The sequence below is a fragment of the Sinorhizobium garamanticum genome (assembly GCF_029892065.1).
In the GTDB taxonomy this organism is placed as follows: domain Bacteria; phylum Pseudomonadota; class Alphaproteobacteria; order Rhizobiales; family Rhizobiaceae; genus Sinorhizobium; species Sinorhizobium garamanticum.
The window spans coordinates 957,637-1,012,018 of the sequence record NZ_CP120373.1 but is presented as its reverse complement, the minus strand read 5'-3'; the positions used below and the strand labels follow the sequence as shown (position 1 = coordinate 1,012,018).

At 62.0% G+C, this 54,382-nt stretch carries 59 protein-coding genes (1 of these 59 cut by a window edge); 28 read left to right on the top strand and 31 right to left on the bottom strand.

The genetic code is table 11. The features are described 5' to 3' along the window. Positions 1-47: 47 nt before the first annotated feature. Both PZN02_RS04905 and PZN02_RS04900 read left to right on the top strand, forming a co-directional pair. On the top strand, positions 48-716 hold the full coding sequence (locus PZN02_RS04905; RefSeq protein WP_280660490.1) for a recombinase family protein: 669 nt from the start codon (positions 48-50) through the stop codon (positions 714-716). A gap of 197 nt (positions 717-913) precedes the next feature. Continuing rightward, entirely contained in the window at positions 914-1,156 is a 243-nt protein-coding gene (locus PZN02_RS04900) for a hypothetical protein (protein WP_280660489.1), read from the top strand. A gap of 550 nt (positions 1,157-1,706) precedes the next feature. Here PZN02_RS04900 and PZN02_RS04895 read toward each other — a convergent pair. Together PZN02_RS04895 and PZN02_RS04890 are read right to left on the bottom strand one after the other, a co-directional pair. Next, on the bottom strand, positions 1,707-1,961 hold the full coding sequence (locus PZN02_RS04895; RefSeq protein WP_280660488.1) for a hypothetical protein: 255 nt from the start codon (positions 1,959-1,961) through the stop codon (positions 1,707-1,709). 361 nt (positions 1,962-2,322) lie between these two features. Next, on the bottom strand, positions 2,323-3,282 hold the full coding sequence (locus tag PZN02_RS04890; RefSeq protein ID WP_280660487.1) for a hypothetical protein: 960 nt from the start codon (positions 3,280-3,282) through the stop codon (positions 2,323-2,325). 419 nt (positions 3,283-3,701) lie between these two features. Here PZN02_RS04890 and PZN02_RS04885 point away from each other — a divergent pair, with 419 nt between their 5' ends. Further along, positions 3,702-3,905 (top strand): hypothetical protein, encoded by a 204-nt coding sequence (locus PZN02_RS04885; RefSeq protein WP_280660486.1) that lies wholly within the window; start codon positions 3,702-3,704, stop codon positions 3,903-3,905. Positions 3,906-4,151: 246 nt separating this feature from the next. Here the strand turns inward: PZN02_RS04885 and PZN02_RS04880 are convergent, their stop codons facing one another. Further along, on the bottom strand, positions 4,152-6,116 hold the full coding sequence (locus tag PZN02_RS04880; RefSeq protein WP_280660485.1) for an adenylate/guanylate cyclase domain-containing protein: 1,965 nt from the start codon (positions 6,114-6,116) through the stop codon (positions 4,152-4,154). Positions 6,117-6,348: 232 nt separating this feature from the next. Beyond that, positions 6,349-6,759, bottom strand: coding sequence for a hypothetical protein (locus PZN02_RS04875; protein ID WP_280660484.1), 411 nt, complete (start codon positions 6,757-6,759; stop codon positions 6,349-6,351). Between the two features lie 42 nt (positions 6,760-6,801). On the opposite strand from PZN02_RS04875, the gene PZN02_RS04870 reads away from it, so the two are divergent. Then, the gene (locus PZN02_RS04870) at positions 6,802-7,428 is read left to right on the top strand and encodes a ribonuclease D (RefSeq protein ID WP_280660483.1); all 627 of its coding nucleotides are present in this window, start codon (positions 6,802-6,804) and stop codon (positions 7,426-7,428) included. A gap of 3 nt (positions 7,429-7,431) precedes the next feature. On the opposite strand, the gene PZN02_RS04865 is transcribed toward PZN02_RS04870, so the two are convergent. Further along, positions 7,432-7,776 carry a YqaA family protein gene (locus tag PZN02_RS04865; protein ID WP_280661387.1) on the bottom strand — a complete coding sequence of 115 codons (345 nt, stop codon included), beginning with the start codon at positions 7,774-7,776 and terminating at the stop codon, positions 7,432-7,434. Between the two features lie 83 nt (positions 7,777-7,859). Beyond that, positions 7,860-8,141 carry an Rdx family protein gene (locus PZN02_RS04860; RefSeq protein ID WP_280660482.1) on the bottom strand — a complete coding sequence of 94 codons (282 nt, stop codon included), beginning with the start codon at positions 8,139-8,141 and terminating at the stop codon, positions 7,860-7,862. A gap of 187 nt (positions 8,142-8,328) precedes the next feature. Here PZN02_RS04860 and PZN02_RS04855 point away from each other — a divergent pair, with 187 nt between their 5' ends. Continuing rightward, positions 8,329-8,784, top strand: coding sequence for a DoxX family protein (locus PZN02_RS04855; protein ID WP_280660481.1), 456 nt, complete (start codon positions 8,329-8,331; stop codon positions 8,782-8,784). A gap of 57 nt (positions 8,785-8,841) precedes the next feature. Here the strand turns inward: PZN02_RS04855 and rnk are convergent, their stop codons facing one another. Further along, positions 8,842-9,237 carry a nucleoside diphosphate kinase regulator gene (rnk, locus tag PZN02_RS04850; protein ID WP_280660480.1) on the bottom strand — a complete coding sequence of 132 codons (396 nt, stop codon included), beginning with the start codon at positions 9,235-9,237 and terminating at the stop codon, positions 8,842-8,844. A 405-nt stretch (positions 9,238-9,642) separates the two neighbouring features. Here rnk and PZN02_RS04845 point away from each other — a divergent pair, with 405 nt between their 5' ends. The 3 genes from PZN02_RS04845 to PZN02_RS04835 are packed head-to-tail and all read left to right on the top strand — an operon-like array spanning position 9,643 to position 11,213. Continuing rightward, a complete protein-coding gene (locus PZN02_RS04845; protein ID WP_280660479.1) occupies positions 9,643-10,134 on the top strand; it encodes a GFA family protein in 492 nt (163 codons plus the stop codon). Next, on the top strand, positions 10,131-10,682 hold the full coding sequence (locus PZN02_RS04840; RefSeq protein ID WP_280660478.1) for a sugar O-acetyltransferase: 552 nt from the start codon (positions 10,131-10,133) through the stop codon (positions 10,680-10,682). The genes PZN02_RS04845 and PZN02_RS04840 overlap by 4 nt, the downstream gene beginning before the upstream one ends. Before the next feature lie 30 nt (positions 10,683-10,712). Beyond that, positions 10,713-11,213 (top strand): GNAT family N-acetyltransferase, encoded by a 501-nt coding sequence (locus PZN02_RS04835; RefSeq protein WP_280660477.1) that lies wholly within the window; start codon positions 10,713-10,715, stop codon positions 11,211-11,213. A 27-nt stretch (positions 11,214-11,240) separates the two neighbouring features. On the opposite strand, the gene PZN02_RS04830 is transcribed toward PZN02_RS04835, so the two are convergent. The 4 genes from PZN02_RS04830 to PZN02_RS04815 form a co-directional block, all read right to left on the bottom strand. After that, complete coding sequence (locus PZN02_RS04830) at positions 11,241-11,540, bottom strand: CcdB family protein (protein ID WP_280660476.1); 300 nt, start codon at positions 11,538-11,540, stop codon at positions 11,241-11,243. Continuing rightward, positions 11,540-11,773: a type II toxin-antitoxin system CcdA family antitoxin gene (locus tag PZN02_RS04825; RefSeq protein WP_280660475.1), complete on the bottom strand. Its 234-nt coding sequence runs from the start codon at positions 11,771-11,773 to the stop codon at positions 11,540-11,542. Before PZN02_RS04825 ends, PZN02_RS04830 begins: the two co-directional genes overlap by 1 nt. A 57-nt stretch (positions 11,774-11,830) precedes the next feature. Further along, positions 11,831-13,657, bottom strand: coding sequence for a translation elongation factor 4 (lepA, locus tag PZN02_RS04820; RefSeq protein ID WP_425336271.1), 1,827 nt, complete (start codon positions 13,655-13,657; stop codon positions 11,831-11,833). Positions 13,658-13,739: 82 nt separating this feature from the next. Continuing rightward, positions 13,740-14,999 (bottom strand): MFS transporter, encoded by a 1,260-nt coding sequence (locus tag PZN02_RS04815; protein ID WP_280660473.1) that lies wholly within the window; start codon positions 14,997-14,999, stop codon positions 13,740-13,742. A 180-nt stretch (positions 15,000-15,179) separates the two neighbouring features. Between PZN02_RS04815 and PZN02_RS04810 the strand changes: the two genes are divergently transcribed. Then, positions 15,180-15,758: a helix-turn-helix domain-containing protein gene (locus tag PZN02_RS04810; RefSeq protein ID WP_280660472.1), complete on the top strand. Its 579-nt coding sequence runs from the start codon at positions 15,180-15,182 to the stop codon at positions 15,756-15,758. A gap of 2 nt (positions 15,759-15,760) precedes the next feature. Continuing rightward, positions 15,761-16,300 (top strand): GNAT family N-acetyltransferase, encoded by a 540-nt coding sequence (locus tag PZN02_RS04805; protein WP_280660471.1) that lies wholly within the window; start codon positions 15,761-15,763, stop codon positions 16,298-16,300. Between the two features lie 3 nt (positions 16,301-16,303). Here the strand turns inward: PZN02_RS04805 and PZN02_RS04800 are convergent, their stop codons facing one another. Beyond that, positions 16,304-17,254, bottom strand: a complete 951-nt coding sequence (locus PZN02_RS04800; protein ID WP_280660470.1) for an NAD-dependent epimerase/dehydratase family protein — start codon at positions 17,252-17,254, stop codon at positions 16,304-16,306. A gap of 172 nt (positions 17,255-17,426) precedes the next feature. Beyond that, complete coding sequence (locus tag PZN02_RS04795) at positions 17,427-18,065, bottom strand: exopolysaccharide biosynthesis protein (protein ID WP_280660469.1); 639 nt, start codon at positions 18,063-18,065, stop codon at positions 17,427-17,429. 347 nt (positions 18,066-18,412) lie between these two features. Here PZN02_RS04795 and PZN02_RS04790 point away from each other — a divergent pair, with 347 nt between their 5' ends. Next, positions 18,413-19,078 carry a YiaD family glycine zipper/OmpA-like lipoprotein gene (locus PZN02_RS04790; RefSeq protein WP_280661386.1) on the top strand — a complete coding sequence of 222 codons (666 nt, stop codon included), beginning with the start codon at positions 18,413-18,415 and terminating at the stop codon, positions 19,076-19,078. Between the two features lie 78 nt (positions 19,079-19,156). Here PZN02_RS04790 and PZN02_RS04785 read toward each other — a convergent pair whose 3' ends face one another. The 6 genes from PZN02_RS04785 to epmA form a co-directional block, all read right to left on the bottom strand. After that, positions 19,157-19,987, bottom strand: coding sequence for a class I SAM-dependent methyltransferase (locus PZN02_RS04785; protein ID WP_425336270.1), 831 nt, complete (start codon positions 19,985-19,987; stop codon positions 19,157-19,159). An 85-nt stretch (positions 19,988-20,072) separates the two neighbouring features. Continuing rightward, the gene (locus PZN02_RS04780) at positions 20,073-21,512 is read right to left on the bottom strand and encodes an MFS transporter (RefSeq protein ID WP_280660467.1); all 1,440 of its coding nucleotides are present in this window, start codon (positions 21,510-21,512) and stop codon (positions 20,073-20,075) included. A 27-nt stretch (positions 21,513-21,539) separates the two neighbouring features. Further along, on the bottom strand, positions 21,540-22,430 hold the full coding sequence (gene sigJ / locus PZN02_RS04775; RefSeq protein ID WP_280660466.1) for an RNA polymerase sigma factor SigJ: 891 nt from the start codon (positions 22,428-22,430) through the stop codon (positions 21,540-21,542). A gap of 1 nt (position 22,431) precedes the next feature. Then, complete coding sequence (locus tag PZN02_RS04770; protein WP_280660465.1) at positions 22,432-22,863, bottom strand: carboxymuconolactone decarboxylase family protein; 432 nt, start codon at positions 22,861-22,863, stop codon at positions 22,432-22,434. Between the two features lie 189 nt (positions 22,864-23,052). Then, positions 23,053-24,114 (bottom strand): lysine-2,3-aminomutase-like protein, encoded by a 1,062-nt coding sequence (locus PZN02_RS04765; RefSeq protein WP_280660464.1) that lies wholly within the window; start codon positions 24,112-24,114, stop codon positions 23,053-23,055. Continuing rightward, positions 24,111-25,163 carry an EF-P lysine aminoacylase EpmA gene (gene epmA, locus PZN02_RS04760; RefSeq protein WP_280660463.1) on the bottom strand — a complete coding sequence of 351 codons (1,053 nt, stop codon included), beginning with the start codon at positions 25,161-25,163 and terminating at the stop codon, positions 24,111-24,113. The genes PZN02_RS04765 and epmA overlap by 4 nt, the downstream gene beginning before the upstream one ends. A 188-nt stretch (positions 25,164-25,351) precedes the next feature. On the opposite strand from epmA, the gene efp reads away from it, so the two are divergent. The 3 genes from efp to mbfA all read left to right on the top strand — a co-directional run bounded on the left by efp (position 25,352) and on the right by mbfA (position 28,723). Beyond that, a complete protein-coding gene (gene efp, locus PZN02_RS04755; protein WP_280660462.1) occupies positions 25,352-25,921 on the top strand; it encodes an elongation factor P in 570 nt (189 codons plus the stop codon). Positions 25,922-26,232: 311 nt separating this feature from the next. After that, a complete protein-coding gene (locus tag PZN02_RS04750; RefSeq protein ID WP_280660461.1) occupies positions 26,233-27,474 on the top strand; it encodes an SAM-dependent methyltransferase in 1,242 nt (413 codons plus the stop codon). 265 nt (positions 27,475-27,739) lie between these two features. Next, positions 27,740-28,723 (top strand): iron exporter MbfA, encoded by a 984-nt coding sequence (gene mbfA / locus PZN02_RS04745; RefSeq protein ID WP_280660460.1) that lies wholly within the window; start codon positions 27,740-27,742, stop codon positions 28,721-28,723. Positions 28,724-28,878: 155 nt separating this feature from the next. On the opposite strand, the gene PZN02_RS04740 is transcribed toward mbfA, so the two are convergent. Both PZN02_RS04740 and PZN02_RS04735 read right to left on the bottom strand, forming a co-directional pair. Then, complete coding sequence (locus tag PZN02_RS04740) at positions 28,879-29,499, bottom strand: transglutaminase-like cysteine peptidase (protein WP_280660459.1); 621 nt, start codon at positions 29,497-29,499, stop codon at positions 28,879-28,881. Between the two features lie 285 nt (positions 29,500-29,784). Beyond that, on the bottom strand, positions 29,785-30,594 hold the full coding sequence (locus tag PZN02_RS04735; protein ID WP_280660458.1) for an alpha/beta hydrolase: 810 nt from the start codon (positions 30,592-30,594) through the stop codon (positions 29,785-29,787). 218 nt (positions 30,595-30,812) lie between these two features. Between PZN02_RS04735 and infC the strand changes: the two genes are divergently transcribed. From infC to pheT, 5 genes are all read left to right on the top strand, one after another. Beyond that, a complete protein-coding gene (gene infC / locus PZN02_RS04730; protein WP_180941375.1) occupies positions 30,813-31,349 on the top strand; it encodes a translation initiation factor IF-3 in 537 nt (178 codons plus the stop codon). Positions 31,350-31,622: 273 nt separating this feature from the next. Beyond that, positions 31,623-31,826: a 50S ribosomal protein L35 gene (rpmI, locus tag PZN02_RS04725; RefSeq protein ID WP_026613581.1), complete on the top strand. Its 204-nt coding sequence runs from the start codon at positions 31,623-31,625 to the stop codon at positions 31,824-31,826. A gap of 37 nt (positions 31,827-31,863) precedes the next feature. After that, positions 31,864-32,268 (top strand): 50S ribosomal protein L20, encoded by a 405-nt coding sequence (gene rplT / locus PZN02_RS04720; RefSeq protein WP_280660457.1) that lies wholly within the window; start codon positions 31,864-31,866, stop codon positions 32,266-32,268. Between the two features lie 199 nt (positions 32,269-32,467). Further along, a complete protein-coding gene (gene pheS / locus PZN02_RS04715) occupies positions 32,468-33,550 on the top strand; it encodes a phenylalanine--tRNA ligase subunit alpha (RefSeq protein ID WP_280660456.1) in 1,083 nt (360 codons plus the stop codon). 35 nt (positions 33,551-33,585) lie between these two features. Beyond that, positions 33,586-36,012: a phenylalanine--tRNA ligase subunit beta gene (pheT, locus tag PZN02_RS04710; RefSeq protein ID WP_280660455.1), complete on the top strand. Its 2,427-nt coding sequence runs from the start codon at positions 33,586-33,588 to the stop codon at positions 36,010-36,012. 73 nt (positions 36,013-36,085) lie between these two features. Here the strand turns inward: pheT and PZN02_RS04705 are convergent, their stop codons facing one another. From PZN02_RS04705 to PZN02_RS04695, 3 genes are all read right to left on the bottom strand, one after another. Next, entirely contained in the window at positions 36,086-36,463 is a 378-nt protein-coding gene (locus PZN02_RS04705) for a VOC family protein (protein ID WP_280660454.1), read from the bottom strand. A gap of 20 nt (positions 36,464-36,483) precedes the next feature. Beyond that, positions 36,484-36,843 carry a nuclear transport factor 2 family protein gene (locus tag PZN02_RS04700; RefSeq protein ID WP_280660453.1) on the bottom strand — a complete coding sequence of 120 codons (360 nt, stop codon included), beginning with the start codon at positions 36,841-36,843 and terminating at the stop codon, positions 36,484-36,486. 318 nt (positions 36,844-37,161) lie between these two features. Continuing rightward, the gene (locus PZN02_RS04695) at positions 37,162-38,157 is read right to left on the bottom strand and encodes an aldo/keto reductase (protein WP_280660452.1); all 996 of its coding nucleotides are present in this window, start codon (positions 38,155-38,157) and stop codon (positions 37,162-37,164) included. Between the two features lie 181 nt (positions 38,158-38,338). On the opposite strand from PZN02_RS04695, the gene PZN02_RS04690 reads away from it, so the two are divergent. Beyond that, positions 38,339-39,229, top strand: coding sequence for a LysR family transcriptional regulator (locus PZN02_RS04690; RefSeq protein WP_280660451.1), 891 nt, complete (start codon positions 38,339-38,341; stop codon positions 39,227-39,229). Positions 39,230-39,639: 410 nt separating this feature from the next. Here PZN02_RS04690 and PZN02_RS04685 read toward each other — a convergent pair whose 3' ends face one another. Next, positions 39,640-40,131: a YciE/YciF ferroxidase family protein gene (locus PZN02_RS04685; protein ID WP_280660450.1), complete on the bottom strand. Its 492-nt coding sequence runs from the start codon at positions 40,129-40,131 to the stop codon at positions 39,640-39,642. Between the two features lie 209 nt (positions 40,132-40,340). Between PZN02_RS04685 and PZN02_RS04680 the strand changes: the two genes are divergently transcribed. Together PZN02_RS04680 and PZN02_RS04675 are read left to right on the top strand one after the other, a co-directional pair. Further along, positions 40,341-41,111 carry an SDR family oxidoreductase gene (locus PZN02_RS04680; RefSeq protein ID WP_280660449.1) on the top strand — a complete coding sequence of 257 codons (771 nt, stop codon included), beginning with the start codon at positions 40,341-40,343 and terminating at the stop codon, positions 41,109-41,111. 62 nt (positions 41,112-41,173) lie between these two features. After that, positions 41,174-41,803, top strand: coding sequence for a hypothetical protein (locus PZN02_RS04675; RefSeq protein WP_280660448.1), 630 nt, complete (start codon positions 41,174-41,176; stop codon positions 41,801-41,803). A gap of 14 nt (positions 41,804-41,817) precedes the next feature. On the opposite strand, the gene PZN02_RS04670 is transcribed toward PZN02_RS04675, so the two are convergent. Then, a complete protein-coding gene (locus tag PZN02_RS04670) occupies positions 41,818-42,768 on the bottom strand; it encodes an aldo/keto reductase (RefSeq protein WP_280660447.1) in 951 nt (316 codons plus the stop codon). Between the two features lie 288 nt (positions 42,769-43,056). Between PZN02_RS04670 and PZN02_RS04665 the strand changes: the two genes are divergently transcribed. Continuing rightward, positions 43,057-44,043 (top strand): Gfo/Idh/MocA family protein, encoded by a 987-nt coding sequence (locus PZN02_RS04665; protein WP_280660446.1) that lies wholly within the window; start codon positions 43,057-43,059, stop codon positions 44,041-44,043. 174 nt (positions 44,044-44,217) lie between these two features. Beyond that, positions 44,218-44,997 (top strand): helix-turn-helix domain-containing protein, encoded by a 780-nt coding sequence (locus tag PZN02_RS04660; protein WP_280660445.1) that lies wholly within the window; start codon positions 44,218-44,220, stop codon positions 44,995-44,997. Positions 44,998-45,042: 45 nt separating this feature from the next. Here the strand turns inward: PZN02_RS04660 and PZN02_RS04655 are convergent, their stop codons facing one another. From PZN02_RS04655 to PZN02_RS04645, 3 genes are all read right to left on the bottom strand, one after another. Next, positions 45,043-45,408, bottom strand: a complete 366-nt coding sequence (locus tag PZN02_RS04655; protein ID WP_280660444.1) for a DMT family transporter — start codon at positions 45,406-45,408, stop codon at positions 45,043-45,045. Between the two features lie 10 nt (positions 45,409-45,418). Next, the gene (locus PZN02_RS04650) at positions 45,419-46,114 is read right to left on the bottom strand and encodes a class I SAM-dependent methyltransferase (RefSeq protein ID WP_280660443.1); all 696 of its coding nucleotides are present in this window, start codon (positions 46,112-46,114) and stop codon (positions 45,419-45,421) included. Between the two features lie 107 nt (positions 46,115-46,221). Next, on the bottom strand, positions 46,222-47,214 hold the full coding sequence (locus tag PZN02_RS04645; protein ID WP_280660442.1) for a glycosyltransferase: 993 nt from the start codon (positions 47,212-47,214) through the stop codon (positions 46,222-46,224). Positions 47,215-47,477: 263 nt separating this feature from the next. Here PZN02_RS04645 and PZN02_RS04640 point away from each other — a divergent pair, with 263 nt between their 5' ends. From PZN02_RS04640 to PZN02_RS04630, 3 genes are all read left to right on the top strand, one after another. Further along, a complete protein-coding gene (locus PZN02_RS04640; protein ID WP_280660441.1) occupies positions 47,478-49,331 on the top strand; it encodes a hypothetical protein in 1,854 nt (617 codons plus the stop codon). 78 nt (positions 49,332-49,409) lie between these two features. Then, complete coding sequence (gene xseA / locus PZN02_RS04635; protein WP_280660440.1) at positions 49,410-51,008, top strand: exodeoxyribonuclease VII large subunit; 1,599 nt, start codon at positions 49,410-49,412, stop codon at positions 51,006-51,008. Positions 51,009-51,072: 64 nt separating this feature from the next. Further along, positions 51,073-51,705 (top strand): NAD(P)H-dependent oxidoreductase, encoded by a 633-nt coding sequence (locus tag PZN02_RS04630; protein WP_280660439.1) that lies wholly within the window; start codon positions 51,073-51,075, stop codon positions 51,703-51,705. Between the two features lie 7 nt (positions 51,706-51,712). On the opposite strand, the gene PZN02_RS04625 is transcribed toward PZN02_RS04630, so the two are convergent. Next, a complete protein-coding gene (locus PZN02_RS04625) occupies positions 51,713-52,210 on the bottom strand; it encodes a MarR family winged helix-turn-helix transcriptional regulator (RefSeq protein WP_280660438.1) in 498 nt (165 codons plus the stop codon). A gap of 129 nt (positions 52,211-52,339) precedes the next feature. Between PZN02_RS04625 and PZN02_RS04620 the strand changes: the two genes are divergently transcribed. Further along, the gene (locus tag PZN02_RS04620; RefSeq protein ID WP_280660437.1) at positions 52,340-53,215 is read left to right on the top strand and encodes an EamA family transporter; all 876 of its coding nucleotides are present in this window, start codon (positions 52,340-52,342) and stop codon (positions 53,213-53,215) included. A 137-nt stretch (positions 53,216-53,352) separates the two neighbouring features. Here PZN02_RS04620 and PZN02_RS04615 read toward each other — a convergent pair whose 3' ends face one another. Beyond that, on the bottom strand, positions 53,353-54,382 hold the 3' portion of the coding sequence (locus PZN02_RS04615; protein ID WP_280660436.1) for an aminopeptidase. The gene runs 227 nt beyond the window's last position; only the last 1,030 of its 1,257 coding nucleotides appear in the window; its start codon lies beyond the right edge, outside the window; its stop codon occupies positions 53,353-53,355.

Below are 54,382 nucleotides of genomic sequence, written 5' to 3'. Positions count from 1 at the left end.
ACATTTGATAAGGTCGCTGACATGCTCCCTCCAACAGGAGATCGGACATGCAGCAATACGTCATCTACACTCGAGTGAGCACCGAGGATCAGGGCCGTAGTGGTCTTGGGCTGGAGGCTCAGGAGCGGGACATCGCCATCTTCCTCGACAAGTTCTCCGACATACCCTTCGAGATCATCGGGGAGTTCCGTGACGTGCAGTCGGGAGCGGACAGCGAACGCCCTGAGCTGACCAAGGCGTTGGAATTGGTGCGCAAGACGGGGGCTGAGCTGCTGGTTGCCAAGCTGGACCGGCTGAGCCGTAAGGTCTCGTTCATCGCCACGCTGATGGACGACAAGAGGGTGAAGCTCCGGGTCGCGCAGATGCCCCAAGCGGACAAGTTCCAGCTCCACATTTACGCGGCGTTAGCGGAACAGGAGCGGACGTTCATTTCCGAGCGGACCAAGGCGGCGCTTAAGGCTGCTAAGGGACGGGGCGTCCGTCTCGGTGGTCTCCGCGACAAGACGATGAAGCGCAACGAAGCGATCCAGCAGAAGGCGGATGCCGAAGCAGCCAAGGTCATGAAGATTGTCGGGCCGTTGAGAGCGTCGGGGCAGACCCTGAGCGCAATCGCTGAGACGCTGGACAGCATGAACATTCCAACATCGCGGGGCGGCAAGTGGACGCCGACGCAAGTGTCGAGGGTCTTGGATCGGGTCTCCTCTCGGTCCTCATAGCGGATGCCTGCATTCTGTTGCGGTAGAGGCTTTCCAGAGGAGGCGGCGTCTTCCTGCCATCACCATAGCCGTAACCGCAGAACGCGATCAGGAGGTCGCTACGGTGCCACGGCGCGGGGCCGAATAGAGACAACAGGAGCAACTTCTTTTCGATCTTGCGCCCCACCATCCCATCGACACCGCGAAAGGAAATCACCATGGCACACACCGAGGCCAAGCAATCACGACCAGTCCGATATTTCGCGGTGATATACTTCGACGGGCAGGAGGTCTTGAGCGGTGGCCGTCAGTCTGTCTTCCGCTCGAAACGACTGTGCCGCGCCAAACGGATTGCACGGTCAAACATGCCACTCGATGCCGACCGGATGGAGCTTGTCGAGATCAACGGCGCAGACTTCGACGAGCGGCGAACGGCATACCGGCGAGGCTTCGGCCAATAGGGGCAACAGTAGGTGCGGAGGGGGTTACCTTAGTGTAACTATGGTTAGAGCCATGGTGGGCTACGGTCCTGACTTCCGTTCCCTTGAGAGGGGAGGGTGTCAATCACCTCCTCCTCCCCTGATCCAGAGCACCACCGCAGTGAACCACGGCCCCACCTGCGTTAAGCCTCGGACTGGGACTGCAGCTCTCCTCTCGCAGGGGATCTCCGTGGCATCCACGCGGAAGCCTTCCGCAGTCCTGACCGAGACCGAGCGCTGGGGCTGTGAACCGGAATGAGGACGATCAACGATCTCCTCCTGTCCAGTAGTCAGCCAGAGGTCGAACCGGAGTTGTGCTGTCCTTCTTTGCCCAGGGCGATTTGTGACGGGCCATCCCCTTCCTCGGCCTGTGGCGTCTCACGGTCCACATTCCCGGCATCGGCTACAGACGCGCTCTTGTTTGCGCTGGTGCCATCACCCCGACCCAACCGTCGGCGCTCGTAAATTGTCTCCACCGCACCGCAAGGAATGCCGGTCTCGGGGCGGTGTCGCCAGTGCGCCCCCTTCATCATCAAATCACCACCAACAGGAAAGGTATCCTGCGTTGATCCCAGCGGTCCTCACCGCCATGCACACCATCGAACTGATCGGGTCTTATGCCGCCCGTCATGTCGAAAGCGGCCTTATGGTCGATCTCACCTCCCGTCGAAACTGCCGTACCATCAAGGGCCCGATCTCTCCGTTGTGCCGGAAGCTCGTTGAGCTTGGGCACGACCCGAGCGGGAAAGTCCACGTCATCCGCAAGGCGTTGGACAGAGACGGACACATCCCCGTCTTTCAGCGTGACCGGACGCTTAAGACTTGGGCCGGCCTCGATTGCGTCGAGAGCGAAACCCGGTCGGTGCGGACCCAGAAATACCGTCCTCGTCCTGACGCGGTTGAGGCATCTCAGAGGGGTTAGCACCTCGGGGCTACGTCTGGTGCCGGGAGACTGAGACACCGCCTCATTGCCGCCTACGGCAGCGTGTCTCGTCGCTCCAGCAACTGGCATATGCTCGCCAAAGGCTGTGCGTTCAGACATCCGGCTACCGGTCCACCTTGGCTCCTCTCTGGTTGAGCCTTGGTGGAACTGGGATGGATCAGTTTGTTTTGGCCCCCGGCTCCCCTATCGGTGTCTTTTTGTCTATTCAGTCGTCGGAAGGGGTTGCCAACTTCCTGAGCGGCACCGTCGGTATGATGCATTCGTCTCCTTGTTCAACCGCGCTGTGGCGTTGGATGATCTCCCTCAGCTCTTCGCCGGGTTCCTCTTCATCGATCGGCACAGCTTTTCCGGTCCAGCCACAGTCAGCGCAGGTTGGCCTCTCCCAGACGACTTCTGGCATCTCAAGGTTTCGACCTTCCTCCGGTTCAAGATTGGGGGAGCCGCAGCTTGGGCAAGCCTCCGGCACGCCCCGCATCCACAAGATCAACAATGAACTCGCCAGGCCAATGATGTGTTCTGTGGTTGAAAGACAGGCTTCCGCATCTCGCCACGTCGCAGACTTCGCGTGTGTGAGCCACGCAGCAAAATCCCAAGCCTCTTTCGACAGGGTCTTGAAGAGGCGACGGCGGTCCTTCTGGTCTCGTCCAGAGAGAAGAGCATCGAAGATAAGCTCCGACCATCCTTTGAAGTCAGCCCTCTTCGGGGCCTCTTTGCCCTCCTCAGGCGTGAACCAATCCTGCGCGATGGCAATAAACGCGAGCAGAGTTTCGCGGCTTCGCATCCCGACAGATTGATAGCCGGGCACGTTTGTAGCCTGAGACAGGGCCAAGGTTGCGGCTTCAAGTTCTTGGAAGACGGCGCCAAACGGGAGAACCTGCCGATCCTGACGGCGCTGCTTCAGGGTTCTCGGTACCCTGAGGCATAGGCCAATATGAAACGTCACTGCATAATCGAGATTGGGAAACTGCTCCTGCGAGTAAAGGTTCGTGGGGTTCGTTATCACCCACCACCTGTCCTTGTTGGTGTGAACATCCCAGACATCGTGAACGTGGTTTAGAACATGCTCGGAGTAAATCTTCTGCATGAACGTGATTTCCAGATCAGGTGCTTGACCATGGAAATAACTGGATACGGCTTCGCGTTCTTCTTTGGTCTCATTCAGCATAGTCGGTCGCTCTTTTACAGGCACTGCACGATGCAACTTAGAGGCAACTGAGGGAGCGGTCTACGGTAGTGGGCATGAGCGTCTACAACTGATTGTTCGAGGATGACGACAAGCGGGTCACGTACATGTCCGCGCTGTGGGTAAGTCGACGGCAACGGAAGATTTCTTTGACCTCCTGAACGTCTCCTCTCACGCAACTATCCCACTGCCGGGATTATTTCTTGGCCGTCTACAGTCTGAAGTCGCGGGGGTTGCTGTGGGTCATGCCGATGCTGCAAACATTTGCGTCAGTGGAACAATTGCGGAGCCGCAATCATCTCCTTGATTTTCTTGAAAATTCTCCGTTGACGGAGGATCGCCGCCTTCATAGATGCGGAACGGGGATCAACTCCAAGTGATTTGCGAAGGAGAAACGCACCATGCTCATCAAGATTGGCAGCTTCGAACTCGAAGTCCGACGCCGCAGCCTGTACCTCGGGATCAACCTCGGAATGCGTTGGCGATACCAGACGTTCAGAGATTTCAGTGGTGCTGGCATCACGACGTCTGACTGGACCGACCGCAAGACAGGTCGCGTGAGGACCAAGGGCCCGTTGGTTGACCCGGAAGGCGCAGGGAGCTAAAAGTTTTGGTACACTTTCTCTCCTGATTTGGTACATTCACCGCAATGAGGCTGGAGAGGCCTCTGGCCTAACCTGTTGATTTCGTTGCAGTAAGTCAGGTACCTTGCATTTGGGGGCGGCTGCCGCCTTCCTCTTCTGGGCACCAAATTCCGATTTCAGACTGCCTCGCGCGGTCGTGAAACGCAAAAAAGAGCCCGGCCAGCCGGGCTTTTTTGTTGTCTGGAGAGCGGGCCTTGCCGCCGACACCTATGCCGCCGTTCCGGTTTGCGCTTCGTCCATTTTCAGCTCGACCGGGCTCGCCGCGAGGACCTCATAGACATCGAGCGCCGTCGCCCGCCCTTTGGCCTGGGCCGAGCCGAGCGGACGGAATGTGATGACGTCCTTGCATTGGGAAACCACAGCGCCGCTCGCCATGATCGTCGTGCCGTAATTCTTGTTCATGCCTTCAAGCCGCGAGGCCACATTCACCGTGTCGCCCATCGCCGTATATTGCAGCCGCTCCTTGGCGCCGACGCTGCCAACGACGGCCGTGCCGGTATGAATACCGAAGCGGGTGCGGAATTCCGGAAGGCCCTTTGCCTTCTGCTTTTCGTTGAACGCCTGCAGCCTCTCCTTGACGGCAAGCGCGCAGCGACAGGCATCTTCGGCGTGCCGTTCGTCGGCGACTGGCGCGTTCCACATCGCGAAGACGGAGTCGCCGTGGAACTGGATGATGGTGCCGTTGTGGGCGTGGACCGTTTCGCTGAAAACATCGAAATATTCCGAAAGCATCGCCACCACTTCCTCCGGCGCGTGGCGCTCGCTGATCGTGGTGAAATCGTAGATATCGGTGAAAAGCGCCGTCACTTCCTGACGCCAGGCGGCGCGGCCGCTGAACTGTCCGGATTCGATGCCTCGGCGCACCAGTTCCTTGGGCACGTAAAGCGCGAAGGTGAAGATCGCGTCGCGCGCCTTGTTCATGGCGCCGTTGAGCGTCGAGATTTCCGTGACGTGCGACGGCACATCGATCGGCGTGGTGAAATCCAGATCCTGCAGCCGGTTGGCGCTGGCGGTCAGCTGGTGCAGAGACTTCGTGATCAGATGGGCGAGAACGAGAGCGCTGAGGACAGCAAGCACCACGACCGCACCCGAAATTGCGAGGCCCTGGAGCAGGGCGGTGTTGGCGGTCGCCATCAGTTCGTCAAGGGGGGCGGCGACGACGACCCGGTGCCCGGAAAGCAGCAAGGCCGACGCCAGCGGCGTTACCACGACAAGATAGGTGCGATCACCGACATCGACGAAGCTTGCCTTGCCCGCGGGAGGCGGGTTGAGCCGGATGCTTTCGATGAGGGGATCGTTTTGCGGTGCAGCGACCGGGTCATACTTCTGTTTTGCCGCCATGATGCGCCGCATCATGGCGGGATCGGAGTGGATGATCGGCCGCCCGACCGCATCGAGAATGAATGAAACGGAACCGTCTGTGAGCCGCTCGCGCGAGAGGAAGTCGGTGATCGTGTCGAGAACGACGTCTGCGCCGATGACGATCTTTCCGTTTCCGTGATGGGCTTGCGATATCGTCATCCCCAGCTTGCCGGTCGTGGCCATTTCGTAAGGCCCGGTCGATACCGGAGCCTTCCCTTCGACAGCGGCCTGATACCAGGGGCGGGTTTGCGGATCGAAGCCAGTGGGCGTCGATCGGCGTTCGGCAAACTGCGTGCCGTCTGCATCGAGGAACAGGACGCGGTTGACCGGCTTTCCTTCGGCGTCTTTTTCTATCGAGCGCACGGCAAGCATCGCGCCGCGCGGCGCGTCGAGCGCCATGCGCCACGCCGGCATTGCCAGATCGACGACTTGGAAGAACGTGCCATCTGGATAGCCGACATAGATCCCATCGATATGCGGAGACCGCATGATGCCTTCGCGCAGAATCGCGATCTTGTCGTTCAGGCGCTCCGGCGGAGGCACGAGGAAGGAATTGGCCACCGATGCCACAAGGCCGACCAACGCCGATGTATCGCCGGAAAGGACCCCGAGCCGGTCGACGAGACGACCGACAAAGCCGCGCATGCTGGCTTCGGCATCTTCGATCGCGGCATTGCGCGACCGGTGGTAATCAAGGCCGACCAGCGTGGCGGATACCACGATGAGCATTGCAACCATCACGAGGGCAAACAGGGATCGGAGAGAGTGCGTCCAGATCGGGGGATGCTTGTTCTCGCCGGAGCCGCGCATGCGTTTTAGTCCCGTCTGTAAGTTCGCCGTCAATCTTTGCAGCATTGCACGGCGATTGCATAGAACTTGTTAACTGATGATCCGCAGGAGCTGACGAGACCAAATACTGACTCGGTTCGCTCCGTGAAAGGTAAGCAATTGCTTACTAAAATCCGACATCACATGAGCTTACTTGCGTCATCGGGCGAACCGGCGATGATCGGTTGCCCACACCGAAACAAGATGCAGCGGACTAATAGTTCAGTCCGCGCTTCTGCCGCTCGAGCGAGGGCGGCAATCGACTTCCCCGAAAGACCGGGCCGTCGCCCTCGCGGCACTTGTAGACCGTATCGTAGCCCGGCCCGCGCGAGGACTCGAATGGCGCCCAGCGGTCGACGAAGACCTGCTCGCAAGCCACCCTCGGCGGATCCTGCAGCGGATCCTCGGCGCGGACGCCCGGAAGGTCATAGTAGGCTTGAGCGAACTGCGGCGCGCTTTCTGTCGCGAGTGCAGCGCCTGTCGAGATTCCCAGAAGCATGGCGGTGGAGGCAGGCACCAGGACGGATCGAAGCGAAATCATGCTCTCGGGCTTTCTCAGGGGATCGGCAAGACCGGACTGGAGAACGTACGGTATTGCCTCCGGCAAACTTGCGATATAGGCCAACTGTGTTCCAATTCACTTGGCTAGTTGATCTGGGGATTTTCGATGGCGAATACAATACGATTCCACGAAGGCGATATTTCCGCGGCCGATGCGGCCCGCTACACGGGCGCCATCGCCATCGACACGGAAACGCTCGGCCTCATCCCCCGCCGCGACCGGTTGTGCGTGGTGCAGCTTTCACCGGGTGACGGCACCGCCGACGTGATCCGCATCGCCGCCGGGCAGAGAGAAGCGCCGAACCTCGTTGCGATGCTCGCCGATCCGGCGCGCCAGAAGATCTTCCACTTCGGCCGCTTCGATATCGCCGTGCTCTTCCACACCTTCGGGGTCACGGCGATGCCCGTGTTCTGCACCAAGATCGCCTCAAGGCTGACGCGCACCTATACCGACCGGCACGGGCTCAAGGATAATCTCAAGGAATTGCTCGACATCGATATTTCCAAGCAGCAGCAGTCGTCGGATTGGGCGGCCGACATCCTCTCTCCGGCACAGCTGGAATATGCCGCCTCCGACGTGCTTCACCTGCATGCGCTGCGCGACAAGTTGACGGAACGCCTCCTGCGCGATGGCCGCATGGAGCATGCCGAGGCCTGCTTCGCCTTCCTGCCGACGCGTGCCAAGCTCGATCTGCTCGGCTGGGAAGAAACGGATATTTTCGCGCACAGCTGACGTTCACGGTGTCAGCCACAGGACGACGGCATAGCGCGCTGCCTTGCCGAGCGTCACGAAGATCAGAAAGGGCGTGAGCGGCGTCCTCAGCAGCCCGGCGACGAGCGTCAGCGGATCGCCAACGACCGGCAGCCAGGAAAAGAGCAGCACGGGCCGGCCATAGCGCTGAAACAGCGCTTCGGCCTTCCGTCGCGCCGGTGGCGAAACCGGAAACCAGCGGCGGCCCTCAAATCGGATGAGGAAACGTCCGAGCGCGAAATTGATAACGGCGCCGAGGACATTGCCCGCGGTCGCCGCCAGGAAGAGGTCGGTGCGGCTGGTCTCGCCAGCAAGCGCTGCTGCGACGATTGCCGCCTCCGAAAGGCCGAAGAGCAAGGTCGCCGACAGGAAGGCCGCGGCAAAGACGCCGGAGAGTATACCGAAGTCCAGGCTCAACTCCTGTCGACATGGCCGAGATCGCGCTCCGGCTCGATTACGTCGCGGATCCGCTGCTTCAACTCCTTCGGCCCGGGGAAGCCGCCATCGCGCTTGCGCTCCCAGACGAGCTCGCCATCGACGCGGATCTCGAAATTGCCGCCGGTGCCGGGGACCAGCGCGACTTCGCCGAGCGTATCGCCAAAGGTCGACAGCAGCTCTTGCGCCATCCAGCCGGCGCGCAGCAGCCAATTGCACTGGGTGCAGTAAAGGATCGTGACGCGCGGCTTTTCACTCATCTCATGTTTCCTGTTTTGCATTGGATTCAAAACATATCGGCGCGTCGGGGTCGCAACAACCGGCCTTTCACGCCCACATCACGCACATGTCAACTTTTATAGTCATGTTTTTATTGGAGGGAGCCTTGAATTGCGAACGGCGCCCGGCAAGAGAATTGCTGCAATGCAACCGATTCCAGAGGACTTCATGACCGACACCACCGCTACGACCGGCCGCCCGCGCGCGATCCTGCCGGTACTCGAAAAGATCTACCTGCCGCTCGACACCTTCGCCGAAACGCTGCTACGCGTCCTTGCCGGTGCGCTGCTCGTCACCCACGGCTACGGCAAGATCCTCGATCCCTTCGGTGCCGTTGGCATGGTGGAAGGCCTGGGTTTCTATCCCGGCGTCTTCTGGTCGCCGCTGCTCTCTGCGACCGAATTCTTCGGCGGTCTCTTCATCGCCATCGGCTTTCTGACCCGCCCCGCCGCCTTCGCGGCCACCATCGTGCTGCTGGTCACCGTCTATTTCCATGGCTTCGTGCAGGGCCAGGGGCTCGGCGGCGCCGAGAAATCGATCCTTTGGGCTGCAATCACCTTCTTCTTTGCCGTCCGCGGCGCCAACAGCCAGTCGGTCGACGCCAAGCTCGGCAAACAGTTCTGATCCCTTGCTTTTGACGCGACCGCTCGCCGGCCGCGTCTCTCCTCCTCACGATCAACATTATCGGGCAACGCTGCGGATCGTCATGCGATGCGTTTTTCCCGCCCGGTCGAGCCAGTCGATCGACTGTCCGACGGAAAGGCCGATCAGCGCCGCGCCGATCGGCGTCAACACCGAAATTCTGCCCGCTTCGATATCCGCCTCGCCGGGATAGACCAGCGTAACTTCCCTGGCAAAGCCATTGTCGGCATCGAAGGCGACGGTCGAGCCCATCTGCACGCTGTCTTTCGGCAAATCGCGCGCGACGACGCGTGCCCGTTCGAGTTCCGAAAGCAGCGCTTCGGCGACCTCGGGCATGCGGTCGAGAGCCGACAAGGCCAGTGCGGTGAGGCGCGCATGGTCCTCGGCATTGATGATGATTGGTGGAAGTTTCGTGCGGGTTGCTTTGTCCGCCATGATGAGATCCGTGCTTGGGCGCATGGTCGCTCCCTTAAAGGCGCCATGATCGCGGCTGTTTTTGTGAAATGTTCTTGCGCTCGCCGCACTCAAGTCTGTGGAATGGCCGCAGACGGTCTCGATGCGAAAGGCTCCCCTTCCCCGGAGAGCGCACGCATCCGGGCCGGGGTCAGTTTCCTGCGATAGGGCAGACCCGGAAAGAACAACGGAAATGGATCGCAAGCGTCGGCATGACCCAAAGGTCGGAAAGTTCGCCGGCGAAGTCAAGGCTGCCGATCGCCTCTTGAACGGTGGCGGCGGCCGTGGTCAATCTAGCCCACAGAATGAGCCTGACGGGAGCGCGCCGGTGGGTTTTTGGCTCACCCGCCGTGCGGCAATACGATCTCGTGATGGGGAGGTTTGGTCATGAGCGAAGCGATCGAAGGCGGCTGCTTTTGCGGGCGCATCCGTTATCGGCTGAAGGCGCGGCCGATGTTCGTCCATTGCTGCCACTGCAGCGATTGCCAGCGGCAGACGGGCAGCGCCTTTGTGCTGAACGGCATCGTCGAGGCGGAAAACGTCGAGTTGCTCAAGGGCGAACCCGTGATGATCACGCTGCCGACCGACAGTGGCCGCCCGCACGACGTCTATCGCTGCGCCGACTGCCAGTCGGCGCTCTGGAGCGACTATGGCCGGCGCAAATGGCTGTCCTTTGTTCGCGTCGCAACGCTCGACCGCCCATCGGATTTTCCGCCGGACGTGCATATCTATACACGCTCGAAACTCGACTGGGTGGCTTTGCCGGCGGGCGCCAACGCTTTCGAGGAATATTACGACATGCAGGCGCTGTGGCCGAAGGAGAGCCTGGAGCGGCGCGATCGCGCCCATGCCAAGGCGAGAGGACAGGCGCGGCCATGACGGGAAGCGAGCGTGAAAAAATGGCGGCCGGCGCGTGGTATCGCTGCCTCGATCCGGAACTCGACCAATTGCGCGATCGCGCCCGCAAGGCGGTTCACCAGCACAACACCCTGCCACCGGACGAGCGCGGCGGCCTGTCCCCGGCCTTGAGGGCGCTCTTTGCCGATGTTGCCGCCGACGCCTTCGTCGAAGCGCCGTTCCATTGTTCCTACGGCATGAACATTACGCTCGGCGCCCGCGTCTATCTGAACGCCGGCTGCACCATCCTCGACAGCGCGCCCGTCGTCATCGGCAGCGATACGATGCTGGGACCGGGCGTACAGATCTATTGCGCCGAACACCACAAGGATCCGGCGTTGCGCCGCGAGGGGCTGGAAATCGCCCGCCCGGTGACGATCGGCGACAACGTCTGGATCGGCGGCGGTGCAATCATTCTCGGTGGCGTAACGATAGGCGACGGCGCGATCGTGGGCGCGGGCGCGGTAGTGACGCGTGACGTTGCCCCGGGTGCGACCGTGGTCGGGAATCCGGCGCGGGTTCGTCAGTGACGCTCGAAGGAAAGAACGGGGGCTTTTGTCATGGTCGATAACGTGACGGTACATGTCCGGCAGGCGCGCGCCGAGGATGTCCCGACGCTTCGCGCCTTTCTGAACGAGATCATCCGAATCGGCGGCACCACTGCCCACGAAACACCGTTTACCGACGAGAGCTTCGCCGCGCATTTTCTCAACGGCCCGGGCTTCGTCAGTTGCTATGTTGCCGAGGATGCCGATGGCCGGCCTGGCGCCTTTCAGGGATTGGAGCGCTGGGACGGCCTTCCGGACGGTTGGGTGGATATCGGAACTTTTGCCCGCCCTTATGCGAAGGTTCGCGGTGCCGGAACGGCGCTTTTCGCTGCCACCAAGGCGCATGCGCGCGCCGCCGGCTTCAAGGCAATCAATGCCACGATTCGTGCCGACAACTCCGGCGGACTGGCCTACTACGCGAAAATGGGCTTCGTCGATTACAAGGTCGAGAAGGCGGTGCCGCTGAAGGATGGCCGGCCCATGGACAGGATATCGAAGCGCTATCTTCTTTAGCGACGATCGATGGGGCTGGAGGTCGTATCAGAAACCTTGGAATGCGAAATCCGTGGCCGTGACGATGTCGTCGCGCTGGCTCGATAGGTCTGTAACCATGTCACCGAGTTCGCTCAAGGGTATCGCGGCCATAAGATGGATCGCCATGACGTAATTTTCACCGTCGATCTTCGTGCTCGGGTTAAGGCGTGACATCGCGTGACCGAATTCGGATGCCGGAATGAGCGGTGCGACAATCCTCGTCTTCAATGCCTCGAAGAGGTCTGCTTGCAGGTCGACCACCAATGTTTCGGCCTGCTTCAATCGGTAGACATGAAAGCGGGACATTAGAACTGCCGATGTTTCGCCAGCGGCAGTCCGCGCTTTTCGACCAAGGCGTTGGCATCGGCGATCGCTGTCGCGTTCTCAATACGCCAGAGCTTTTCCCGTTCGGTCTTGATCGCTTGCGCGATGCCTTCTTCCGCCGCGCGCGAAACGTTGATCTTCAGATCGCGCGCCTTTGAAAGCAAATCGCCGTCCAGCGAGAGATTGGTTGGCCGTCTTGCGGTTGACCGTGTCATATTTGCTCCGATGAAGATGCGCACATTATATGCGCATCTTTGCTGGAAGCAAACCGCTCACTCGTCGCCCATCTTCAAGGCCGCGATAAACGCTTCCTGCGGGATCTCCACCTTGCCGAACTGGCGCATGCGCTTCTTGCCGGCCTTCTGCTTTTCCAGAAGCTTGCGTTTGCGGGTAGCGTCGCCGCCGTAACACTTGGCGGTCACGTCCTTGCGCAGTGCCGAGATGGTTTCGCGCGCGATCACATTGCCGCCGATGGCGGCCTGGATCGGGATCTTGAACATATGCTTCGGGATCAGCTCTTTCAGCTTCTCGCACATTTCGCGGCCGCGCTTTTCCGCCGCCATGCGGTGCACCATCATCGACAGCGCGTCTACCGGCTCGCCATTGACGAGGATAGACATCTTTACAAGGTTGCCTTCCCGGTGATCGGTGATCTGGTAGTCGAAGGAGGCGTAGCCCTTGGAAATCGACTTCAGCCGGTCATAGAAATCGAAAACAACTTCGTTGAGCGGCAGGTCGTAGGTCAGCATTGCTCGGCTGCCGACATAGGTGAGCTCGACTTGGATGCCGCGCCGATCCTGACAGAGCTTCAGGATGCCGCCGAGATAATCATCGGGCGTGAGGATCGTCGCGCGAATCCACGGTTCGTGGATTTCAGCGATCTTGACAACATCCGGCATGTCGGCGGGGTTGTGAAGCTCACGCTCTGAGCCATCGTTCATGAACAGCTTGTAGACGACCGATGGCGCGGTCGCGATCAGATCGAGATCGAATTCGCGCTCCAGCCGCTCCTGGATGATTTCAAGGTGCAGAAGGCCGAGGAAGCCGCAGCGGAAGCCGAAGCCGAGCGCGGCGGAGGATTCCATTTCGAACGAGAACGACGCATCGTTAAGGCGTAACTTGCCCATCGCGGAGCGCAGGTCCTCGAAATCGGCGGCGTCGACGGGAAACAGACCGCAGAAGACGACGGGCTGGGCCGGCTTGAAACCCGGCAGTGCCTTGGCCGTCGGCCGCTTGTCCTCGGTGATCGTATCGCCGACGCGGGTGTCGGCCACTTCCTTGATCGAGGCGGTGATGAAGCCGATCTCGCCGGGGCCGAGCGAATCCATCGCAACCATCTTCGGCGTCAGCACGCCGACGCGCTCCACCTGGTATTTCGCGTCCGTTCCCATCATGCGGATGGTCATGCCCTTTTTCAGGGTTCCGTCGATGACGCGCACCAGAACCATGACCCCGAGGTAGGCGTCATACCAGCTGTCGACGAGCAGCGCCTTCAACGGAGCGGTGTCGCCGCCTTCGCTCTTCGGCGCCGGCAGCTTGTGCACGATCGCCTCGAGTACGTCCGGAATGCCGAGGCCGGTCTTGGCCGAGATCAGCACGGCGTCGGAAGCATCGATGCCGATCACTTCCTCGATCTGCTCCTTGATGCGCTCCGGTTCGGCCGCCGGCAGATCGATCTTGTTGAGCACGGTGACGAGCTCGTGGTTGTTGTCGATCGCCTGGTAGACGTTGGCGAGCGTCTGGGCTTCGACCCCCTGGCTGGCGTCGACGACGAGCAGCGAGCCCTCGCAGGCCGAAAGCGAGCGCGAGACTTCATAGGCGAAGTCGACGTGGCCGGGCGTATCGATGAGGTTCAGCACATAGGTTTCGCCGTCATTGGCCTTGTAGTGCAGGCGCACGGTCTGGGCCTTGATGGTGATGCCGCGCTCGCGCTCGATATCCATGCTGTCCAGCACCTGCTCGGACATTTCGCGCTCGGCAAGACCTCCGGTCGACTGGATCAGCCGGTCGGCGAGCGTCGATTTGCCGTGGTCGATATGGGCCACGATCGAGAAGTTGCGGATATGCGTCAGGGGCGTCTTGGAAGATGTTGTGCTCATGGGCCGCATATAGCAGCGCGATCAGGCGGCGCAAAGCGGGAAATGAAGGCTTCGTTCACTATAGTTTCGCGCCCGCGCGCACCTATTCGGCCTGTATTTCCGCCTCGATCAGTGCGCCGGCATTCGGCACCTGCGCGCTCTTGAGTTCGAAGCTTTCGCAGAGCTGTGGCGGCACTCTCTCGCGGCTGCCGAGGCGGAAGAACACGAAGGCGGCATAGAGCAGAGCCACCGCCATGGCGGCGTAGATGAACGTGCGCTGCCCCAAGACCGGCGTCAGCATGGTAACAAGCATCGGAACGATGGTTGCGGCCGTCGACCAGGCAACGAGCATTGTGCTGGCGAGCGGCACGAAATCGGACGGATCGGCACGGTCGTTGGCATGCGCATTGGCGATCGAGTAGACCGTCTCGACCGCACCGGCGAAGAGCGCGAAGACCAGCATTAAAAGGATGAGATTGGCGAAGGAAACGCTGAGCGCCGCAATTCCGGCGGCGACAATCAGCGTGCAGGTGGCGATCAGCACGATACGGCGGTCGATCCGGTCGGAGAGCGCGCCCATCGGATATTGGATGAACATCAGCCCGAACTGCATGACGAACATCAGCGCCGCCACGTCCTTCTGGCTGACGTCGTTGGCGGCGGCATAGATCGGCGTGAAGCCCTGCACGACCATGGAAAGGCCGCCGGCCGCAAGGACGCCGACGAAGGCGACGGGAGAATTCCGCCACGCCATCGCAATGTCGATGCTGACCTTGGCGGGCGCAGGCGGCGTCGGCAGGCGGGTGAGGCCGATCGGCAGGATCGCCATCGTGGTGAAGAAGATCGTGATGATCGGCGCAAGATTGCCTTCCGCGGGTATCTGGCCGAAGAGCCAGGCGCCGGCGCCGAGGCCGATCACATAGGCCATGTAGAAAAGCGCCATCGCCTTGCCGCGCCAGTGGTTTTCGCTGGCATGGTTCAGCCAGCTCTGGCTGATGATGAAATTCGTATTGCCGGCCGCGCCGTAGAGGCAGCGTGCGAACACCCAGAGAAGGGGATGGACGCCAAGGCTGATTATCAGCGCAGCGAGAATGACGAGGGCCATGGAGCAGGAGAAGGCGCGGGCATGGCCGACGCGGCGGATAAGTGGTCCGGCAATCACGCAGCCGACAAGTCCGCCGAAGGCGATGGCGGTTACCGCAGCACCCGGAACCCAGTCCGGCGCCTCGGATCGTGTCAGGACAAAGGGAACATAGGCGAGCATCATGCCGTTCCCGATCGCGACCGCCGTCATCGAGACGACGATGCTGGCGATCGACATGAGCGAGGACGGGGATCCGCGCCTGGCTTCCGCGACGTCCATGCTGCCCCTCCACAAGAGATTTCTAAACTATTGAAGAAGAATGCTTTTGCGAAATAGCGCTCGCCCGCAACCATAGCGCCGGAACTGCCGGCGCGTTGTCGTCAAAGCGGCATGGGCGAAATTTTTTTGGCGGTTCGACGGCGCCTTGACTCCACTATATGAGAAATGCAATCTCAAATAATGGAAGAACTTAACGACCCTCTTGAACAGGCCATCGGAGAACGGGTACGGCAACTGCGAACCGAGCAGGCGCTGACCCTCGACGATCTCGCGACGCGCTCCGGCGTCAGCCGGGCGATGATATCGCGCATCGAACGCGGCGAAACGAGCCCGACGGCTCAGCTCCTGGCGAAGCTTTGCAGCGCGCTCGGCACGACGCTTTCGGCGCTGTTCGCCTTCGAGGTGAAGGATGCCTCGCCGGTCGCGCGGCGAGCGGATCAGCGGCTCTGGCGCGACCCGGAAAGCGGTTACCTGCGCCGGTCTGTTTCGCCCGAAGGCGTCGGGTCGCCGGTCGATATCGTCGAGGTCGAGTTTCCGCCGGGAGCCCGGGTCGTCTTCGAGCGCCAGCCGGCGGACCGCGGCATCACGCAGCACCTCTGGCTTTTTTCCGGCCGGCTCGAACTGACGATGGAGGACGGGCGCCACCTGCTCGAGGCGGGCGACTGCCTCTTCATGGGGCTGGAGGAGGCGCACGTCTTTCATAATCCCTATGACGAACCGGCCCACTACGCCGTCATCCTTTGCCGCACCAAGGTCTAGCCATGCCTGAGATAAACATCCGCGTGCTCTGCGAAGAAGAAACCCGCGCCGCTCTGCCGGCGCTTGCCGACATCCTTTCCGATTGCGTCGAGGGTGGCGCGTCGGTCGGGTTCATGCAGCCTTTCGCGCCGAAGGATGCCTTGCCTTTTTGGGACGCGGTTTGCGCCTCCGTCGCCCGAGACGAAACGGTGCTGATCGTTGCCGATGTCGACGGCCGGGTGGTCGGTACCGTGCAACTCGGCGTCGCTACGATGCCCAACCAGCCACACCGCGCCGACATCAAGAAACTGCTCGTCCACCGGGATGCGCGTGGCCTCGGTCTTGCGCGCCGGCTGATGGAGAAAGCGGAAGCCGAAGCAGCGAGGCGCGGCCGCCGCGTGCTCGTGCTCGACACGGCCACCGGTGAGCCGGCGGAAGTGATCTATGAGCGCTTCGGCTGGCTGCGCGCCGGCGTTGTCCCCGACTATGCGCTGATGCCGGACGGCCGCTATTGCAGCACGACCTTCTTCTACAAGCATCTCGTGCTGTCTGAAATTGCGTAGTTTCTAACCCGGGCTGGCCGCAAGCGACTGTTTCCACCAGGCGACGGTCTGTTCAATACCTTGCTGCAAGGGGACACGGGCTTTCCAGCCGATGAGTTCTTCTGCCAGGACCGGCGACGGGCACAGGTCGACGTCTCCTGATCTGTCGGCGGGATGGAAGTCGACAAGTGCCGGGTCGGCGCCGGTTGCAGCGAGGATCGCCAGGGCTGTCTCCCGCATGGTCGGCGCATGGCCCGAGGCGATGTTGACAATCGATCCGCCGCGCGCCGGAGTTTCTGAAAGACGGTGCAGGGCATCGACCGCGTCGTCGACGAAAAGCAAATCGCGACGCTCGCTAGGGCGGCGCACGGTGAAGCGTTCGCCGGCAAGGGAGCGTCGAATCAACGAGGGAATGAGGAACTCCTCCGACTGGGAAGGCCCGTAGATGAGTGAAAGCCGCGCCGTGATGACCGGAAAAGGAAGCCGCGGTTGCAGCGCCTCGACGTAATGCGCACCGGATACCAGCCCCGCGGCATAGGTCGTGCTCGGCCTTTCTCGTTGCCACTCCGCATGCGGAGTGGGCGCTCTCCCGTAGGCTGCCAGGGACCCTGCACGAATGAAGATCCGCGGTGCCGGGCGCGCTTCTGCCGCTGCAGCGATTATCGACAAGAGGCCGAGTAAATCCTCCTTGACGCTCCCGAAGGCATCACCGAGTCTCGGCTCCTCCTTGCGCCTGGTCGATACGGCAAGATGAAAGACGCAATCGGGCTTTGCCTCTGCAAAGCAGCGCTGAAGAGCTTCATGCTCGTCGAGGTGCAGACGGTGAAGTTGGATCTTCCCCTGCACCTCCTGAAGACGGTGCAAGCTCGTCTGAGGACGAGCCAGCACGTGGACGTCGTGCCCGGCTTCCAGACAGCGCACCACCACATGCGACCCGATGAAGCCGGCGCCGCCGACGATCAACACGCTTGCCATGATCCATCCCTACTGCATGTTTCCCTAAATCCTAGCCGATCCAAGGATAAAAGCATGCAGCAACCAAATGTGCTACAGCACACTTTGCGCGTCCGATAAGAAGCGCGGCGCTGTCGTTTCTCGCGGCAGGGCCGGTTATTGCCCGCCACTTATTTTGGCGGCTTTCCGCCGCTCAGGAAACGAAGAAGCTAGAGAGTCCTTGGCCGGCGGCAAGGGCCACATAGGCGAGAACGGCGAAATAGATCGTGGTCGCGATAAGGAAAAGATAGCCCCCGGCCACCATCAGGCCGTCGCGCTGGATGATGCCCAGCGAAAGCAGCAGAATCGCGATGCCGGGCAGCGTGTTCGACAGCGGGATCAGCCCGAGCGGAAACATCAGCAGCACACCGCCGGCCATGATCATCAGCCCGTTGAAGCGGTTCATGACGACGCCCTGCGTCAGGAAGCGCAGTCTCGGCCGCACGAAGCGATCGAGCTTGGAGACGAGCGCGGCTCCCTTTTTGAGCGTCGGCACGAGCTTTTCGGTTTCGATCTGCCGATCAAGGATGCGTTGCGGCAGCCAGGGCAGCCGATTGAGGGTGATCGCCAGCGAGATAAGGATGATTGCCGCGCCGAACACGGTGCTGACGCCCGGAATCGAAACGGGAATCAAAAACGGTAGCGTCAGAAGCGCGCAAAGCAGCAGAAAGCCGTGCTCGCCGATTCCGATCATAAGCTCGCGCAGCGTGATCGTACTGCCTCTGATCGAGGCGATCATGTCGTTCAGCGTGTCGCTGAGACTGCGTTCCGTGTCGCCGAACTCGATCGCCATGCTGTCGTCCCCGCGTATCTGACCCTTGCAGCGCCGTGCGTCTTTTCAGACGCACAAAGGTCGCTGTAGCGCTCTAATTTGCTGCATGGCTTTGTCCTTGAATCGGTTCCGATTAAGGAACCATGCAGTGGCCCCGTATAGCACGGGCATGTGAAGGATCGGTTAGCGGGTGCTCTGGACAGCAATGTGGCGGCGGCCGGCCATTTTATCGGGCTGCCGCGACCGTTGCCGGCGTGCAACATAAAGCTGCATTCCGCCGGTTGCAGTGCGAACGGAATGCCTCTTCATCTTCCTGCCTTAATCGATAGTATGAAGCATTTCGAGCACCAATGGGGACAATCGATTCGATGATCAAGAAATGCGCCATCCTGGCCATTGCGGCCGTTTACCTTTCCGGATGCACCACCACCGATCCCTACACGGGCGAGCAGAAGATGTCGAATACGGCAGGCGGTGCGCTGATCGGTGCGGGCCTTGGCGCCGCAACCGGCCTTCTGGTCGGCGGCAGTGCCGCGGGGCGGCGTGATGCCGCGCTTGTCGGCGCCGGTATCGGCGCGCTCGGCGGCGGCCTCATCGGTAACTACATGGACCAGCAGGAAGCGGAACTGCGTGCCCAGCTGCAGGGCACCGGCGTTTCGGTCACGCGTGCGGGCGACCGCATCATCCTCAACATGCCGTCGAACATCACCTTTGCGACCGATCGCGATCAGGTAATCCCGCCCTTCTACCCGACGCTCGATTCTGTCGCGGTCGTGCTGCGCAAGTTCAACCGGACGCTGATCGACGTCGACGGCCACACCGATTCGACCGGCAGCGCCGCCCACAACCAGGGTCTCTCCGAGCGCCGCGCAGCTTCGGTTGCCAACTATCTCGGCAGCCGCGGCATCGACCAGCGGCGCATCTCTACCATGGGCTATGGCATGGAACGGCCGATCGCATCGAATGCCACCGAGGCGGGCCGTGCGCAAAACCGCCGCGTCGAAATCTCGATCGCCCCGATCAAGCAGGGCTGACCCGCAAGATCACAGATACGACAAGGGGCCGCCGGTATGCCGGGCGACCCCTTTTCTTTAAGCGGCAACGCAGACGCATCAAAATCGATAGCGAAGCAGGCGCCCCATCGGCGGCAGCATCGGCGTTGCCTCGAGCATCTGGAGCGCGATCTGCGCAGGGGGCGACATACGCGCCGCCTCGGCCCCGCTCCAGTTGCAGCGGTCCTCCACGAGCGCCAGGCCCGGTACCTGCCGCTCGAGTTCCGCCGGGTCGTCGATTGCCCAATGAAGGTCGGCGCCGGTCGCGCGGATCGCGGGGTTGAAGTTCAGCAGCCAGATCATCAGCCGGCTATAGGCATCGAAGGCGATCTCGCCGAGCGGCAAATGGCCGACGAGCCGACGCAGAAGCAGCGGCACCTCATTCTGCTCCAGATAGGGTAGCACCCCCTCGGCAACGATCATCGCCGGCCTATCGGCTGGACATTGGCAAAGCCACGTTTCACTGGTGATCGAAGCCGCAATCATCGCGTAGTTCTCTCGACAGGGGTAAAGACGCCGCCTGAACGCGATGACGTCCGGAAAATCGACATCGAACCAACGCACAGGCGGCTGTGGATCGAGGCGAAAGACGCGGCTGTCGAGACCGCAACCGAGATGCAGCACGGTCGCATCAGGGTGCCGGTCGAGAAAGGCTTCGGTCCAGCGATCGAGCAAATAGGCCCGCGTGGCGATCGCGATCGTCGTGTCGTGACCGACCTTCAGGTGCGTAAGATCCTCGCCGATGCGGGCGAGCGCGGCGGCGGCGAAATGGTCGTGGAGGAGAGAGTCGGGCATGACGCTCTCCTCCGCCTTCGCCTGAAGCGTGATCAGCGGCGTCGCCTTGACGCCAGTGAAGCAACTCCTTGGCGCCATGGCTCTCTCCGGCGACATCGATGGGGGATGCTTTCCGACCACCTTCGCAGAAGTCCTTGCATAATCGCCGCGCGCGCCTGCCGCGACGTTCGAGTTCCTGACTCTAATGCATTTCTTGGTTCTGTATATGTCGGTTTGCGCTTGCGCTGCGGGCAGAGGCAATGCCCAAGGCCGGTGCCAGTGCGAAGAGCCCAAAGAGCCAGATCGCGGCCGAGGAGGCGCCCTGCGCCGTGCCCTCGCCAATGCCGGCCAAGTTGGCTGTCATGCCGGCAAGCGCGGCGCCGAGCGATGCGGCGAAGAGCTGGATCGTCGTGATCGACGCTGCCGCCTTTTCCTCTTCGCCAACGGGCGCCGCGGCATAGACCGCCGTGACGATGTGCGGCCAGGCGAGCCCGATGCCGAAGCCGACTGCAGCGATCCCGAGGCATAGCGGCACCGCGATCGCGGCGAAGCCAGCCGAGATGATAGGCATGAAAGCGGCGATCGTCAGGAGGCCGGCAAGGCCGAAGAACGGGCCGGCGGTAATGGTCTTGCGAGCGCGGCCGCCCTCCCAATGGGCGCTCGTCATCGAGCCGGCCGTCCAGCCGAGCGCCATCAGCGCGGCGATATAACCGGCAACGAGGGGAGACCGCCCGTGCAGTTCCTGCAACAGATAGGGCACGTAAATCTCCGGCTGCATGCCGATCATCGCCAATGCAATGGTCGCATAGAGCGCCGCGAGCGGCGAGCGAGGGCTGAGCGTGCCCTGCGGCAACAGCCGCCCCGCCGCGCGGCGCTCGCTTGCGACGAGCACTGCAAAGAGAACGAGCGCGGCACTGACGCCGGCGATCTGTTCGGCAGTCGCCGTAAGGGTTCCGCTCACCGAAAGCACCAGGACGATGCCGATGAGAAGCGTGAGCTGTGTCAGCGGCAGCGGACCGCGCGCGCCCGATGTCGTTCGCGGCAGAGTCGAGAGGGCGAGGATCGCGAGCACCGCCGTCAGGGGCAGCAGCGACCAGAAGGCAGCCCGCCACGCGCCATATTCGGCAAACACGCCGCCGACGGCCGGGCCGACGAGCGTCGCCGTGCCCCAAGTGGCGGATATGAGCCCGATCGCGCGGGCCCAGAGTGTGGCTGGGAAGACCATGCGGATGACGCCATAGGCGAGCGCGTAGAGAAGCCCGCCGCCGAAGCCCTGGATCGCGCGGCCGCCAAGCAGCAACGGCATGACGGGTGCGAGGGCGCATGCGAGCGAGCCAAGTGCGAAGACCAGCGCAGCGACGGCATAGGCGCCGCCGGCGCCGGCCCGAGCGAGCAGCCGCGCCGAAAGCGCCGCACCGAGAATGGACGCGGCAACGAAAAGTGTCGTGCTCCACGCATAATAGTCGAGCCCGCCGATGTCCCGCACGACGGAGGGCATGACGGTCGTGACGATATAGATATTGAGCGCATGCAGCGCGACGCCGCCGCTGAGCACAAGCGAATGGATGGCGTTTCCGCCGGAGAAAAGGGTGAGCCAGCCGGCATCGGATGCGGCCGCGGCGTTCTTGGTCTTGTCGAGCATGTGGAGCCTCGTTGATCGGCGACCGTGTCAATGAACGGTTGCGTCGTCAAGATGAGTGAGCTTGTCCGGATTGCGGACGATGAAGATGTCGGCGACCCGGCCGTCGTGGTCGTAGCCGAAGGAAACCGTCGCGGCGACATCGTCGCCATCGCCCCTAAGGACGATGCCGCGTCCGCCGTTGAGCTCCGCGGTTTCCCACCGGTAGTGCGACCAGTATTCGGTCAGGCGCTCGGCGATGAAGGCCATGACGGTCTCCTTGCCGGAAAGGATGCCGAGCACGGTCGCGGCTTTGCCGCCTCCGTCGGCGGTGAGCTTCACGTCGGCCGAGAGCAGCGCCGAAAGACCGGCGATGTCGCCGCCGTGAATGGCGTCGCGGAAGGCGCCGAGGAGTTCGTCCTGCCGTTCGCGCGGTGTCGCATGTCGGGTCTGGACCACACCGATATTGGATTTCGCGCGTGAGACCAGTTTGCGGGCGGCTGTCTCCTGCATGCCGAGCGTTTCGGCAATCTCGTCATAGGGTTGGCCGAAAATCTCATGCAACAGATAGGCAGCCCGCTCCTTGGGCGTCAGCCGTTCGAGCATCAGCAGGAATGCGGTCGTGAGCGAGGAGGTGAGCGCAAGCTTCTCCTCCACGTTGTCGTCGCTTGCGGTGTGGATCGGTTCCGGCAGCCACGCGCCGACATAGTCGACGCGTTTGCGGTGGGCGGATTTGAGCAGATCGAGGCAGCGGCGGGTGCAGGCGGTGGTGAGCCAGGCGGCCGGACTTTCGATCGCGGAAAGATCGGCCGCCTGCCATTTAAGAAACGTGTCCTGCACCGCATCCTCGGCATCGGCACGCGAACCCAGAATGCGGTAGGCGAGGCCGAGGAGGCGCGGCCGCGCCTCCTCGAACATGCCGCTCTTGTCGTTGCGAACCATGTCAGTGCCTCGAAATCTGGATACGGTTCCAAAGATTGATCATCGCCACGGTCGAGGTGATGACGCTGATCTCGTTGTCGCTGAAGTGCTCGCGAAGCCGAGCACGCAGAGTTGCGAAATCCGTCCGTGGTTCGAGTTCCGTCAAAGCCTCGGTCCAGGCGAGGGCGGCCTTTTCGCGCGCGGAGAAATCGCCGACCTGGTCCCAGACGATAATGCGGTCGAGCCGTTCGCTCGTCTCGCCGTCGGCACGGGCTTCCTTCGTATGCATCTTCACGCAGAAGCCGCAACGGTTGATCTGCGAGGCGCGAAGCTGGACGAGGTGGTGGATCGTCCGGTCGAGGCCGTGGCTGTCCATTTTCGTGTGCACGTCGGCAAGCGCGGCGAGCACATCCGGGATTTCCTGTTCGTAACGCACGGCTTTGATGTCGGTCATGGTCTCTCTCCATTGTTGGGGGTCAATTGATGCTTTCGATCAGTTGACGATTGACCGTGGACGCCTGTGACGTGCCGCTGCGATTTTTTCGGAAAGTTAGCCGCTCCTGCATGTATCCTTAAATCGTATCCGATTTAAGGATAAAAACATGCAGCAATTCAAAGTGCTACAGCGTCCTTGCGCGTCTGATCAGACGCGCGGCGCTGTAGGCGGATAGGCGTGTTCGTTTCCGCGGAAATCGGTGACGGTGTAGCAGCCGCCCCCTTCCGCAGCGATCGTGCTTGCGCTGATGACGGCCTTGCCGTAGCCGCCGGGGATGTCGAGGATATAGGTCGGCTGGCAAAGGCCGGAAATGCGGCCGCGAAGTGCGGCGACGAGCTTCTGCCCCTCCTCGATCGACAGCCGGAAATGGCCGGTGCCAGGGGCGAGATCGGGGTGATGCAGGTAATAGGGCTTGATCCGCGTTTCGACGAAGGCGCGCATCAGTTCCGCGAGCACGGTCGCATCGTCGTTGACGCCCTTGAGCAGCACCGACTGGCTGACCATGACGATGCCCGCGTCGATAAGGCGGGCCGAAGCGGCACGCGCCTCGGGCGTCAGCTCGCGCGGGTGATTGGCGTGGAGCGCCACATAGGTCGCCTTGCCGCTCGCCTTCAACGCCGCGACGAGGTCGGCATCGATGCGCTCCGGTTCGACGACGGGCACGCGTGTGTGGAAGCGGACGATCCTGACATGGTCTATCGCGCCGAGCCGCTCCATGATTTCGCTGAGCCGACGGGGCGAAAGCACCAGTGGATCGCCGCCGGTGAGGATCACCTCCCAGATTTCGGAATGGTCCGCAATGTAAGCGATCGCAGCGTCGAGCTCGGCAGGCGTCAACGTGCCGAGCCCCTGTGGCCCGACCATCTCGCGGCGGAAACAGAAGCGGCAATAGACCGGGCACACGTGCACCGCCTTGAGCAGCACGCGGTCGGGATAGCGGTGGACGATCCCGGTAACCGGGCTGCGCGAACCGTCGCCGATCGGATCGGCGCGCTCTTCCGGCGTGAGCGTCAGCTCGGCCGCGTCCGGCACGAACTGCCGGGCGATGGGGTCGCTCTTGTCCTGACGGTCGATGAGATCTGCAATGGCGGGACTGATCGAAACGGCATAGCGCGACGCAACACGCGATACCGTCTCTTCGTCCGCCGGCGCGATAAGGCCGGCGTCGATGAGCTCGCGCGCCGTTTTGATGGGGCGCCCGGCGGTCATGCGTTTGCCTCCGCGACCGGTGCCCACAGCACCTGATCGATGCGCGAAGCCCCCGTCGCTAGCATCACCAGGCGATCGAAGCCGAGAGCGATGCCGCTCGCCTCAGGCATGATGGCGAGAGCCGACAGGAAGTCTTCGTCGAGCGGATAGGTTTCGCCATAGACGCGCGCCTTCTCCGCCATTTCGAGTTCGAAGCGGCGGCGCTGCTCGGCGGCATCCGTCAGTTCGCCGAAGGCATTGGCAAGCTCGACGCCGCAGGCATAGAGCTCGAACCGTTCGGCGACGCGGCGGTCTCGCGCCGCCGGCCTGGCGAGCGCCGCCTCGGCGGTCGGATATTCGTCGAGGATCGTCGGCCGGCCGAAACCGAGATTGGGCTCGACCTTTTCCACGAGCACACGGCTGAAGAGGTCAGCCCAGGTGTCGTCGTCGGCAACGCGCAAGCCCGAAATCCTCATGGCCGCGGCTAGCCGGTCGCGATCCGTCGCGCCGTCCCCGGCGATCGAGGCGAGCAGGTCGATGCCCGCAAAGCGCTCGAAGGCTTCGGCCAGGGAAAGCCTCTCCGGCTCGAGAAACGGGTCGGTGGTCCTGCCGTGATAGGAGAGGGATCGTGTGCCTGTCGTCTCGGCGGCGAGCGCGAGGATTTGCGCGCAGTCGCGCATCAGCGCCTCGTAGCTCTCGCCGGCGCGGTACCATTCGAGCATGGTGAATTCGGGATGGTGCAGCGGTCCGCGCTCCCGGTTGCGGTAGACATGGGCAAAACAGGCGATGCGCTTTTCGCCCGCGGCAAGCAGTTTCTTGCAGGCGAATTCCGGCGAGGTGTGGAGATAAAGCGGCTGGGCGACGCCGTCATGGCCAAGCGCCTGCGTTGCAAAGGCATGAAGATGGGCTTCATTGCCCGGGGACGCCTGCAGACTCGCCGTATCGACCTCGATGAAGTCCCGTTCGTCGAAGTAACGCCGCAGCGCCGATTGGATCCGGTTGCGCCCGATCAGAAATGGGCGCCGGTCGGCATGGACATCAGGTGTCCACCAGGGAGAAGCATGCGGCATGATCAATCGGTCCAACTTTCTTCGCGTGCCAAGTTTCGCGTGCCAGTTTCTTCGCGTGAATGCCGTCGCAGGCTGGCTATTTCCACGAAATTAGGGTACTTGCGGCGCGAAATCCTAGTTTTCGCGTCCTGCAGGGCCGGGTTTCCCGGCTCGCCGTGTCGCGCATACCTCTGTTACAAGGAAGACTAATGGTCAAGGTCATCGCTTCTTCTGTCCGCAAGGGCAACGTTCTCGACGTCGACGGTAAGCTCTATGTCGTGCTTACCGCACAGAACTTCCATCCGGGCAAGGGCACGCCGGTCACCCAGGTCGACATGCGCCGCATTTCCGACGGCGTGAAGGTTTCCGAGCGCTACCGCACGACCGAGCAGGTCGAGCGCGCTTTCGTCGAAGACCGCGAACACACGTTCCTCTACGAAGACGGCGAAGGGTTCCATTTCATGAACCCGGAAACCTACGACCAGCTCGTCATGTCGGCCGAAGACATCGGCGATTTGAAGGCCTATTTGCAGGAAGGCATGGCTGTGATGCTGTCGATCCACGAGGGCCTCGCGATCGCGATTGACCTGCCGCGTCACGTCGTCCTCGAAATCACCGAGACCGAGCCGGTCGTTAAGGGCCAGACGGCTTCTTCTTCCTACAAGCCGGCGGTTCTCTCAAACGGCGTGCGGACGCTCGTGCCGCCGCACATCCAGGCCGGCACCCGCGTCGTCATCGCGACGGAAGATGGCTCCTACGTCGAGCGCGCCAAGGACTGATTGAAGTCCTACAACGTCGTGCGTCTCAGATGCGCAAAGGACGCTGTAGCGCTTTGAGTTGCTGCATGTTTTATCCTCAAATCGGCTACGATTTAAGAAAACATGCAGCAGGCGGGAAATCGAACGGGGGACGGCGGTCGCTGACTGCCGTCCCCGTTTTCGTTTCATATCCGGCTCTTATACCTGCAAATAGGGCGCGCATTTTGTCGCGCCGATGCTAGGATGCCGCCGTCCGGAGCGGGGGCGCGACGCAAGGTGGCTTTCCAACTGCACCCTCGCACTCATGGCGATCCTATCACGCGAGGTCCTGCATGTTTCCACTGTCGCATATGATGAAGTCCTTTATCCGTAAGGGTCGCCTGACGGTGATCGATGCCGATGGCAAACGCCACGTCTTCTCCGGCGAGCCCGGGCCACACGTGACGATGCGGCTGACGGACAAGCGGCTTTATCGCAGCCTCGTCTTCAACGCCGAGCTCGCCGCCGGCGAAGCCTATATGGATGGCACGATGCGCTTCGAGGAGGGCTCGACGCTTCGGGATTTCCTTACGCTGTTCTCGATCAACCGGCTCTCGCTCGGTTCCTATCCGATCCAGAAGGTGTTGCGCGCGATCAAGATGCGTTTCCGCAAGCGCCAGCAGGCAAACCCCAAGGGTAAGGCCCAGCAAAACGTCGCTCATCACTACGACCTTGGCAACGATTTCTACAAGCTCTTCCTTGACGAGAACATGCTCTATTCCTGCGCCTATTTCCGCTCGCCCGACGAGACGCTGGAGGCGGCGCAGCGCAACAAGCTCAGGCTGCTCGCGGCGAAACTCTGCCTGAAGCCGGGCATGAGGGTGCTCGACATCGGCTGCGGCTGGGGCGATCTGGCGCTCTACCTGGCGGCGCTCGAGAATGTCGAGGTTCTGGGAGTGACGCTTTCGAAGGAGCAACAGGCGCTCGCTTCCGAGCGGGCTCGCAAGGCGGGCATGGCCGATCGCGTACGTTTTGAATTGAAGGATTACCGCGACGTTCAGGGCCCATTCGATCGCATCGTCTCGGTCGGCATGTTCGAGCATGTCGGTGTTCACCACTACGACGAGTTCTTCAAGAAGCTGAATGCGTTGATGCCGGATGACGGGCTCGCCGTGCTGCACTCGATCGGGCACATGAGCCCGCCCGGCATGGCAAGCCCGTGGCTGCGCAAATACATCTTCCCCGGCGCCTATTCGCCGGCGCTTTCCGAAGTCTTCTCGGTTGTCGAGCAAAACAGCCTGTGGGTGACCGATCTGGAATTCCTGCGCGTGCACTATGCGACGACGCTGGCGCACTGGGGCAAGCGCTTCGAGGAAAAGCGCGACGAGGTGATCGCGATGTACGACGAGCGCTTCGCCAGGATGTGGGAGTTCTACTTGATCAGCGCGGAGATGATGTTCCGCACCGGCAGCCAGCTCGTCTTCCATATGCAGCTTTCGCGTTCGCGCGACGCCGCCCCGATCGTGCGCGACTACATCACCGATCAGCAGCGCGCCTATCTCGACCAGGAAAAGGCGCTCAGCCTCGTGATCTGAGCGCGGCGCATCCGGTCGATCCCCGGTCTCCCTTGCTTGCGCATCAAGTTTGCCCCTCACCCCAGTCCCCTCGCCGCAATTGCGGGCAGGGGGGACTGACGCCGGCGCGGCCTGCCCCTTCTCCCCGTGAGCGGGGCGAAGGTCGCGGCATCGGGGTGAGGGGCGTTGCTGTGCCGTAAGGCTCGCCGCTCCGCGCCTTGACGCTCCATGTTCCGCTCTCTATTTTTAGAATCATTCTAAAGAAGGTCTTGAGAAGGTCTTGCCAATGTTTTCCCGCCTTTTCTCCCGTTTCAAGCGTCCGTTTCTTTCTTTAAGCGAGCAGGAAATCCTCGCGCTGGCGATTTCCTCCGAGGAGGACGACGGTCGCATCTATCTCGCCTATGCGGATGCGCTGCGCGAAAAATACCCGCATTCCGCCAGGGTCTTCGAGGAGATGGCGGAAGAGGAAAGCCATCATCGCCAGGCCTTGATCGATCTGCATGTCGCCCGTTTCGGCAATCGCATCCCGTTGATCCGGCGCGAACACGTGCGCGACTTCCCGGAGCGCAAGCCCGATTGGCTGATCGCCGAGATGCCGATCGAAAAGGCGCGCGACGAGGCGGAAGCAATGGAGGAGACGGCTCACCGTTTCTATGTCGAGGCGGCCGCGCGAACGCAGGATGCGGCGACGCGCAAGTTGCTCGGCGACCTGGCAATTGCCGAGAAATCGCATGAATCGCTCGCCCGCCGGCTTGGCGAGAAGCACACGCCCGAAGACGTGCGCGCCGAGGAAGAGCAGACGTCGCGCCGGCAGTTCATCCTCACTTACGTACAGCCGGGCCTTGCCGGCCTGATGGACGGATCGGTCTCGACGCTGGCGCCGATCTTTGCCGCCGCCTTCGCAACCCAGGACACGTGGCAGACCTTTCTAGTCGGCCTTTCGGCCTCGGTCGGCGCCGGCATTTCGATGGGTTTCACCGAGGCCGCCCATGACGACGGCAAGCTTTCCGGGCGCGGCTCGCCGATCAAGCGCGGACTTGCCTCGGGCATTATGACGGCGCTCGGGGGGCTTGGCCACGCGCTGCCCTATCTGATCCCGCACTTCTGGACGGCGACGGTGACGGCGGCCGCGATCGTCTTCGTCGAGCTTTGGGCGATCGCCTTCATCCAGAACCGTTATATGGAAACGCCATTCCTGAGGGCGGCGTTCCAGGTCGTCCTCGGTGGCAGTCTGGTGCTCGCCGCCGGCGTCCTCATCGGCAACGCCTGATGCATGTCGCCCAGAAGTGCGCAGCGGTTTTGGGATAACGACATGCATCGAAAAGGCATGAACAAGCATGTCGCCCAAAAGTGCGCAGCGCCGAAAAAACGACATAAAAAAGGGCCGCAAACCGGCCCTTTTTGATAACTCGCGCTGCGCCTTGGTCAGTTGCCGACCGAGCCGACCACGATCTCGCCGCTGTTGTCGATGGTCACCCAGCGGCCGCTGTTATAGGACGCCTGGCGCTTGAGATAGTGATAGGGCGTCTGTGTCCAGAGCCTCACCCTGTTTTCGAGATTGTCGAGGATAAAGTCGCCCTGCGCGGTGCGGACCGTCAGGACCGCATGGCCCTCGCCATCAGGCTTGCGCACGACGGTCATCAGCAACTGGCTGGCAGAAAAGCCTCGTTTCATCAGCCGGCGGCGCTTTTCGAGCGCGAAGTCTTCACAATCGCCGGTTGCGCCTGGATAGGACCAGACCTCGTCCCTGCCGAAAACCTGCTGGTCGGTCACGGGCGTGATCTCGCGGTTGACCTGAGCATTGACCTGTCGGATGACGGCCCAGCCCCGGTCGGTGACACGCGGCGCGACGGTGGTCTTGGACCGCGCACCGCATTCACCGCGATGCTTCTGGCAAAACTCGTAATGCCCGATCGGCTGGGAGGTTGCCGAGCCGGTCTGCATCCATGGAGAGGGTCCCGCCTGGGCGGGAATTGCCGTGTTTGCTGAAATGAAAACTGCGCAGAAAGCCGCAATGCTTGCCTTAACCCCGGTCCAAGACGCCATACAGATCCCCTGTGACGCGGCGAGCCCGGTTTATTTCCGGATCGATCCGCGCAATCAAAAGTTGCCGACAGCTTTTGTAGGATTTTTCCCCTGCGCTGCTCTAATCGTTAACAAAGAGTTAATATTGTCGGCGTGTCGGAGTCAATCATCTGATTCGGCCTAGTCCGTCTTATGGTTAAAATGGCGACAGAAGGACGCAGAAATCTCTGCGGCATAGCGACTTGGCCTATGTCTTCCGAAGTGATTTGAGACCTTTTGGCTAGTCCAAGTGGCCTAGCCGCGCGTTCAGGCTTGCGTCAGCATGGCGCCGATCGCCTGTTTCAATTTGGCAATATCCTCGTCGCGCGACAGCCGATGGTCGCCATCGCGAATGAGGGTCATCACGACATCGTCGGCCGGCATATGCTCCATCAGCTTCAGCGCATGGGCATAGGGCACATCGGGATCACGCATGCCCTGGAGGATATGGACAGGGCAGCCCGTTTCGACCGGCCCCAAAAGCACGCGATTGGCGCGGCCGTCTTCGATCAGCGCCCGCGTATAGATGTTGGGCTCGGGACTGTATTGCGACGGCTCCTCGAAATAGCCGCGTTCGGCAAGCGAGGTTTTCTCGGCTTCGGTGAGATTGGGTTCGATGAGTTCCGCCGTGAAGTCCGGGGCGGGAGCGATCAGCACGAGTCCTGCGACGCGGCCCGTCTCGCCGCGCCGTTTGAGTTCCTGAACGAGTCGTAAGGCGACCCAGCCGCCCATCGAGGAGCCGATGAGGATCAGGCGCGATGCCGGCGCGGCGTGGTCGATGACGGCAAGGCTTTCTTCGATCCAGCGCGAGATCGTGCCGTCCCGGAAATCGCCGCCGGAGGAGCCGTGGCCAGAATAGTCGAAACGGATGCAGTCGGTTCCGGCCGCGCGGGCATAGTGCTCGACCTCGACGGCCTTCGTGCCGGTCATGTCGGAGCGATAGCCGCCGAGCCACACAAGCGCGGGGTGCTGAGAGCGCGGCTCCGTGCGAAAGACCCGCATGGCGATCGAGCGCGTGGAAGCACCGCTGCCCACCTCGATCCGCGTGATTTCCGTTTCGGCTGGCGCTGTTGACATCGGATTTCCTCTTGAAAGACGGCGGGGCGGCAGATTCCTTCTAAAACAGATTCGCCTATGCTTCGACAGAGGGTGATTTTCCTTGCGAGCCATGCTATTGACTCTGGCGCCGCAATTCACACATTGCCGTCAGTGACAGTTTCAAGCGCTTCGTTTGAGATCGCGCTGACCGTTCAAGCAGACCATATGTACGTCAATAGCTCGAGGAGAGTACGACCATTCGCAGACCGTTCAAAGCGGACGCCCCGGTTAAAGAGGGGCCGCGCTCAAACAAGGAGATCCGGGTCCCCCGGGTTCAGCTTATCGATGCCGAAGGCCAGAATATCGGCGTCGTTCCGATCGACCAGGCACTCCGCATGGCGGATGAAGCCGGTCTTGATCTGGTAGAGATCGCACCGAATTCAGAACCGCCAGTGTGCAAGATTCTCGATCTGGGCAAGCTGAAATACGCGAACCAGAAGAAGGCCGCCGAAGCGCGCAAGAAGCAAAAGATCGTCGAGATCAAAGAAATCAAGATGCGTCCGAACATCGACACCCATGATTATGAGGTGAAGATGAAGGCGATGAATCGCTTCTTCGAGGAAGGCGACAAGGTCAAGGTGACGCTGAAGTTCCGCGGTCGCGAAATGGCCCACCAGGAACTCGGCATGAAGCTTCTGTTGCAGGTGAAGGATGACACCCAGGCGATCGCCAAGGTGGAAGCCGAGCCGAAGCTCGAGGGCCGCCAGATGATGATGGTGCTCGCGCCGAAGTGATCGGCGCCCACCGATCATGAATATGACGGGAAGCCGCCGCTGAGGCGGCTTTTTGTTTGACGGGCATCGCCCCCCGCAGGCTGGCTGCCGAGCCAAGCGACACGGGCTTCGAGTCGCACCCGGCTCCTTCGTTTGCCCGCTTGCGTTTTTCAGGGCGTACGGTTATAAGCCCCCGTCCGAACGGTCCGGCAGGGCATGCCGTGGCCGTTCTTAACGCTGGAAACGGGCTTCGTCTGCCTGTTTCGCACAATTTAAGAACAATGGAGTAGCAAAATGCCCAAGATGAAGACGAAATCGTCTGCCAAGAAGCGGTTCAAAGTCACCGCTACCGGCAAGGTTAGAGCTGCTGCTGCTGGCAAGCGCCACGGCATGATCAAACGGTCCAACAAGTTCATTCGCGACGCGCGCGGAACCATGGTTCTCGCCGAAGCTGACGGCAAAAAGGTCGTCAAGAACTATCTGCCGAACGGTCTCTGAGACGTCGGGCATATTGGATACTTAAGGAGATCATGACATGGCACGTGTAAAACGCGGTGTGACCGCCCACGCCAAGCACAAGAAGACGCTCAAGGCCGCCAAGGGCTTCTACGGCCGCCGCAAGAACACCATTCGCGCCGCCAAGGCCGCAGTGGATCGTTCCAAGCAGTACGCCTACCGCGACCGCAAGGTTAACAAGCGCAACTTCCGCGCTCTCTGGATCCAACGCATCAACGCTGCCGTCCGCGAGCACGGCCTGACCTATGGCCGTTTCATCGACGGTCTCAACAAGGCCGGCATCGAAGTCGACCGCAAGGTTCTGTCCGACATGGCAATCCATGAGACGGCAGCATTCGGCGCGCTCGTCGAAGCCGCCAAGAAGGCGCTTGCCTATCTCAAGGAAGCCGGCACGACAAACGAGTTTGAAAGCGCTGTCCGTTAAGCCAGCGTTTTCCCAAGACCGTTTCTGAAATTGTTGGGAAACCCGCGCTGGCAGGGCTGGCGCGGGTTTTTTCTTTTTTCGGCTTGCCAGCCATGGTCGCAGCCACGGTCGATCTCTCCGACCGACGTTGGGCGCGATCACATTGCTGAAGAATTGAACACCGATATACCGAACCATTCCCGCATCGAGGCAGGACAGAATGAGCGAACTGGAAACATTGGAACGGATTTTGCTGGCGGAAATCGATGCCGCCGCCGACGAGGGAGCGATCGAGGCGGTGCGCGTCGGCGCGCTCGGCAAGAAGGGCTCCATTTCCGAACTCTTGAAGACGCTCGGCACGATGTCGCCGGAGGAGCGCCAGACTCGCGGCGCCCGGATCAATGCGCTGAAGAACACAGTGACCGAAGCGATCTCCGCCCGGAAGCTCGCCTTGAAGGATGCGGCGATCGCCGAGCGGCTGGCACGTGAGGCGGTGGACATCAGCCTGCCCGTCCGTTCCTCGCCGGCCGAGCGCGGCCGCATCCATCCGATCAGCCAGATCGTCGACGAGATCACCGCGATCTTCGGCGACATGGGCTTCTCGATCGCCGAAGGGCCGGACATCGAAACGGACTACTATAACTTCACGGCGCTGAATTTCCCCGAAGGCCATCCGGCCCGCGAGATGCACGACACCTTCTTCTTCCAGCCGGATGAGAAAGGCGAGCGCAAGGTGCTGCGCACGCACACCTCGCCGGTGCAAATTCGCACGATGGAGGCTGAGCAGCCGCCGATCCGCATCATCATCCCCGGCAAGACCTACCGGCAGGACTCGGACGCCACCCATTCGCCGATGTTCCACCAGGTCGAGGGTCTGGTGATCGACAAGACGGCGAATGTCGCCAACATGCGCTGGGTGCTGGAAGAGTTCTGCAAGGCGTTCTTCGAAGTGGACCAGGTGACGATGCGGTTCCGCCCGTCCTTCTTCCCCTTCACCGAGCCGTCCTTCGAGGTCGATATCCAGTGCGACCGTTCCGGCCCGATCGTCAAGTTCGGCGAAGGCACGGACTGGATGGAAATCCTCGGCTGCGGCATGGTCCATCCGAACGTGCTGCGCGCCGGCGGTCTCGATCCGGACGAGTATCAGGGCTTTGCCTGGGGTATGGGCCTCGACCGCATCGCCATGCTGAAATACGGCATGCCGGACCTGCGCGACTTCTTCAACGCCGACGTCCGCTGGATGACCCATTACGGCTTCCGCCCACTCGACATGCCGACGCTGTTCGGCGGCCTCTCCGCTTGATCGCGCGCTGATATTTTTGGGACACAGGTGAAAACATGAAATTCACGCTTTCCTGGCTGAAGGACCATCTGGAAACCGACGCCTCGCTCGAGGAAATCTGCGCCCGCCTGACGATGATCGGGCTGGAAGTCGAGGATGTCGACGACAAGGCGGCGTTCAAGCCCTTTGTCATCGCGAAAGTGGTCTCCGCCGAGCAGCACCCGAACGCCGACAAGCTGAAGGTGCTGATGGTCGACACCGGCAACGGCCAGCCGGTTCAGGTCGTCTGCGGCGCACCGAATGCGCGCAAGGGCCTTATCGGCGCCTTCGCTGCCCCCGGCACCTACGTGCCTGGCATCGATGTCACGCTTTCCGTCGGCAATATCCGCGGCGTCGAAAGCCGCGGCATGATGTGCTCGGAAAAGGAATTGGAGATTTCCGACGACCACACCGGCATCATCGATCTGCCGGAGGATGCTCCGATCGGCACGAGCTATGCGGCTTATGCCGGGCTCGACGATCCGGTCATCGAGATAAATCTGACGCCGAACCGGCCGGATTGCACAAGCGTTCACGGCATCGCCCGCGATCTCGCCGCTTCCGGCCTCGGCACATTGAAAGCGCAACCGGCACCGTCCTTCGCGGTCGAAGGCGAAACGCCGGTCAAGGTGAGACTCGATCTCGGCGAGGACAAGCATCTCTGCCCCGGCTTCGCGCTCCGCCTTGTGCGCGGCGTCACGAATGGCCCGAGCCCGGCCTGGATGCGCCAGCGATTGAACGCCATCGGGCTCCGGCCGATCAACGCGCTCGTCGACATCACCAACTACCTGACCTTCGACCAGGGCCGGCCGCTGCACGTCTTCGATGCCGCCAAGGTCACCGGCAACCTCAGGGTTCGCCGGGCGAAGGAGGGCGAGAAGGTGCTGGCGCTCGACACGCGCGAATATACGCTGTCGCCGGCCAATGTGGTGATTGCCGACGAGGATGGCATCGAGTCGATCGGCGGCATCATGGGCGGCGAGCACTCCGGCTGCGACGAGAACACGACCGATGTGCTGATCGAATCCGCTCTCTGGGATCCGATGAACATCGCCAAGACCGGCCGCACCCTCGGCATCATCACCGATGCGCGTTATCGTTTCGAGCGCGGCGTCGATCCGGAATACATGGTGCCGGGCGTGGAGCGGGCCACGGAGCTGGTGCTGCAGTTCTGCGGTGGAACGGCCGCCAGGCTGGATGTGGTCGGCTATGAGGGACATACGCCCAAGGTGGTCGACTTCCCGGTCTCGGAGGTGAAGCGGCTGACCGGCCTCGAGGTCTCCACCGAAGAAAGTGTCGCGATCCTGACGAAGCTCGGCTTTGGCGTGGAGGGCTCCGGCGAGCGCTTCCGCGTTACCGTGCCCTCCTGGCGCCCGGACGTGGACGGCAAGGCGGATCTCGTCGAGGAAGTCATGCGCATTCATGGCGTCGACAACATCCTTGCGGCGCCGCTCGAAAGCCACAACGTCGTTAACGGCAAGATCCTAACGACGCTGCAGATCCGCACGCGCCAGGCCAAACGCGCGCTTGCAAGCCGCGGCATGCTCGAAGCGGTCACCTGGTCTTTCATCTCGCAGGAGCAGGCGAAGCTCTTCGGCGGCGGCCAACCGGCGCTGAAACTCGCCAATCCGATCGCCGCCGACATGTCCGACATGCGGCCCTCGCTGCTGCCGGGGCTGCTCACCGCTGCGCAGCGCAATGCCGACAAGGGCTATGGCGACGTCGCGATCTTCGAGGTCTCCGGGACCTACGAAGGCGACACGCCGGAAGCCCAGCGCCGTGTAGCCGGCGGTGTCCGCCGCGGTACGGCGTCGCTGAACGGTGCCGGCCGGCTCTGGTCGAATGCGGCGAAGGGCGGCGGCAAGCCGGTCGATGTCTTCGACGCCAAGGCCGATGCCATCGCCGTGCTTGAGGCGTGCGGCGTGCCGATGGGCAATGTCCACTTCGAGGCCGGCGGCCCGACCTGGTATCACCCCGGCCGCTCCGGCACGATCAAGCTCGGTCCGAAGATCGTTCTCGGCAGCTTCGGCGAGTTTCATCCGAAGACGCTCGATGCCCTCGACGTATCGGGGGGCCTTTGCGGTTTTGAGGTCTATATCGACGCGATGCCCGAGCCGAAGAAGAAGGCAACGCGCACCAAGCCGGCGCTGGAGCTTTCGCCGTTCCAGGCGGTCAAGCGCGACTTCGCCTTCGTCGTCGACAAGGCGGTCGAGGCGGCTGCGATCCTCAGGGCCGCCTCCGGTGCCGACCGCAAGCTGGTGACCGGAGTCAACGTCTTCGACGTGTTCGAGGGAGCATCCCTTGGCGAGGGCAAGAAGTCGGTGGCGATCGAGGTAACGATCCAGCCGGTCGAACGTACGCTGACCGACGAGGATTTCGAGGCGCTGACTTCGAAGATCATCGCCAACGTGGCGAAGAGCACCGGCGGCGTGCTCCGCGCCTGATGAAAGAGGGAGGCCGCTGCCAGCAGCGGCCTTTCCGTGCGTTCAGCTCCCGGTCTGCCGCGATCTGACGTGATCAGCCCACCGGCTGCATCAACTCTATCCGGTTACCAAACGGGTCGCTGACATACCAGCGGACGAATCCCGCAAGTGGCTCATCTTCCGTTGCTTCAAATCCGGCCGCCTCGAGCCGTGAGATCAGTGCGAGAAGGTTGTCGACGATGAAGGCGGGGTGCGCCTTGCGGGCGGGCGAAAACTGCTTCTCCACGCCGAGATGGATCTTGAGGCCCGCTCGGTGGAACCAGCAGCCGCCACGCTGGGAAAGATTCGATGGTTTCGGCACCTCCGGAATGCCGAGAAGGTCGGCATAGAAACGGCGAGCTTCAGCTTCGCCACCCTCCGGCATCGCGAGTTGCACGTGATCAATCCCGATCACCGTTCCAGCGCCCGACATTCGCACGTCTGCACAAGCACTCATGAATGGACGTGCCAGACCTTGTTGACGATCAGCCACCGTCCGTCGACTTTCAGCAGCGACAGGTAATCCGTATAGCGTGAGCCGGCGAATTCATCGACGACCTTCACGCTCGCCGCGTCGCCGGTGATGTGGATCACCTCCACGTCCATGAGAGGCTGCCTTTCCGGTGGTGCCGAGCCTTCCTTCAGGATCGCTGCTATGAAGGCGTCGCGGGTCAGCCACTCGATGGCCCCCTCATAATTACCGACGATCGAGGCGTTCGGGTGAAAGGCCTTGCGCAGCGCCGCCTCGTTGGCGAAGGCCATGCCGTCGACATAGAGGTGGACTACTGCGCTGATCGCCTGCTCTTCGGACATTCCTCATCCTCCTTCTTTCCTGCATGATTCCTTAAATCGGCATCGATTTAAGGACAAAATCATGCAGCAATTCAAAGTGCTACAGCGACCCTAGATCACGATGATTTTAGGTCTGATCGACCTAAAATCATAAACGTGATCGATTCTAATAAGTTAGCGCGGGATGCGGGCGGAAAACCGTACACACTTTTCCTCATCCCGCGCTAGCGCGTCCGATTGGACGCGCGGCGCTGTAGGCCGACTGCACTATAGGTAGGGCATCGCAGGCGAAATGCGATGCCTTCCCGCGTGCCGGAGTGTCCGGGAGGCAAATGCGTCTTACCGGTTCGTCAGAGCCAGCGAAGCTTCGGTGTAGCGCTTGCCGGCAACAAGGGCCGGCGACAGGATCTCGGCGAGTTTGTTCAGCTCGGCGTCGGAAAGCACGATATCCGCGGCGGCAACATTCTCTTCCAGATGCCGGATCTTGCGGGCGCCCGGAATCGGCACGATGAAGTCGCCCTGGTTGATGACCCAGGCGAGCGCGAGCTGGGCGGCGGTGACGCCTTTTTCCGCCGCCAGCGTTTCGAGAGTCGAGACCAGAGCGGCGTTTGCGTTCAGGTTTTCTGCCTGGAAGCGCGGCAGCGATCGGCGGAAATCGTCGGCGGCGAGATCATCCACCTTGGCGATCGTGCCGGTCAGCATGCCGCGCCCCAGCGGACTGTAGGGAACGAAGCCGATACCGAGCTCTCGGCAGGTGGCGAGCACCTCCTCTTCCGGGTCGCGCGACCATAGGGAATACTCGCTCTGCACCGCCGCGATCGGGTGGACCGCATGAGCGCGGCGAATGGTGGCGGCACTCGCCTCCGAAAGGCCAAGCGCGCGTACCTTGCCCTCCTTAACGAGTTCAGCCATTGCGCCGACCGTTTCCTCGATCGGGACGTTCGGGTCGACGCGATGCTGGTAATAGAGATCGATGACATCGGTTCCGAGCCGCTTCAACGAGGCTTCGGCGACGGCTCTAGCGTTTTCCGGCCGCCCATCGACACCCTTGATCGCTTCGGCCGCCGGTTTGCCCGGCTCGATGCGGAAGCCGAACTTCGTCGCGATCGTTACCCGGTCGCGCCGGTCCTTCAACCCCTTGCCGAGCAGCTTCTCGTTTTCATAGGGGCCATAAACTTCGGCCGTATCGAAGAAAGTCACACCGAGTTCGACGGCGCGATGGAGCGTGCGGATCGATTCTTGCTCGTCCGCCTCGCCATAGGCGAAGCTCATGCCCATGCAGCCAAGGCCGATGGTAGAGACAGTCAGTTGATTTCCGAGATTGCGGGTTTTCATGTGAGGTCCTTTCAGGCTTGGACACGGGCTGCCGCGCGGGAGGCGGCGTGCGGCTGGCGTCGAAAGAAGCGGATGGCCGTCGTGGCGCACTGTCCGGTCCGACGGCAAGAGGAAGATAGGGCCGCCATGCGCGGCTGAAAATCTCTGTCAATTCTCACGGGTTGTTCTATTATTTCGATCAATGAACCGCACGCAGCTTTCCCAACTCGCCGTCCTCTCCGCCGTCGCCGCGCATGGCAGCTTCCGCGGCGCGGCAAAGGAACTCGGTGTCGCTCCATCCGCCGTCAGCCATGCTGTCGGCAGTCTCGAGGCGAGCCTCGGCGTCCGGCTCCTCTCCCGCACCACACGCAGCGTCGCACCGACGGAAGAAGGGCGGCGGCTCCTGGAACGGCTGCGCCCGGCACTCGACGAAATCGCCCATGCGCTGGAGGCCGCAGCCGAGGCACGCGAGCGCCCCGCAGGGAATCTGCGCATTACCGCGCCGCGCTTTGCGGCCGATCTCATCCTTGCGCCTCGTCTCGGCGCTTTTCTCGATCGCTATCCCGATATCGTTCTGGAGATCGCCAACGAGGACGGCTTCACCGACATTGTCGAACAGGGTTATGACGCTGGCATCAGGCTTGGCGAGAGCCTGGAAGCCGACATGATCGCGGTGAAAGTCGGTCCGGACCTGACAAGCGCTGTGGTCGCCGCGCCGCCCTATTTCGAACGCCACGGGAGACCCGCTCACCCGCGCGATCTCGCCGGGCACCGCTGCATTCGCCGGCGCTTTTCAAACGGCACGCTCTATCGTTGGGAATTCGAGAAGGAGGGGGAGGAGATAACCGTCTCGGTGGCTGGCCCTTTGATACTCGGTGAGGACCGGCCGATCATCAAGGCGGCGCTCGGCGGGGCCGGCCTTGCCTACCTCTTCGAAACGCGCGTGGCTGAATACATTGCCGCGGGCAGACTGGAGCGTGTGCTCGAAGATTGGTGCGCCCCCTATGCCGGCCCCTATCTCTATTATCCCAGCCGTCGCCAGATGCGCCCAGCGCTCAGAGCCTTCATCGATTTCTTCCGGCACGTGGAGTGACGGCGACCGGCGTCTACAGCGCCGCGCGTCTTGTCAGACGCGCAAAGGACGCTGTAGCACTTTGAATTGTTGCATGTTTTTATCCTTAGAGCCCTTCAGGGTTAAATGGAAACAGTTCTGTTGGCTCAAACGGAGTCGGATGGTCGACCGGCCGGCGCGCGGCGTAGCCAAAGCATACGTCCAAGCCGGCCGGCCGATCAGGCGGCCCGTTTCAGCCAACCCGAAGGGCCGGCATCTTTCCGCCAGGCTCAGAGGCGATCGGCTCGGACGTACATCTGGTACGCCCCTTCGCCAATCGCCTCTGCCCTGACGAAAACCTGCTCCGGCAGAACTGCTTCCATTTAACCCTGAAGGGCTCTAAATCGGCTACGATTTAAGGATCATGCAATAGCGCCGGCCGCCACGAACGATCATGCGGCCTTCTTGTTCGCTTGCGCCATGGCGAGTTTCGTCAGCTCCTCGTCGGTCACGAATTCTTCCTTCAGAGTCTTGTCGAGAAGCGATACGGCGTCCTTCAGGCCGATCGTTTGCGCCCAGGTCTTCAAGGTGCCGTAGCGAGCGATCTCGTAATGCTCGACGGACTGCGCGGCGGAGATCAGGCCGGCGTCGAGTGCGGGAGTACCCTTGAACTCCTCCATGATCTCCTCGCCCTCGGCAATAATGCCTTCGATCGCCTCGCAGGTTTTGCCCTGTGCGCGTTTGCCGATCATGTCGAAGACCTGCTGCAGCCGTTCGACATGGGTTTCCGTCTGTTCCCGGTGCTTCTCGAAAGCGGCCTTGAGTTCCGGTGCCTGGGCGCCGCGTGCCATCTTCGGCAGAGCCCTCAGGATCTTTCGCTCGGCGTAATAGATGTCTTTCAGAGTATCGTGGAACAGGTCGTTCAGGTTTTTTTCCTTGGCCATAGTCGGCATCCTTTCGGGTCGTGTTTTTGCGGTAGCGCCAACGAAACACTGTCGAACCGTCTTTGTTCCGGGCAGGCAAATTTGCAGCGTAGCTGTGCTCTTCACGTCGAAAATCCGGAGGGACCGGCCTTCTCTCGGCCTCGGGAATCGGGTGGCCGCTTGGCGCCGGATCTGGGATTTCTTTGTCGCTATCGAGAAAGGAATCCGTGATGCCAAGACTTGAAGGAAAGACCGCGATCATAACTGGGGCAAGCTCGGGTATCGGCCGCGCCGCCGCCGCGCTTTTTGCCCGTGAAGGCGCAAAGCTCGTCATTACCGCGCGGCGCGAGCGCGAACTCAAGCAACTCGCGCAGGAAATCGAAGACGCGGGCGGCGAGGCCGCGATCCTCGCCGGCGACATCCGTGACGAGGCACTGAACAAGGCGCTGGTCGATCTCGCGGTCCGCCGCTTCGGTGGGTTGGATATCGCCTTCAACAATGCCGGGACGGTGGGCGCGATGGGCGAACTCCCGTCGCTCTCCGTCGAGGACTGGCGGGAAACGCTCGACACGAACCTGACGAGCGCTTTCCTTGCAGCCAAGCATCAGATACCGGCAATGGTGGCCCGTGGCGGCGGTTCGCTGATCTTTACGTCGAGTTTCGTCGGACACACCGCTGGCTTTCCGGGAACCACCGCCTATGCGGCGAGCAAGGCGGGTCTTGTCGGCCTCACACAGTCGCTGGCGGTCGAATTCGGGGCGGGGAGCGTGCGCGTCAACGCGCTGCTGCCGGGCGGGACCGACACGCCGTCCAACCACGCGAACCTGCCGGGTGCGGCGCCGGAAACCCGAGGCTTCATCGAAGGCCTGCACGCGCTGAAACGGATGGGGCGCTCCGAGGAGATCGCCGAAGCCGCGCTCTATCTCGCGTCCGATGCCGCGAGCTTTGTCACCGGGACGGCGCTGCTCGTCGATGGCGGCGTCTCGATCAACCGCACCTGATCTTGCAATCATCGAGCGCATAGGCACAGTCGCGCCTCGGAGACCTCAGGGAGGAGCAGAGCATGAAGAAACCCGGATCGATGAAATCGCTCGAGGATCTCGGTCGCGTCAGGCTCTCGCAAAACTTCTTCCTGCGGGACTTCCTGCATTCCGAGATTGCCGACTTTTATCGCATTCCGAACATTCCGGACGATCCGGATCTCGCCATCGAGGCGGGGAGAAAACTGTGCGAGGAACTGCTTGAACCGTTGCAGGCGACCTTCGGTCGCCTCCACATCCGCTCCGCTTATCGCAATCGCGCGGTCAACGCTTTCGGCAACGCCAACAAGCTCAATTGCTCCACCAATGCGGCGACGGCGGCCGACCACATATGGGATATGCGCGACGCCGACGGATGCATGGGCGCAACCGCCTGCGTCGTCATTCCCTGGGTTTGGGACCGGGAGCGTGAGGGCGGCGGCTGGCAGAGTCTTGCCTGGTGGATCCACGACCACCTGCCTTATGCTTCGCTCTGCTTCTTTCCAAAACTCTGGGCCTTCAACATCCAGTGGCACGAGAGGCCGCGCCGCACCATCAGAAGCTATGCCGAGCCGCGCGGGCTTTTGACGAAGCCGGGCATGGCCAACCACGAGGGCAGCCACGCCGAGCACTATGCAGGCTTTCCACCGCTCGCGAAGGTGGCGAGTTTGTAATCCGCCCGCATCCGCTACTCGCTCACGTCGTTCAGCCTGCCGATCGCCTCGTCGGAAAGCTTGAGCTCGGCAGACTTCACGAGGCTCGCCAGTTGATCGAGATTGGTTGCGCTGGCGATCGGCGCGGTCACGCCCTTGCGGGCGATGATCCAGGCAAGCGCGATTTCCGCCTGTTTCGCCCCGGTTTCCTCGGCGATTTCATCCAGGACGCCGAGGATGCGCATGCCGCGCCCGTCGAGATATTTCTCGACGCCGCCACCGCGGGCGGAACCCTCGAGGTCGATGTGCGAGCGGTATTTGCCGGAAAGGAATCCCCGCGCCAGGCTGAAATAGGTGATGACACCGATTTCCTCGGCGATGCAGAGCTCTCGCAGGGGGCCGTCAAAGGACGCCCGGTCGTAGAGATTGTATTCCGGCTGCAGCACGGCGTAGCGTGGCAGTCCCTTCGTCGCCGAGACGTCGAGGGCGTTGCGCAACTGCGTCGCATCGAGGTTCGATGCGCCGATAGCGCGGACCTTGCCCTCGGTGAGAAGCGCATCATAGGCGGCAAGCGTTTCCTCATAAGGCGTCTCTGGATCCGGCCAATGCGACAGGTAGACGTCGATATGGTCGGTCTGCAGACGGCGCAGCGAATCCTCGACCGCTTGCATGATCCAGCGCCGCGAAAGGCCCTTACGGTCCGGCCCCAGCTCCGATCCGACCTTGGTGACAATGACGGCTTCGTCGCGCGCACGGCCTGACCGCTTCAGCCACTTGCCGATGATCGTTTCGGATTCACCGCCCTTGTTTCCGGGTACCCATGACGAATAGGCGTCCGCTGTGTCGACGGAGTTGAAGCCGGCGTCGAAGAAGGCATCGAGCAAGGTGAAGGATGTCTTCTCATCCGCCGTCCAGCCAAAGACGTTGCCGCCGAAAACGAGCGGCGCAATCGAGAGACCGGTGCGGCCGAGTCTGCGCTTTTCCATGGTTTCACTCCACAAGGTTGGATGAAAACAAGTCTGCGATCGGGAGGATTGCGGGCTGAAAGATAGGTCAGCATTGGGCAGAATGACACCTGCCAGATCAAGATGATTTTGAGTCTGATTGCCGCAGAATCATAAACGTGATCGATTCTAATAAGTTGAGACGCGGGACGCGAGCGGAAAACCGCGCACACTTTTCCTCATCCCGCTCGGTGGTTTTTCTGAGCGTCGCATGGTTGCTAGGTACGTACCTCGGGGCTAGTGTCGGCGCAGCCAAGAAGGAGTCTTGCCATGCTTCGTTTCGGAATTCTGTCGACGGCCAGGATCGGCCGCGAACTCGTCGTGCCCGCCATTCAGGACGCGGAAAACTGCGTGGTCTCGGCGATCGCCAGCCGTGATCTCGCCAAGGCGAGAGCGATGGCCGACCGTTTCTCGGTGCCGCATGCGTTTGGATCCTACGAGGAAATGCTGGCATCCGACCTGATCGATGCCGTCTACATTCCGCTGCCGACCTCGCAGCACGTGGAATGGACGATCAAGGCGGCGGACGCCGGCAAGCACGTGCTCTGCGAAAAGCCGATCGCGCTCAAGGCGGAGGAGATCGACGCACTGATCGCAGCGCGCGACAGCAATAAGGTGTTGGTTTCGGAAGCTTTCATGGTGACTTATAGCCCGGTGTGGCGGAAGGTGCGCTCGCTGCTTGCGGAAGGAGCGATCGGCAAGCTCAGGCATGTCCAGGGCGCCTTCACCTATTACAATCGCGATCCCGGCAACATGCGCAACGTCCCGGAACTCGGTGGCGGCGGCCTGCCGGATATCGGCGTCTATCCGACGATCACGACCCGCTTCGTGACCGGCAAGGAGCCGGTTCGCATTCAGGCCAATACCGACCGCGACCCGGAATTCGGCACCGACATCTATTCGAGCGTGCGCGCCGACTTCGGCGATTTCGAGCTGAGCTTCTACATTTCGACCCAGCTTGCCGCCCGTCAGGTCATGGTCTTCCACGGCGACAAGGGCTACATCGAGGTGAAGTCGCCCTTCAATGCGGACCGCTACGGCCGCGAGGAGGTGGAACTGACCAACCAGAATCACGCCCAGTCACAGCTCTTCCGCTTCCAGGATGCGCGCCAGTACAAGCTCGAGGCTGAGGCGTTCTCGCGCGCGGCAACCGGCCAGCCGGAGGAAGTGGTGACGCTCGAGAACTCGCGCCTCAACCAGAAGCTCATCGACGCCATCTACCGGGCGAGCGAAAAGGACGGCTGGGAGACAGTCTAAAACCGAAACATTAGCCGGCGAATGATGGCCCGCCTCGAGCGGGCCATTTGTTGGAAGCGCTCTCGTGCGCTACTGCGCGGCGCTTTAGGTGATCATCAAACCGATTACCTCTGAGGTAATGGATTTTGCGCTTCCATCGGGCCAATCTGCCGGCGCAATGGAGGAAAGGGGTTCATGGAATTCGGCCGTCACCTGAAGGAATGGCGCGGTCATCGCCGCATGAGCCAGCTCGATCTCGCCGTTGCCGCTGGAATTTCCGCGCGCCACCTTTCGTTTCTGGAAACCGGCCGCTCGAAACCGTCCGAGGGAATGATCCTGCGGCTGGCGTCGGTGCTCGATATTCCGGCCCGGGATCAGGGCTCGCTCTTTACCGCCGCAGGCTACAGGCCGCGGATCACGACACGTCCCGCTCGCGGGCTCGACGCCATGCCTCCCGCCGTCGCAAGCGCGATCCGGCTGATGCTCGAGCGCCATGCTCCCTATCCCGGTCTCGTCTTCGACCATGAATACACCGTGCTGCTCACCACTCCCGCCTTTGCCGCACTCGCGGAAGCGACGAAGATACCCGTCAACCCCGGTCAGAACTTCCTCGACGCTTTCCTCGGATCGGAGAGCATCCGCGCGCTCGTCATCAACTGGGAGGCAGCCGCCGCGGACCTCGTCCAGAGGGTGCGGATGGAGGCCTGGCTGCAGGGGCCACGCAGTCCCTTGCAAAGGCGGCTGGAGCGTCTCGTCGCCGATCCGGCGGTCGCCCGGGCAATCGGCAACTATCCCGAGACCGATCGGCTGCCGGTGCTACCGGTCGAACTGCGCGTCGGCAGCACCGAACTCAGTTTCATCACCACGCTTTCGACCTTCGGCTCGACCCAGGACGCGCTGGTCGAGGGTGTGCTGATCGAATCTTTCTTTCCGGCCGACGACGCGACGCGGCGCTTCTTCGAGCATCCGGATTAATGCTTGTGAGAACCCAGGACGGTTTTTGTTGAACGCAATAGGGCTTCAGGAATTTATGACGATCATGCCGCCGATGATGAGCGCGGCGCCGGCGGCATAACGAATGGTGAGCGCCTCGCCGAGAAAGAGGGCCGCGAACAGCGGGACGAAGCAGAATGTCAGCGCCATGAAGGAGTAGGCAAGCGTCAGCGGCACGGACCTCAAGGTGAAGATCCAGATGATCGTACCGAGGCCATAGAGTGCCAGCGCTGTGAGCAGCATTGGGTTCGACATTAGCGCCGCCAAGCTCCGGAAATCGAAGCCGTCCGTTCTCGCGCTGGTCAGCTTGAACAGGATCTGCCCGGTCGAAATCAGGATCGGCGTGAAGATCAGCCCGAACCAGACGGCCGGCGCGAGATTGAAAGCGATCATCCGTTGAGCCTCACGACTTGTCTTCGCGATAGAAAATGTCGCGCCCGATGTCGACGCACTCATGTCGCTCGGGCACCGGATGCATCGCCCTGAGGAAAGAATGCGTGTAGGGGAAGAAGTTGAAATGCGGGTTGAACGTGTAGCGGTATTCCCGCTCGCGCGGCACGACGATGATCACCCGCTGCCGCGCGATGCGGCGGAGCTCCGAGATCGCCCGGCGATAGTCGAGAATATGTTCGATCACATGGGTGCAGACGACCGTGTCGAACTCTCCGTCTGAAAACGGCAGCTCCTCGATCTTGGCGGCAACATATTCGACGCCGTCGATCGCTGAGGCATCGTCGATGGCGAAATCGACGCCGGCGAGCCGTTTCAGAGTCGGGTTGGCGCTTCGGATCCGCTTGAGCAGCGCGCCGGTGCCGCAGCCGACGTCGCAGACGCTGATGCCGCGGATCTCGGCCGTGATCTTGCGGATGCAGGCCTCGGAGTTGTCGGTTCCTTCATGCACGCGCGGATGCTGCCGGTAAAGCTGTTCATACTCCTCGGCGGAAAGGAACGGCGCTCGCTCGCGAAAGCGCGCGAGATGCGAGATATGGTCGCCCCAGGCAAGACTCGCCATACTCTTAAAGAGGCGCGAATCGCGCAGGATGGGCGGGATGACGTCCTCGATGACGAAGCGTATGCGGTTTGTCGTTTCCCGGTTCATCGGAAATATCCCTAAAGCAATTCCAGGAAACGGTTTTCCGTCCGGAATTGCGTCGTTTCAAAAGAGTTAGAGCACTGTTTCGAAGAAATCGTGAAATGCTCCAGGTCTCAGGCTTTCCTGATCCGCCGCTTCGGCATGGAGACAGGAATTGCCGGCGATTTTTCATCGTCGTGCGGTCTTTGCCGGGCGATCGTCATGTAGTGGATCCGCAACTGCTCGGTTCGAGCGCGCGAGACGGAATCGAGAATGAGGCCGGCGGTGAATAGCATGATCGCCACCAGCAAGAGCGCCATCGAAAGGACCCAGGTCGGCAGGCGCGGCACAAGGCCGGTTTCGAAATATTCGATGAGCACCGGCGCCATGAAAATGAGGCTCGCACCCAGGAACGCAGCACTGATCAGACCGAAAAACGCGAAAGGCCGCGTCTCCTTCATCAGCATGGCAAACATCCAGAGGATTTTGGCGCCGTCCTTGAAGGTCGAAAGCTTCGAATGCGAACCCTCGGGCCGCCGGCCATAGTCGAGTTCGAGCTCGGTGACGGGCAGCTTGAGCCGGGATGCGTGCACCGACATCTCCGTCTCGATTTCGAATCCGTTGGAAACGGCGGGAAAACTCTTCACGAAACGGCGTGAAAAGGCCCGGTAGCCCGAGAAGATATCGCTGAAGTCGGTACCGAAGATCGAACGGTAGAGGAGATTGAAGATACGGTTGCCGAAGGCGTGGCCCTGGCGCCCCGCTTCCACCCGGATATTCCTGCGGGTTCCCACGACCATGTCCGCCTGCTCGGTCAGAAGCGTGCGAATGAGATCTTCAGCATCCCCAGGAGAATAGGTGCCGTCCCCATCGGCCATGACATAGATGTCCGCCTCGATGTCGGCGAACATGCGCCGGACGACATGACCCTTGCCCTGACGGCGCTCGCGCACGACCGTGGCCCCGGCAAGCATCGCCTGCAGCGGCGTGCCGTCGATCGAATTGTTGTCGTAGACATAGATGCGCGCGGACGGCAGCGCCGCCCCGAAGTCGCGCACGACCTGACCGATCGTCGATGCCTCATTGTAACAAGGCAGGAGGACGGCGATTTCTAGCTGATCGGACATGGATCGCTGCTCCAGTGGCGGGAACTCAAGCGATCCTACACGCGGTGCGGTTAACAAGACGCTATGCCGGCCGGGAGCATCGAGCGCGCGATCCGCGCCTCGGCCGCAGCTTTACGCTTTCTTGATTGGCGCTCGCTAAGATTGCGGCGCACTTCAAGCGGAACCGTGACGCGGTTCTTCGCATCAAACGATCGATCACGCAGCGTTCTTGGACCGCTTCAATCCAATCGCAGCCGTGATCCCAGCGGCGGGTGGATAGTCCGATGACAGAGACGGGCGGGACATGGATTGTGTCGGATGAGAACGCCGGTGCAAGCCACGCTCCGTTGTCGTCGCGATTGCCGTGGATGATATTCGCCTACTGTCTGCCGTTAATTGCATTTCTCGCCGTCGGAATGCTGCGCGCAGAGGACTATGTCGGCCGCGACAACGACGACGCGATGCGGCTCGTTCAGGTCCGCGACCTTCTGGCCGGGCAAAGTTGGTTCGACCTCACCCAGACAAGGCTCGGCCTCGATGGCGGCACATTGATGCACTGGTCGCGTCTCATCGACCTGCCGATTGCGGCACTTATCTCCCTCTTCGAGCCGATCGCCGGCGCCGAGCGAGCCGAAATGATCGCCTTGGCCATCTGGCCGTTCGTGCTGGTCATTCCATTGCTTGCCGTCATGGGTTTGGCGGGCCGACGGATTGGCGGCCCGCTATGCATCCATTTCTGCCTCGGATTGACAGCGATCTTCGTTGCGACCAGCAACCGCTTTCTGGCCGGAGCGATCGATCACCATAATGTCCAGCTCGTCCTGGTGGCGACAATGGTGGCGATGGTGGTCGATCAGCGATATCGGGCGACCAACTTCGCGATCGCCGGTGCCGCCGCGGCCTTGGCAATGGCCATCGGCGTCGAGACGACGCCTTTCGTTGCGGCGATATGCCTTGTTGTCGCTGTTATCTGGGCCTGGGAGGGGCGGGTGTTCGCCCCTGCAGCCATCGCCTTCGGTGCGGCCCTGGCAGCAACCGTGACCGCCGCGTTCTTTCTGACCGTAGCGCCGCATCTCTATGGCGCGGTTACCTGCGATAGCCTCTCGATCGCATTCTATGCCCTGTCCGCGACGGGCGGCGTCTTGCTTGCTGCCGCGGCCACGGTTGCAAGCGGCCTTGGTCGGCCGGCTCGGTTTGCGGTTCTCGCCGCCAACGGCGTCGTAATCGCAGGCGTGCTTCTCGGCATTGCACCCGAGTGCCTGCGAAATCCGCTCTCCGATCTCGATCCACTCCTGCGCGCGCTCTGGCTCGACCGTGTTATCGAGGCACGATCATTCCTGTTCGTCGCGGAGCAGGACCCGGGTAGCCTCGGCGGTTTCTATGCTGCGGGCCTTCTCGCCGTCGGGCTTTGCCTCTGGCGCATCTGGCGGGGCGAACGCACCGGCCTGTCTCTCATCCTATTGGCGGTAGTTCTCGTCAACTGGGGCATTGCGCTGATGCAGGTTCGCGCCGCCGTCTTCTCCAATCTGCTTTCCATCCTGCCGATTTCGCTTCTGCTCGTCGATCTAAGATCGAGGACGATGCAGGGGGGCGCCGGTCCATTCGCATCCGTCATCTATGTCTTGGCCGTGCTCGTTTCCGTCCCGGCTGTCTGGGCGGTGGCGGGCGAGTTGGCGGTCAACGGCGTCAAGGAAATGGCAGGCGGCGCGGCCAACGGGCAGAACAGCGCGGACCGCTGCTATTCATCGGCGGCAATGGCGGATCTGCGGAAAATCGAGCCGACCCTCGTTGTCGATCCGTCCAACATGGGCGCTTCGATCCTGCGCTTCACAGAGCATCGCGCCCTGAGCGCGCCTTATCACAGAAATCCGCAAGGCATGTTGGCTGAGCTTCGGATCGGATTGGCGGCGCCGGATGAGTCGGCGCGGATGCTGAAGGCGCTGGGCGAGCCGGTGCTGGCCTTCTGCGCGGACGATCCGCAAACGCGGATGATCGTCAAGAAGGAGCCCACGGGGCTTTATGGCCGTCTCGCCGCGGGAGAAACACCGGATTTCCTCGAGCCATTGCCGGTTACGGCGGGTACGGGCGTAAAACTTTTCCGGCTCAAGGCAAATATTCTACCGCAAGTCGCGGAATGAGCCGACATCAGCAGAAAAACGGTAGAAAGGGAGCGTGCAGCTGCTGATCTTCGCAGCGCTGTCGGTTACAAAGGACGCATGAACTCGTTCTTCGATTCCCCTGCGCCGTCGAATCTCGCCGAATATTCGGTCTCGGAGCTTTCCGGTTCGATCAAGCGAACCGTCGAGCAGGCGTTCGACCAGGTTCGTGTACGCGGCGAGATTTCTGGCTATCGCGGTCCGCACTCCTCGGGCCATGCCTATTTTTCGCTGAAGGATGATCGCGCCCGCATCGACGCGGTGATCTGGAAAAGCGCGTTTTCGCGGCTGAAGTTCCGCCCGGAAGAGGGGATGGAGGTCATCGCCACCGGCAAGGTCACGACCTTCCCGGGCTCGTCCAAATACCAGATCGTCATCGAATCTTTGGAGCCGGCAGGCGCCGGCGCGCTGATGGCACTGCTCGAGGAGCGCAAGCGCAAGCTTGGCGCCGAGGGCCTGTTCGACGCCGGGCGCAAGCGGCCGCTACCCTTCATGCCCAAGGTGATCGGCGTCGTGACCTCGCCGACCGGCGCCGTCATCCGCGATATCCTCCACCGGATTGCCGACCGCTTCCCGGTCCATGTCGTCGTCTGGCCGGTGCGTGTCCAGGGCGACGGATCGGGCGAGGAAGTGGCAGCGGCGATACACGGCTTCAACGCGCTGGAGACCGGCGGGCCGATTCCACGGCCGGACGTGCTGATCGTCGCGCGCGGCGGCGGTAGCCTTGAGGACCTCTGGAGCTTCAACGACGAGGCCGTCGCGCGCGCGGCGGCCGCGTCCCAGATTCCGCTGATCTCGGCCGTCGGCCACGAGACTGACTGGACGCTGATCGACTATGCCGCCGACCAGCGGGCGCCGACGCCGACTGGTGCCGCCGAAATGGCCGTACCGGTGAAGGCCGACCTCGAGGCGGAGGTGTCCGCATTGTCGGCACGGCTGAAGGCGGCCGCGGTACGACAGATGGAGAACCGCCGGCAGGCGGTGCGCTCGCTTTCCCGCGCGCTCCCTTCGCTCGATCAGTTGCTGGCTCTGCCGCGGCGCCGTTTCGACGAGGCGTCGGCCGGTCTTGGCCGTGGCCTGCAAATGAATACCGCCAACAAGCGCCGTGCCTTCGAGCGGATAGCGGCGCATCTCCGGTCGGATCTGCTGACGACGAGGATCAGCGATCGCCGGCGGCATCTCTCGGAGGCGATGAACCGTGCCGAGCGGATCGTCGAGCGTCAGGTCCATCGTGGCCAGTCCCGCGTCTCCGCCGCCGACGCTTCGCTTCGCACCCTGCCGTCGCGGCTAATCGGGCAGATCCATCGCGCCTCGGATCGCGTTTCGGGCCTTTGCGCGCGGTCTGATGCTGCCATTGCCGGCGAGATGCGCCGGCTCAAGGGCGTGCTGACCGCGCAGGACCGGGTGCTGCAATCGCTGTCTTATCGCAATGTGCTGAAGCGCGGCTTCGCGCTGGTGCGCGATGCGGCCGGCCAGCCGGTGAAACAGGCGGCGGCGGTCGCGCCTGGCATGGCGCTTTCGCTGGAATTCTCCGATGGCAGCGTGTCCGCGGTCGCAGGCGAGGGCGGCGCGCCCCCTTCGCCGCAAGAACCGAAAAAGCGTTCGCCACGGTCGCCGGAGCCGGCTTCCGGGCCGCCCAAGCAGGGCAGTCTGTTCTAAGCGGGTCGGGAAAAGTCCCGCGGTTTTCCGCCGGCATCCCGCCGCAGCTAGTGGATCGACGACGATGCATATCCTGATGGTGCTCGCCCATCCGCTTGAGGACAGCTTTGCCGCAAGCGTCGCGCGGGTGGCCAGGCAAGCGCTTGAGGGCAGGGGCCACACAGTCGACCTGCTCGACCTTTATCGCGAAGGCTTCGACCCGCGGCTGACCGTTACGGAGCGCGGCAGCTATTTCGACGAACACTATGACGCCTCAGAGGTCTCGGGGTGGATCACACGGGTCAAGGCGGCGGACGGCCTGGTGCTCGTGTTTCCGCAGTGGTGGTTCAATTTCCCGGCGATCCTCAAGGGCTTCTTCGATCGGATCTTCGCACCCGGTGTCGCCTTCGATCATGATCCGGCGGGCGGGAGGATTGTCCCGCGGCTCGGCAATATCAAGCTGTTCTGGGCGCTGACCAGCACCGGCTCACCCTGGTGGGTGGTGCATCTCTACATGGGCAATCCGGTGCGGCGGCTGCTCAAGCGCGGCATCGCCGCTTTCTGTAGCAAGGGTGTCGATTTTCGCATGATCAGCTTGCACGACATGGATCGGGCGACAGAGGCGAAGCGCAAGCGCCATCTCGAACGCGTGGGCGCTTTGGTGAGCCGGATCGGGATGAGGAAAACTTTGCGCGGTTTTCCTCATCCCGATCCATAAAGTGATTTCATTCGAACGTCGCAAGAAATTTCCTGAGCAGCGCTTCAAGTGCCTCGCGCTCATCAGGCTGAAGGCCCGCAACCAGGCGCTGCTGGTTGGCGACATGGGCCGATACTGCGGCGTCAATGCGTTTTAGCCCCGCCGGCGTCAGCGCGATGATTACGCCGCGCCGATCGTCGGGATTATCCAGCCGCTCAACGAGGCCGGCCTTTTCGAGCTGGTCGATACGATTGGTCATGGTTCCCGAAGTGACCATGGTCGCCGCAAGCAGATCGCCGGGCGAAAGCTGAAAGGGCGGTCCCGACCGGCGGAGCGTCGCCAACACGTCGAAACTCGCGGATGTGAGATCGTGCTCGGCGAAGACCGTTTCCTGCTCGCGGGCGACATGGGCCCTGAGCCGCGCCAAGCGCCCGAGAAGACCCATCGCGGAGACATCGAGCTCCGGCCGCTCCCGGCGCCACTGTGCCAGAATCCTGTCTACGTGGTCCTTGTTCAGCTTTTCCATATCGATTCGCAAAACGCGGCTTCGAACCGTTCCGCGCCTCCTCGCCGCTCTACCTCTCAGATCTCTTGACGTCAAGATAAATTCGGCTAGTATGTATATCTTGATATAAAGATTCTTGAGTTGAAGAAAATGCAGACACGAAGATTCGACATTGGCCTCACGGCCATAGCGCCGGCGATCTGGGGCAGCACCTATCTCGTCACGACGGAATTTCTACCGCCTGGCTATCCGCTGACAGTTGCGATGCTGAGGGCGCTGCCGGCAGGGCTGCTTCTTTTGCTCATCGTCCGGCAAATGCCGAAGCGGATCTGGTGGCTGCGGAGCTTCGTACTCGGCGCGCTCAACTTCTCGTTCTTCTGGACCATGCTTTTCGTTTCCGCCTACCGCCTTCCCGGTGGTGTCGCCGCGACCGTCGGCGCCGTTCAGCCGCTGATCGTGATCGTCCTGTCGCGGGTCGTTCTCGGCTCGCCCATCAAGGCCCTGAGCGTCGCTGCCGGCATCGCCGGCATGGCAGGCGTGGCGCTGCTGGTGTTGACGCCGAAGGCGGCGCTCGATCCGGTGGGGGTTGCGGCGGGTCTGGCGGGTGCCGTCTCCATGGCATTCGGCACGGTGCTGAGCCGTCACTGGGCCCCGCCGGTTTCCCCGCTCACCTTCACCGCCTGGCAACTGACGGCCGGCGGCCTGCTGCTGGTGCCGGCCGTTGTTCTGCTGGAGCCGTCCCTGCCACCGCTCACCGGCGCCAACTTCCTTGGGTTCGCCTATCTCGGGCTGATCGGCGCCGCCTTCACCTATGTTCTCTGGCTACGCGGGCTTTCACGCCTGGAGCCGTCGCAGGTCTCGCCGCTAGGCTTCCTGAGCCCTGTCACGGCGATCCTGCTCGGCTGGGGCGTGCTCGACCAGCAACTCGCGGCGGTGCAACTGCTGGGGATCGCCGTCGTCTTCGCAAGCGTCTGGATGAGCCAGCAGGCACAGATGGCGCGTCGCGCAGAACCGGCGCGGGCATAGCAGGTGCGGCGGAATGCCCCTCACCCTAGCCCTGCGCGGAGAGAGGTACTGAGACGCTGCAGCAACTCCCTTCTCCCGCCTGCGGGGAGAAGCTGCCGGCAGGCGCATGAGGGGCAGATGTCCGAGCGGAAAACTGATCAGGCCCATTCGCCCTTCCGCATGACCGGCGCGCGGCTGCCGTCCGCCCGTACGCCGTCGATATCGACCTTGTCCGAGCCGATCATCCAGTCGATGTGGATCAGGCTCGAATTGCCGCCCTGCGTCCGGATCTGTTCCTGGCTAAGGTTGGCGCCATCAAGGAAGCACTCCGAGTAGCATTGGCCGAGCGCGATGTGGCAGGAGGCGTTTTCATCGAAGAGGGTGTTGTAGAAGAGGATGCCGCTCGCCGAAATCGGCGAGGAATGCGGCACCAGCGCCACTTCGCCGAGCCGGCGTGCACCCTCGTCGGTGTCGAGAACCTTGTTCAGCACCTCCTCGCCGCGCGAAGCCTTGGCTTCGACGATCCGGCCGCCTTCGAAGCGCACCTGAATATTGTCGATCAACGTGCCTTGGTGGGAGAGCGGCTTCGTGCTCGACACGTGGCCTTCGACGCGCAGCGCATGCGGCGTCGTGAATACTTCTTCGGTGGGAATGTTTGGGTTGCAGGTAATGCCGTTCTTGGCGGTCGAGGCACCGCCGTGCCATTCGTGGCCATCCGCAAGCCCGACGGTCAAATCGGTGCCCGGGCCGGTGAAATGCAGCGCTGCGAAGCGTTCGCCGTTCAGCCATGCCGAGCGCCTACGGAGGTTCTGATTGTGCTCCTTCCAGGCGGCGATCGGGTCGTCGACGTCGACGCGCGAGGCGGCGAAAATGGCATTCGCCAGCTTCTCGACGGCAACCGTCTCGGGATCGTCCGGAAACATCTGCTTTGCCCAGGAAGGGTTCGGATAGGAGACGATATTCCAGTTGATGTCGAAGTTGGTGATTTTCTCGAGCGCCGGCTTGTAGGCGATCGAGTTCGCCCTGTTGGCCCGCGCGACCTTCGCCGGATCCTCAGCCGAAAGCATCATCGGGTTGTCGCCGGCAATCGCGAGCCGTGCGGCGCCGCCGGCATAGGCTTTGGCCATGCCTTCGTAGAGCCAGTCGCTAGCGCGATCGAAGCTCTCGTCCGGCGCATGGGCGTAACGG

Bases quoted from the DNA above. Each gene is read 5' to 3' on its own strand.
- PZN02_RS04905 (WP_280660490.1), top strand. From the start codon at position 48: ATGCAGCAATACGTCATCTACACTCGAGTGAGCACCGAGGATCAGGGC.
- PZN02_RS04900 (WP_280660489.1), top strand. From the start codon at position 914: ATGGCACACACCGAGGCCAAGCAATCACGACCAGTCCGATATTTCGCG.
- PZN02_RS04890 (WP_280660487.1), bottom strand. From the start codon at position 3,282: ATGCTGAATGAGACCAAAGAAGAACGCGAAGCCGTATCCAGTTATTTC.
- PZN02_RS04885 (WP_280660486.1), top strand. From the start codon at position 3,702: ATGCTCATCAAGATTGGCAGCTTCGAACTCGAAGTCCGACGCCGCAGC.
- PZN02_RS04880 (WP_280660485.1), bottom strand. From the start codon at position 6,116: ATGCGCGGCTCCGGCGAGAACAAGCATCCCCCGATCTGGACGCACTCT.
- PZN02_RS04870 (WP_280660483.1), top strand. From the start codon at position 6,802: ATGGCGAATACAATACGATTCCACGAAGGCGATATTTCCGCGGCCGAT.
- PZN02_RS04860 (WP_280660482.1), bottom strand. From the start codon at position 8,141: ATGAGTGAAAAGCCGCGCGTCACGATCCTTTACTGCACCCAGTGCAAT.
- PZN02_RS04855 (WP_280660481.1), top strand. From the start codon at position 8,329: ATGACCGACACCACCGCTACGACCGGCCGCCCGCGCGCGATCCTGCCG.
- rnk (WP_280660480.1), bottom strand. From the start codon at position 9,237: ATGGCGGACAAAGCAACCCGCACGAAACTTCCACCAATCATCATCAAT.
- PZN02_RS04845 (WP_280660479.1), top strand. From the start codon at position 9,643: ATGAGCGAAGCGATCGAAGGCGGCTGCTTTTGCGGGCGCATCCGTTAT.
- PZN02_RS04840 (WP_280660478.1), top strand. From the start codon at position 10,131: ATGACGGGAAGCGAGCGTGAAAAAATGGCGGCCGGCGCGTGGTATCGC.
- PZN02_RS04835 (WP_280660477.1), top strand. From the start codon at position 10,713: ATGGTCGATAACGTGACGGTACATGTCCGGCAGGCGCGCGCCGAGGAT.
- PZN02_RS04830 (WP_280660476.1), bottom strand. From the start codon at position 11,540: ATGTCCCGCTTTCATGTCTACCGATTGAAGCAGGCCGAAACATTGGTG.
- PZN02_RS04825 (WP_280660475.1), bottom strand. From the start codon at position 11,773: ATGACACGGTCAACCGCAAGACGGCCAACCAATCTCTCGCTGGACGGC.
- lepA (WP_425336271.1), bottom strand. From the start codon at position 13,657: ATGAGCACAACATCTTCCAAGACGCCCCTGACGCATATCCGCAACTTC.
- PZN02_RS04815 (WP_280660473.1), bottom strand. From the start codon at position 14,999: ATGGACGTCGCGGAAGCCAGGCGCGGATCCCCGTCCTCGCTCATGTCG.
- PZN02_RS04810 (WP_280660472.1), top strand. From the start codon at position 15,180: ATGGAAGAACTTAACGACCCTCTTGAACAGGCCATCGGAGAACGGGTA.
- PZN02_RS04805 (WP_280660471.1), top strand. From the start codon at position 15,761: ATGCCTGAGATAAACATCCGCGTGCTCTGCGAAGAAGAAACCCGCGCC.
- PZN02_RS04800 (WP_280660470.1), bottom strand. From the start codon at position 17,254: ATGGCAAGCGTGTTGATCGTCGGCGGCGCCGGCTTCATCGGGTCGCAT.
- PZN02_RS04795 (WP_280660469.1), bottom strand. From the start codon at position 18,065: ATGGCGATCGAGTTCGGCGACACGGAACGCAGTCTCAGCGACACGCTG.
- PZN02_RS04790 (WP_280661386.1), top strand. From the start codon at position 18,413: ATGATCAAGAAATGCGCCATCCTGGCCATTGCGGCCGTTTACCTTTCC.
- PZN02_RS04785 (WP_425336270.1), bottom strand. From the start codon at position 19,987: ATGTCGCCGGAGAGAGCCATGGCGCCAAGGAGTTGCTTCACTGGCGTC.
- PZN02_RS04780 (WP_280660467.1), bottom strand. From the start codon at position 21,512: ATGCTCGACAAGACCAAGAACGCCGCGGCCGCATCCGATGCCGGCTGG.
- sigJ (WP_280660466.1), bottom strand. From the start codon at position 22,430: ATGGTTCGCAACGACAAGAGCGGCATGTTCGAGGAGGCGCGGCCGCGC.
- PZN02_RS04770 (WP_280660465.1), bottom strand. From the start codon at position 22,863: ATGACCGACATCAAAGCCGTGCGTTACGAACAGGAAATCCCGGATGTG.
- PZN02_RS04765 (WP_280660464.1), bottom strand. From the start codon at position 24,114: ATGACCGCCGGGCGCCCCATCAAAACGGCGCGCGAGCTCATCGACGCC.
- epmA (WP_280660463.1), bottom strand. From the start codon at position 25,163: ATGCCGCATGCTTCTCCCTGGTGGACACCTGATGTCCATGCCGACCGG.
- efp (WP_280660462.1), top strand. From the start codon at position 25,352: ATGGTCAAGGTCATCGCTTCTTCTGTCCGCAAGGGCAACGTTCTCGAC.
- PZN02_RS04750 (WP_280660461.1), top strand. From the start codon at position 26,233: ATGTTTCCACTGTCGCATATGATGAAGTCCTTTATCCGTAAGGGTCGC.
- mbfA (WP_280660460.1), top strand. From the start codon at position 27,740: ATGTTTTCCCGCCTTTTCTCCCGTTTCAAGCGTCCGTTTCTTTCTTTA.
- PZN02_RS04740 (WP_280660459.1), bottom strand. From the start codon at position 29,499: ATGGCGTCTTGGACCGGGGTTAAGGCAAGCATTGCGGCTTTCTGCGCA.
- PZN02_RS04735 (WP_280660458.1), bottom strand. From the start codon at position 30,594: ATGTCAACAGCGCCAGCCGAAACGGAAATCACGCGGATCGAGGTGGGC.
- rpmI (WP_026613581.1), top strand. From the start codon at position 31,623: ATGCCCAAGATGAAGACGAAATCGTCTGCCAAGAAGCGGTTCAAAGTC.
- rplT (WP_280660457.1), top strand. From the start codon at position 31,864: ATGGCACGTGTAAAACGCGGTGTGACCGCCCACGCCAAGCACAAGAAG.
- pheS (WP_280660456.1), top strand. From the start codon at position 32,468: ATGAGCGAACTGGAAACATTGGAACGGATTTTGCTGGCGGAAATCGAT.
- pheT (WP_280660455.1), top strand. From the start codon at position 33,586: ATGAAATTCACGCTTTCCTGGCTGAAGGACCATCTGGAAACCGACGCC.
- PZN02_RS04705 (WP_280660454.1), bottom strand. From the start codon at position 36,463: ATGTCGGGCGCTGGAACGGTGATCGGGATTGATCACGTGCAACTCGCG.
- PZN02_RS04700 (WP_280660453.1), bottom strand. From the start codon at position 36,843: ATGTCCGAAGAGCAGGCGATCAGCGCAGTAGTCCACCTCTATGTCGAC.
- PZN02_RS04695 (WP_280660452.1), bottom strand. From the start codon at position 38,157: ATGAAAACCCGCAATCTCGGAAATCAACTGACTGTCTCTACCATCGGC.
- PZN02_RS04690 (WP_280660451.1), top strand. From the start codon at position 38,339: ATGAACCGCACGCAGCTTTCCCAACTCGCCGTCCTCTCCGCCGTCGCC.
- PZN02_RS04685 (WP_280660450.1), bottom strand. From the start codon at position 40,131: ATGGCCAAGGAAAAAAACCTGAACGACCTGTTCCACGATACTCTGAAA.
- PZN02_RS04680 (WP_280660449.1), top strand. From the start codon at position 40,341: ATGCCAAGACTTGAAGGAAAGACCGCGATCATAACTGGGGCAAGCTCG.
- PZN02_RS04675 (WP_280660448.1), top strand. From the start codon at position 41,174: ATGAAGAAACCCGGATCGATGAAATCGCTCGAGGATCTCGGTCGCGTC.
- PZN02_RS04670 (WP_280660447.1), bottom strand. From the start codon at position 42,768: ATGGAAAAGCGCAGACTCGGCCGCACCGGTCTCTCGATTGCGCCGCTC.
- PZN02_RS04665 (WP_280660446.1), top strand. From the start codon at position 43,057: ATGCTTCGTTTCGGAATTCTGTCGACGGCCAGGATCGGCCGCGAACTC.
- PZN02_RS04660 (WP_280660445.1), top strand. From the start codon at position 44,218: ATGGAATTCGGCCGTCACCTGAAGGAATGGCGCGGTCATCGCCGCATG.
- PZN02_RS04655 (WP_280660444.1), bottom strand. From the start codon at position 45,408: ATGATCGCTTTCAATCTCGCGCCGGCCGTCTGGTTCGGGCTGATCTTC.
- PZN02_RS04650 (WP_280660443.1), bottom strand. From the start codon at position 46,114: ATGAACCGGGAAACGACAAACCGCATACGCTTCGTCATCGAGGACGTC.
- PZN02_RS04645 (WP_280660442.1), bottom strand. From the start codon at position 47,214: ATGTCCGATCAGCTAGAAATCGCCGTCCTCCTGCCTTGTTACAATGAG.
- PZN02_RS04640 (WP_280660441.1), top strand. From the start codon at position 47,478: ATGACAGAGACGGGCGGGACATGGATTGTGTCGGATGAGAACGCCGGT.
- xseA (WP_280660440.1), top strand. From the start codon at position 49,410: ATGAACTCGTTCTTCGATTCCCCTGCGCCGTCGAATCTCGCCGAATAT.
- PZN02_RS04630 (WP_280660439.1), top strand. From the start codon at position 51,073: ATGCATATCCTGATGGTGCTCGCCCATCCGCTTGAGGACAGCTTTGCC.
- PZN02_RS04625 (WP_280660438.1), bottom strand. From the start codon at position 52,210: ATGGAAAAGCTGAACAAGGACCACGTAGACAGGATTCTGGCACAGTGG.
- PZN02_RS04620 (WP_280660437.1), top strand. From the start codon at position 52,340: ATGCAGACACGAAGATTCGACATTGGCCTCACGGCCATAGCGCCGGCG.